Source organism: Acinetobacter sp. LCT-H3 (assembly GCF_001866125.1).
Lineage (GTDB): Bacteria > Pseudomonadota > Gammaproteobacteria > Pseudomonadales > Moraxellaceae > Acinetobacter > Acinetobacter schindleri.
On the sequence record NZ_MODX01000003.1, the window covers coordinates 115,344 to 173,014 of the forward strand.

59 protein-coding genes (2 of these 59 cut by a window edge) are annotated in these 57,671 nt (G+C 42.6%); 16 read left to right on the plus strand and 43 right to left on the minus strand.

Annotation, left to right across the window (positions count from 1 at the left end):
- A protein-coding gene (locus BK820_RS03060) for an acetyl-CoA C-acetyltransferase (protein ID WP_071320066.1) crosses the window boundary here: on the plus strand, positions 1-1,430 show its 3' portion. It extends 85 nt beyond the left edge of the window; only the last 1,430 of its 1,515 coding nucleotides appear in the window; the start codon falls outside the window, past its left edge; the stop codon is at positions 1,428-1,430.
- Between the two features lie 73 nt (positions 1,431-1,503).
- Here BK820_RS03060 and aceI read toward each other — a convergent pair whose 3' ends face one another.
- On the minus strand, positions 1,504-1,935 hold the full coding sequence (gene aceI, locus BK820_RS03065) for a chlorhexidine efflux PACE transporter AceI (RefSeq protein WP_071320067.1): 432 nt from the start codon (positions 1,933-1,935) through the stop codon (positions 1,504-1,506).
- A gap of 99 nt (positions 1,936-2,034) precedes the next feature.
- On the opposite strand from aceI, the gene aceR reads away from it, so the two are divergent.
- The 4 genes from aceR (at position 2,035) to BK820_RS03085 (ending at position 6,013) form a co-directional block, all read left to right on the plus strand.
- Positions 2,035-2,925 carry an HTH-type transcriptional regulator AceR gene (gene aceR, locus BK820_RS03070; protein WP_071320068.1) on the plus strand — a complete coding sequence of 297 codons (891 nt, stop codon included), beginning with the start codon at positions 2,035-2,037 and terminating at the stop codon, positions 2,923-2,925.
- Positions 2,926-3,013: 88 nt separating this feature from the next.
- Entirely contained in the window at positions 3,014-3,997 is a 984-nt protein-coding gene (gene tal / locus BK820_RS03075) for a transaldolase (protein WP_071320069.1), read from the plus strand.
- Between the two features lie 67 nt (positions 3,998-4,064).
- Entirely contained in the window at positions 4,065-4,715 is a 651-nt protein-coding gene (gene leuE / locus BK820_RS03080; protein ID WP_071320070.1) for a leucine efflux protein LeuE, read from the plus strand.
- Between the two features lie 125 nt (positions 4,716-4,840).
- A complete protein-coding gene (locus tag BK820_RS03085; RefSeq protein WP_071320071.1) occupies positions 4,841-6,013 on the plus strand; it encodes a benzoate/H(+) symporter BenE family transporter in 1,173 nt (390 codons plus the stop codon).
- 10 nt (positions 6,014-6,023) lie between these two features.
- On the opposite strand, the gene BK820_RS03090 is transcribed toward BK820_RS03085, so the two are convergent.
- Positions 6,024-7,049 (minus strand): alpha/beta hydrolase, encoded by a 1,026-nt coding sequence (locus tag BK820_RS03090; protein WP_071320072.1) that lies wholly within the window; start codon positions 7,047-7,049, stop codon positions 6,024-6,026.
- A gap of 267 nt (positions 7,050-7,316) precedes the next feature.
- Between BK820_RS03090 and BK820_RS03095 the strand changes: the two genes are divergently transcribed.
- Together BK820_RS03095 and BK820_RS03100 are read left to right on the plus strand one after the other, a co-directional pair.
- Positions 7,317-7,760, plus strand: coding sequence for a universal stress protein (locus BK820_RS03095; RefSeq protein WP_004892860.1), 444 nt, complete (start codon positions 7,317-7,319; stop codon positions 7,758-7,760).
- 123 nt (positions 7,761-7,883) lie between these two features.
- Entirely contained in the window at positions 7,884-8,330 is a 447-nt protein-coding gene (locus BK820_RS03100) for a universal stress protein (protein ID WP_004815649.1), read from the plus strand.
- Positions 8,331-8,391: 61 nt separating this feature from the next.
- Here the strand turns inward: BK820_RS03100 and BK820_RS03105 are convergent, their stop codons facing one another.
- Positions 8,392-8,601, minus strand: coding sequence for a hypothetical protein (locus BK820_RS03105; protein ID WP_026056698.1), 210 nt, complete (start codon positions 8,599-8,601; stop codon positions 8,392-8,394).
- A gap of 200 nt (positions 8,602-8,801) precedes the next feature.
- On the minus strand, positions 8,802-11,408 hold the full coding sequence (gene pepN, locus BK820_RS03110) for an aminopeptidase N (RefSeq protein ID WP_071320073.1): 2,607 nt from the start codon (positions 11,406-11,408) through the stop codon (positions 8,802-8,804).
- 223 nt (positions 11,409-11,631) lie between these two features.
- Here pepN and BK820_RS03115 point away from each other — a divergent pair, with 223 nt between their 5' ends.
- The 4 genes from BK820_RS03115 to thiM all read left to right on the plus strand — a co-directional run bounded on the left by BK820_RS03115 (position 11,632) and on the right by thiM (position 14,767).
- The gene (locus tag BK820_RS03115) at positions 11,632-12,078 is read left to right on the plus strand and encodes a hypothetical protein (protein WP_071320074.1); all 447 of its coding nucleotides are present in this window, start codon (positions 11,632-11,634) and stop codon (positions 12,076-12,078) included.
- Positions 12,079-12,333: 255 nt separating this feature from the next.
- On the plus strand, positions 12,334-12,591 hold the full coding sequence (locus BK820_RS03120; protein ID WP_004815641.1) for a hypothetical protein: 258 nt from the start codon (positions 12,334-12,336) through the stop codon (positions 12,589-12,591).
- A gap of 155 nt (positions 12,592-12,746) precedes the next feature.
- Entirely contained in the window at positions 12,747-13,907 is a 1,161-nt protein-coding gene (locus tag BK820_RS03125; protein ID WP_008304040.1) for a hypothetical protein, read from the plus strand.
- 32 nt (positions 13,908-13,939) lie between these two features.
- The gene (thiM, locus tag BK820_RS03130; RefSeq protein WP_071320107.1) at positions 13,940-14,767 is read left to right on the plus strand and encodes a hydroxyethylthiazole kinase; all 828 of its coding nucleotides are present in this window, start codon (positions 13,940-13,942) and stop codon (positions 14,765-14,767) included.
- A gap of 26 nt (positions 14,768-14,793) precedes the next feature.
- On the opposite strand, the gene BK820_RS03135 is transcribed toward thiM, so the two are convergent.
- Together BK820_RS03135 and BK820_RS03140 are read right to left on the minus strand one after the other, a co-directional pair.
- Positions 14,794-15,525 carry a hypothetical protein gene (locus BK820_RS03135; RefSeq protein ID WP_071320075.1) on the minus strand — a complete coding sequence of 244 codons (732 nt, stop codon included), beginning with the start codon at positions 15,523-15,525 and terminating at the stop codon, positions 14,794-14,796.
- Between the two features lie 426 nt (positions 15,526-15,951).
- On the minus strand, positions 15,952-17,478 hold the full coding sequence (locus BK820_RS03140) for a TerC family protein (RefSeq protein ID WP_071320076.1): 1,527 nt from the start codon (positions 17,476-17,478) through the stop codon (positions 15,952-15,954).
- An 825-nt stretch (positions 17,479-18,303) separates the two neighbouring features.
- Between BK820_RS03140 and BK820_RS03145 the strand changes: the two genes are divergently transcribed.
- On the plus strand, positions 18,304-18,768 hold the full coding sequence (locus BK820_RS03145) for a MarR family winged helix-turn-helix transcriptional regulator (protein WP_004815629.1): 465 nt from the start codon (positions 18,304-18,306) through the stop codon (positions 18,766-18,768).
- A 93-nt stretch (positions 18,769-18,861) separates the two neighbouring features.
- Here BK820_RS03145 and BK820_RS03150 read toward each other — a convergent pair whose 3' ends face one another.
- The 5 genes from BK820_RS03150 to BK820_RS03170 form a co-directional block, all read right to left on the minus strand.
- The gene (locus BK820_RS03150; RefSeq protein WP_071320077.1) at positions 18,862-19,521 is read right to left on the minus strand and encodes an SOS response-associated peptidase; all 660 of its coding nucleotides are present in this window, start codon (positions 19,519-19,521) and stop codon (positions 18,862-18,864) included.
- Between the two features lie 79 nt (positions 19,522-19,600).
- Entirely contained in the window at positions 19,601-21,046 is a 1,446-nt protein-coding gene (locus BK820_RS03155; protein WP_071320078.1) for an aldehyde dehydrogenase family protein, read from the minus strand.
- Positions 21,047-21,228: 182 nt separating this feature from the next.
- On the minus strand, positions 21,229-23,394 hold the full coding sequence (locus BK820_RS03160) for a malate synthase G (protein ID WP_071320079.1): 2,166 nt from the start codon (positions 23,392-23,394) through the stop codon (positions 21,229-21,231).
- A gap of 359 nt (positions 23,395-23,753) precedes the next feature.
- The gene (gene zapE / locus BK820_RS03165) at positions 23,754-24,905 is read right to left on the minus strand and encodes a cell division protein ZapE (protein ID WP_004815619.1); all 1,152 of its coding nucleotides are present in this window, start codon (positions 24,903-24,905) and stop codon (positions 23,754-23,756) included.
- Positions 24,906-24,990: 85 nt separating this feature from the next.
- The gene (locus BK820_RS03170) at positions 24,991-25,998 is read right to left on the minus strand and encodes a helix-turn-helix domain-containing protein (RefSeq protein ID WP_071320080.1); all 1,008 of its coding nucleotides are present in this window, start codon (positions 25,996-25,998) and stop codon (positions 24,991-24,993) included.
- A 154-nt stretch (positions 25,999-26,152) separates the two neighbouring features.
- Between BK820_RS03170 and BK820_RS03175 the strand changes: the two genes are divergently transcribed.
- Entirely contained in the window at positions 26,153-27,637 is a 1,485-nt protein-coding gene (locus BK820_RS03175; RefSeq protein WP_228715869.1) for a flavin-containing monooxygenase, read from the plus strand.
- A 60-nt stretch (positions 27,638-27,697) separates the two neighbouring features.
- A complete protein-coding gene (locus BK820_RS03180) occupies positions 27,698-28,606 on the plus strand; it encodes a LysO family transporter (RefSeq protein WP_071320082.1) in 909 nt (302 codons plus the stop codon).
- A gap of 154 nt (positions 28,607-28,760) precedes the next feature.
- Here the strand turns inward: BK820_RS03180 and BK820_RS03185 are convergent, their stop codons facing one another.
- The 29 genes from BK820_RS03185 to BK820_RS03325 all read right to left on the minus strand — a co-directional run bounded on the left by BK820_RS03185 (position 28,761) and on the right by BK820_RS03325 (position 51,362).
- The gene (locus tag BK820_RS03185; protein ID WP_004815611.1) at positions 28,761-28,958 is read right to left on the minus strand and encodes a hypothetical protein; all 198 of its coding nucleotides are present in this window, start codon (positions 28,956-28,958) and stop codon (positions 28,761-28,763) included.
- An 87-nt stretch (positions 28,959-29,045) separates the two neighbouring features.
- Positions 29,046-29,726 carry an orotidine-5'-phosphate decarboxylase gene (gene pyrF, locus BK820_RS03190; RefSeq protein ID WP_008304021.1) on the minus strand — a complete coding sequence of 227 codons (681 nt, stop codon included), beginning with the start codon at positions 29,724-29,726 and terminating at the stop codon, positions 29,046-29,048.
- 250 nt (positions 29,727-29,976) lie between these two features.
- A complete protein-coding gene (locus BK820_RS03195) occupies positions 29,977-30,342 on the minus strand; it encodes a lipopolysaccharide assembly protein LapA domain-containing protein (protein ID WP_004815608.1) in 366 nt (121 codons plus the stop codon).
- 15 nt (positions 30,343-30,357) lie between these two features.
- Positions 30,358-30,663: an integration host factor subunit beta gene (locus BK820_RS03200; RefSeq protein WP_004815605.1), complete on the minus strand. Its 306-nt coding sequence runs from the start codon at positions 30,661-30,663 to the stop codon at positions 30,358-30,360.
- A gap of 163 nt (positions 30,664-30,826) precedes the next feature.
- On the minus strand, positions 30,827-32,503 hold the full coding sequence (gene rpsA / locus BK820_RS03205; RefSeq protein ID WP_004815604.1) for a 30S ribosomal protein S1: 1,677 nt from the start codon (positions 32,501-32,503) through the stop codon (positions 30,827-30,829).
- 115 nt (positions 32,504-32,618) lie between these two features.
- On the minus strand, positions 32,619-33,302 hold the full coding sequence (gene cmk, locus BK820_RS03210) for a (d)CMP kinase (protein ID WP_004815601.1): 684 nt from the start codon (positions 33,300-33,302) through the stop codon (positions 32,619-32,621).
- A 17-nt stretch (positions 33,303-33,319) separates the two neighbouring features.
- Positions 33,320-33,751, minus strand: a complete 432-nt coding sequence (locus BK820_RS03215; RefSeq protein ID WP_071320083.1) for an SRPBCC family protein — start codon at positions 33,749-33,751, stop codon at positions 33,320-33,322.
- Positions 33,752-33,802: 51 nt separating this feature from the next.
- Positions 33,803-34,324: a tRNA adenosine(34) deaminase TadA gene (tadA, locus tag BK820_RS03220; protein WP_071320084.1), complete on the minus strand. Its 522-nt coding sequence runs from the start codon at positions 34,322-34,324 to the stop codon at positions 33,803-33,805.
- 3 nt (positions 34,325-34,327) lie between these two features.
- The gene (locus tag BK820_RS03225; RefSeq protein ID WP_071320085.1) at positions 34,328-35,452 is read right to left on the minus strand and encodes an enoyl-CoA hydratase/isomerase family protein; all 1,125 of its coding nucleotides are present in this window, start codon (positions 35,450-35,452) and stop codon (positions 34,328-34,330) included.
- Complete coding sequence (gene ung, locus BK820_RS03230; protein WP_071320086.1) at positions 35,449-36,165, minus strand: uracil-DNA glycosylase; 717 nt, start codon at positions 36,163-36,165, stop codon at positions 35,449-35,451. The genes BK820_RS03225 and ung overlap by 4 nt, the downstream gene beginning before the upstream one ends.
- Positions 36,166-36,210: 45 nt before the next feature.
- Positions 36,211-36,807, minus strand: coding sequence for a 6-pyruvoyl trahydropterin synthase family protein (locus BK820_RS03235; protein WP_048881306.1), 597 nt, complete (start codon positions 36,805-36,807; stop codon positions 36,211-36,213).
- Positions 36,808-36,954: 147 nt separating this feature from the next.
- Positions 36,955-37,902 (minus strand): type II secretion system minor pseudopilin GspK, encoded by a 948-nt coding sequence (gspK, locus tag BK820_RS03240; RefSeq protein ID WP_071320087.1) that lies wholly within the window; start codon positions 37,900-37,902, stop codon positions 36,955-36,957.
- 9 nt (positions 37,903-37,911) lie between these two features.
- Entirely contained in the window at positions 37,912-38,547 is a 636-nt protein-coding gene (locus BK820_RS03245; protein WP_004815587.1) for a type II secretion system protein GspJ, read from the minus strand.
- Positions 38,544-39,092, minus strand: coding sequence for a type II secretion system minor pseudopilin GspI (gene gspI / locus BK820_RS03250; protein WP_171260585.1), 549 nt, complete (start codon positions 39,090-39,092; stop codon positions 38,544-38,546). Before gspI ends, BK820_RS03245 begins: the two co-directional genes overlap by 4 nt.
- A gap of 169 nt (positions 39,093-39,261) precedes the next feature.
- Complete coding sequence (locus tag BK820_RS03255; RefSeq protein ID WP_071320089.1) at positions 39,262-39,819, minus strand: type II secretion system protein; 558 nt, start codon at positions 39,817-39,819, stop codon at positions 39,262-39,264.
- A 9-nt stretch (positions 39,820-39,828) separates the two neighbouring features.
- The gene (locus BK820_RS03260) at positions 39,829-40,443 is read right to left on the minus strand and encodes a TetR/AcrR family transcriptional regulator (RefSeq protein WP_071320090.1); all 615 of its coding nucleotides are present in this window, start codon (positions 40,441-40,443) and stop codon (positions 39,829-39,831) included.
- A gap of 40 nt (positions 40,444-40,483) precedes the next feature.
- Positions 40,484-41,257 carry a TatD family hydrolase gene (locus BK820_RS03265; RefSeq protein WP_004815579.1) on the minus strand — a complete coding sequence of 258 codons (774 nt, stop codon included), beginning with the start codon at positions 41,255-41,257 and terminating at the stop codon, positions 40,484-40,486.
- Positions 41,258-41,284: 27 nt separating this feature from the next.
- Positions 41,285-41,626 (minus strand): PilZ domain-containing protein, encoded by a 342-nt coding sequence (locus tag BK820_RS03270; protein ID WP_004815576.1) that lies wholly within the window; start codon positions 41,624-41,626, stop codon positions 41,285-41,287.
- Positions 41,627-41,643: 17 nt separating this feature from the next.
- A complete protein-coding gene (locus tag BK820_RS03275; RefSeq protein WP_071320091.1) occupies positions 41,644-42,627 on the minus strand; it encodes a DNA polymerase III delta subunit-related protein in 984 nt (327 codons plus the stop codon).
- A gap of 14 nt (positions 42,628-42,641) precedes the next feature.
- Positions 42,642-43,403 (minus strand): 3-deoxy-manno-octulosonate cytidylyltransferase, encoded by a 762-nt coding sequence (gene kdsB / locus BK820_RS03280; protein WP_071320092.1) that lies wholly within the window; start codon positions 43,401-43,403, stop codon positions 42,642-42,644.
- 12 nt (positions 43,404-43,415) lie between these two features.
- On the minus strand, positions 43,416-44,420 hold the full coding sequence (gene lpxK / locus BK820_RS03285; protein ID WP_071320093.1) for a tetraacyldisaccharide 4'-kinase: 1,005 nt from the start codon (positions 44,418-44,420) through the stop codon (positions 43,416-43,418).
- A gap of 2 nt (positions 44,421-44,422) precedes the next feature.
- Entirely contained in the window at positions 44,423-46,150 is a 1,728-nt protein-coding gene (gene msbA / locus BK820_RS03290; RefSeq protein ID WP_004815568.1) for a lipid A export permease/ATP-binding protein MsbA, read from the minus strand.
- Positions 46,150-46,572, minus strand: a complete 423-nt coding sequence (locus BK820_RS03295) for an ExbD/TolR family protein (protein WP_004815566.1) — start codon at positions 46,570-46,572, stop codon at positions 46,150-46,152. The genes msbA and BK820_RS03295 overlap by 1 nt, the downstream gene beginning before the upstream one ends.
- Positions 46,573-46,580: 8 nt before the next feature.
- Positions 46,581-47,219: a MotA/TolQ/ExbB proton channel family protein gene (locus tag BK820_RS03300; protein ID WP_004815564.1), complete on the minus strand. Its 639-nt coding sequence runs from the start codon at positions 47,217-47,219 to the stop codon at positions 46,581-46,583.
- Positions 47,220-47,248: 29 nt separating this feature from the next.
- Entirely contained in the window at positions 47,249-48,136 is an 888-nt protein-coding gene (locus BK820_RS03305; RefSeq protein ID WP_004815563.1) for a ParB/RepB/Spo0J family partition protein, read from the minus strand.
- A complete protein-coding gene (locus tag BK820_RS03310; protein ID WP_004815561.1) occupies positions 48,133-48,915 on the minus strand; it encodes a ParA family protein in 783 nt (260 codons plus the stop codon). Before BK820_RS03310 ends, BK820_RS03305 begins: the two co-directional genes overlap by 4 nt.
- A 25-nt stretch (positions 48,916-48,940) precedes the next feature.
- Positions 48,941-49,573 carry a 16S rRNA (guanine(527)-N(7))-methyltransferase RsmG gene (rsmG, locus tag BK820_RS03315; RefSeq protein ID WP_004815559.1) on the minus strand — a complete coding sequence of 211 codons (633 nt, stop codon included), beginning with the start codon at positions 49,571-49,573 and terminating at the stop codon, positions 48,941-48,943.
- 85 nt (positions 49,574-49,658) lie between these two features.
- Positions 49,659-50,348 carry an N-acetylmuramate alpha-1-phosphate uridylyltransferase MurU gene (gene murU, locus BK820_RS03320; RefSeq protein ID WP_004815557.1) on the minus strand — a complete coding sequence of 230 codons (690 nt, stop codon included), beginning with the start codon at positions 50,346-50,348 and terminating at the stop codon, positions 49,659-49,661.
- Positions 50,349-51,362, minus strand: coding sequence for an aminoglycoside phosphotransferase family protein (locus tag BK820_RS03325; protein ID WP_004815555.1), 1,014 nt, complete (start codon positions 51,360-51,362; stop codon positions 50,349-50,351).
- 121 nt (positions 51,363-51,483) lie between these two features.
- Here BK820_RS03325 and BK820_RS03330 point away from each other — a divergent pair, with 121 nt between their 5' ends.
- Positions 51,484-53,943 (plus strand): LPS-assembly protein LptD, encoded by a 2,460-nt coding sequence (locus BK820_RS03330; RefSeq protein WP_071320094.1) that lies wholly within the window; start codon positions 51,484-51,486, stop codon positions 53,941-53,943.
- Positions 53,943-55,247, plus strand: coding sequence for a peptidylprolyl isomerase (locus BK820_RS03335; protein WP_071320095.1), 1,305 nt, complete (start codon positions 53,943-53,945; stop codon positions 55,245-55,247). The genes BK820_RS03330 and BK820_RS03335 overlap by 1 nt, the downstream gene beginning before the upstream one ends.
- A 117-nt stretch (positions 55,248-55,364) precedes the next feature.
- On the opposite strand, the gene hfq is transcribed toward BK820_RS03335, so the two are convergent.
- The 3 genes from hfq to mutL all read right to left on the minus strand — a co-directional run.
- Positions 55,365-55,886, minus strand: coding sequence for an RNA chaperone Hfq (gene hfq, locus BK820_RS03340; protein ID WP_004815549.1), 522 nt, complete (start codon positions 55,884-55,886; stop codon positions 55,365-55,367).
- A gap of 92 nt (positions 55,887-55,978) precedes the next feature.
- Entirely contained in the window at positions 55,979-56,923 is a 945-nt protein-coding gene (gene miaA / locus BK820_RS03345) for a tRNA (adenosine(37)-N6)-dimethylallyltransferase MiaA (protein WP_004815547.1), read from the minus strand.
- A 6-nt stretch (positions 56,924-56,929) separates the two neighbouring features.
- Positions 56,930-57,671, minus strand: partial view of a DNA mismatch repair endonuclease MutL gene (gene mutL, locus BK820_RS03350; protein ID WP_071320096.1) — the 3' end only. Its footprint extends 1,250 nt past the window's final position; 742 of the gene's 1,992 nt are visible here — the last part of the coding sequence; its start codon lies beyond the right edge, outside the window; the stop codon is at positions 56,930-56,932.

Sequence of the window (57,671 nt, forward strand, 5' to 3'; positions counted from 1 at the left end):
CAAGCAAAACGACGAGCGCAACGTCTGCAGAAAAAAGTCCGACGAAAACCACGCGCCCCCGTGCTACGTCTAATCGTGCGGAAAATACGACTTCAAGCAATAAAACCTTAACACCAAAAACACAGATTTCTGTTCAACAGGACCAAAACATGAGCCAAAATACAGTTCGCCGCGTTGCTATTATCGGTGGTAACCGCATTCCATTTGCACGTTCTAACGGTGCTTACTTTACGGCATCCAATACTGATATGTTCACCGCAGCCCTGAATGGCCTGATTGAACGTTTTAATTTACAAGGTCAACGCCTGGGTGAAGTCGTAGCTGGTGCAGTATTGAAACACAGCCGTGACTTTAACATGACGCGTGAGTGCGTACTGAACACTGCCCTTGCACCTGAAACTCCGGCTTATGACATTCAGCAGGCATGTGGTACTGGTCTGCAAGCTGCATTCCTGGTTGCCAATAAAATTGCATTAGGTCAAATCGAAGTCGGTGTGGCTGGTGGTGTAGATACTACCTCTGACGCGCCAATCGCATTTGGTGATGGTTTACGTAAAGCTTTACTTGAACTGAACATTGCTAGAACAGCAAAAGATCGTTTGAAAGCTTTAACCAAAATTAATGTGAAAGACCTGATGGATGCACCGAAAAATGGTGAGCCACGTACCGGCCTGTCTATGGGCGACCATCAGGCAATCACAACACTGGAATGGGGCATTTCTCGTGAAGCACAGGATGAACTGGCTGCATCTTCACACCAGAAAATGGCAGCAGCATACGAAGAAGGTTTCTTTGATGACCTGATCACACCATTCCTAGGTCTTGAGCGTGACAATAACCTGCGTCCAGATTCTTCAGTTGAAAAACTGGCAAAATTGAAACCTGCTTTTGGTAAGGGCGATGCACGTACCATGACTGCAGGTAACTCTACTCCGCTGACGGATGGCGCATCTTGTGTACTGCTAGCGTCTGAAGAATGGGCGAAAGCCAATGGTCATGAAGTACTGGCTTACTTAACTTTCCAGGAAACTGCGGCAGTTGATTTTGTAGAGAAGAAAGAAGGCCTGTTGATGGCACCTGCTTATGCCGTTCCACGTATGCTGGAGCGTGCTGGTCTGAAACTTCAAGACTTCGACTACTATGAAATCCACGAAGCATTTGCATCGCAAGTACTTTCAACCTTAAAAGCGTGGGAAGATCCGAAATTCTGTAAAGAGCGTTTAGGTCTAGATGCACCATTGGGCTCAATCGACCGTGCCAAATTGAATGTAAAAGGCTCTTCACTGGCAGCGGGTCACCCATTTGCTGCGACAGGTGGCCGTATCATCGCGACTGCTGCGAAACTATTAAACCAGAAAGGTTCAGGTCGTGTACTGGTGTCGATCTGTGCGGCTGGCGGTCAAGGTGTGACTGCGATTATTGAAAAATAATCTTTACACCTGATTTAAAAAAGCACCTCAAGTGAGGTGCTTTTTTATTAGTCACGCAATGCTTTAAGACAAATCAACTTTTAGCATATTCAGTGCGAATTCCCATTTTGATCTCAATCTGGTCATAGCACCACTGGAAAATAAAGGTATAGACCAGAATACATAGCGTTAAACTCAGATCTGTCAAAATTGCCTGCCACAAGCTCATCTCTAAGGCATATGCCACCATCGGAATAGTCGCCAGCATCAAGCCACCTTCAAAACCGAGAGCATGCGCAATACGTACCTTAATGGTTCTTTTCAGCTGATGTTTCGCCTCGATCTTTTCAAAATAATGGTTAAACAGCATATTCCAGACTACGGATGTGACTGCCATGGCAACACCTAAAGTTCCGGTCACTTCCATCGGCAACTGAAAGATATAACTCAGGGCAATGGCAATGATGACCAACAGAATGATCTCATAGCTCAGCGCATGCACTATCCTTCTGCTTGAAATTAACATCTCTGCTTACTCAAATAGCTTAAATAATAGTGCCTAGTTTATTTCCTATTATTTGATTATTCGAGTTAGAATCTTTCAAAAATATTGACAGATTAAAATATGAATATTAATCAGGAACAATTACTGCTGTTTAAAGCAGTGATAGAGACTGGCTCCTTCTCGGCAGCCGCACGCAAGCTTGGCAAAGTGCCCTCTGCTGTAAGTATGGCCATTGCCAACATGGAAATTGATCTGGATTTACAGCTTTTTAAACGGATTGGCCGTGAGCCACAGCCTACAACAGCAGCTCAAGTGCTGTATGAAAAGACTGAACAACTATTGGTAGAAATGAATCAGTGGAAGCAACATGCTCAAGCATTAAGCTCAGGGCTAGAATCTGAACTGAATATTGTCATCGTATCTGAGCTCCTACACACGCGCTGGACCGATTATGTAGTCTTACTGGAACAGCAGTTTCCGGATTTACAAATCAATGTATTTTCTGCCCCGCAAGAAGATGCTCACCGACTGCTATTTGAAGGTGCTGCCCAACTTGCATTGATGTTTGAACGAGAGCAACTGGAGACCCGGGAGCAGTTTGTAGAACTGAAAAAAGAAACGCTGGTTGCCGTTGCCGCGAAATCCCATGCTTTAAGTCAGCTTGATCAGGTTAGCTATGAGCAGATTCTGAATAGTCGCCAGATTGTAGTTGCCAGCCGTGATCATCAGATCAAGCCAGAACTGTTATTTTCCAGAAACTATTGGCGTACCGATAACCATCACTCTGCCTATCGACTGATTAAACAGGGTCTGGGCTGGGGGATTTTACCGATGGAAATGCTGCATGAACATCCACATATTCAGGAACAACTGCATATTCTGGATCTGTATGATTTCACCCCAAAGTTTGATTATTTTGTCGATCTGGTCTGGAGTCGTGAAACAAAACTCGGTCAGGCTGCACATTTTTTGATTAATCACATCAGAAATCAACGCAAAAACACAGATTAGTTACTGAAAATAGTCGGTGAACACTTGGGAAATAAGCACTTTGTGATATAACAGAATGCATAAGCAATAACCTAAGAACTAGATCCAAATGACACAAAGTGCGTTAAACCAACTAAAACAATTCACCACCATTGTTGCGGACAGCAGCGATTTAGCTGCGATTGAAAAATTCCGTCCACTCGATGCAACCACCAATCCTTCACTGATTACTGCTGCCGCCAATCAGGCTGAAAACAAAGCTCTGATTGAAGACGCTTATGCGCAGGCTAAAACCGAAGGTTATATGGGTAATGAACTGATTGAACGTACTATTGACATTCTTACGGTTAAATTTGGTGTGGAAATTCTTAAACTGATTGAAGGCCGTGTTTCTACTGAAGTGGACGCCTCCCTATCTTATGATACTGAAGCGACGATTGCCAAAGCCAAAGAATTACTGGCACTGTACGCACAGTACGGCGTTGCTTCAGATCGTATCCTGATCAAAATCGCATCGACCTGGGAAGGTATTCAGGCCGCACGTGCGCTGGAAGCCGAAGGCATTCATACCAACCTGACCCTGCTCTTTGGTCAGCATCAGGCACATGCCTGTGCAGATGCCAAAGTTACCCTGATTTCGCCATTTGTTGGCCGTATTCTGGACTGGTACAAAAAGGCTGAAGGTGTAGATCAGTATCCGATTGAAAAAGATCCAGGTGTGTTATCGGTAAAAAGTATTTATAACTTCTACAAATCACACGGTATACAGACTGAAGTGATGGGTGCCAGCTTCCGTAGTATTGATCAGGTGCTGGGTCTGACTGGATGCGACCTGTTAACTGTTGCACCCAACCTGCTCGATCAGCTTGAACAGGATAACCGTGTTGTTGAGCCGCAGTTGTCTTCGGATCATGTTCCAAAGCAAGGGACTTTAACTCCAATTAGCCAGGAAGACTTTAAACAGCAATTAGAGCAAGATCCAATGGCTTCCCAGTTACTGGAAGCGGGTATTCAGGGCTTTATTAAAGCACGTGAACAGCTCTCTACCCTGTTAAGCCAAAGTTTTACAACAGATTCAGAAATTAAGGCTTAAATCTTAATTCAGCTCTAAGCCGATACAGGTATAATGCCGCATCGGCTTTTTTGTATGTGGATTTTGCGTGTTTGGTATCACTGATTTAACGACCTTTATCATTGGAACAGCGTTAATTGTGATGTTACCCGGACCAAATTCCCTCTACGTCATGTCGGTAGCTTCTCGCTACGGGATTAAAACCGGATATCAGGCCGCATTCGGTGTCTATGCTGGAGATATGGTTTTAATTTTCCTGACCGCACTCGGTGCAGCATCTTTACTGCATGCTTTTCCGGTCCTGTTTACTATTCTGAAAATTATTGGTGCGGTGTATCTGAGCTATCTGGGTATTAAATTGTTGATTGCGGCTTACCACACCTGGAATACCGTACATAGCAATGCACAGATCCAGCAAGCCGAGCAGAATCTGGAGCAATTACATCCCTTCCGTACCGCGATGACCATCAGCATTCTGAATCCCAAAGCGATTCTGTTTTATCTGTCTTTCTTTGTGCAGTTTGTTGATCCATCCTGTTCATACCCTGCCCTGACTTTTACGATTCTGGCAATTATTTTGCAGATCATCAGCATGTCTTATCTCAGTATTCTGATTTTTTCAGGTGCTACGCTGGCTCAATTTTTTGGGCATCGTTACCGTCTGACTTCACTTTGTGTAGCCAGTGTGGCAATCCTGTTTTGTGGCTTTGGGCTAAAACTTGCGACTTCAACTTTATAAACTGTATGACGTCCCCCATGAGTTACAACCCTACGTGATTTAGGTTGTTTTTGCCTTTAACAGCATTACTGAAGCGCGTATGATAAGTGCACTTTTCAATCATACTGATTATCTCTGCAACGGATATGCAAAAACTCCTTCAAGACTTCTCCCTACCCGCAGCATTTGCCGGTTTTATTACTTTTTTAGTTGGGATCAGTGTTTCCTCTGTGCTGGTAATTCAGGCTGCACAGCTCTTAGGCGCTAACACAGCTGAAATTACTTCATGGTTCTGGGCCTTGGGGATCGGGATTGGTCTTTGCGGACTTATTCTTTCCTGGAGGTTTAAATATCCAGTAGCAACCTCTTGGTCAACCGCAGGTCTGGCCTTAATCCTGGCAACCGGCACAGGCTATAGCCTGCCTGAAGCTTTGGGCGCTTTTCTGGTCTGCGGCCTTGTCACTGCCGTATTGGGGTTTTTAGGTATTTTTGAGAAAGTTCTGCATGCAATTCCGCAAAGTCTAACCAGCGCAATGCTGGCAGGAGTCTTACTTAAATTCGGGATTGGTCTGTTTGCCAGCTTGCAACATGAGTTGGGCTTTATCCTGTGTCTACTCGCTGCCTATATCATTGCCAAGCGGCTATCGCCCCGTTATAGCATTGTGGTTACCGTGATTGCTGGTGTCGCCCTATGTCCCATATTTCTGGACTTTAATCCACCGAGCCTGCATTGGTCACTGGCTCATCCAGTCTGGGTGAGCCCTGAATTTTCCTGGACTGCGATTCTTGGTCTGGCCTTGCCACTCTTTGTTATTAATATGGCATCGCAATATTTACCAGGCTTGGCAATGATTAAAAGTTATGGTTATACGCCACATGTTAATCAGCTGATTGGCTGGACCGGCACTGCTCAGACCTTACTGGCTCCTTTTGGCTGTTTTGCCGTCAATATTGCAGCGATTAGCGCCGCGATCAGCCTGGATGATCAGGCCCATCCAGATAGCAAGAAACGTTATATTGCTGGCATGAGCTGTGGTTTCTTCTATATCCTCATGGGCTTATTTGCAGCCACACTGACCAGTATTCTTTTAGCTTTCCCCGCCGTGTTTATTACTGCACTGGCAGGTATTGCCCTGTTGGGCACCATTGGACATAACATTACACTTGCTTTCAGCCACATGGATGAACGCGAGGCGGCATTATTAACTTTCCTGTTTAGTGCTTCAGGAGTGCAATTCCTTGGCATCGGTTCAGCATTCTGGGGACTATTGTTTGGCCTGATGGTACATCTGTTCTTTAAATGGCGTAAAACTTATTAAGAGTCTTATTTTAATTAAGGTTGGATAACACACCAATAGGTGATTGCAGAAATTGAAGTGTCTGTTCAAAGGTCTGCTGGCTTTCTTTTTTACCCATATAAAACTGATATTCATGAATCAGCCAGGCTTTTGATTCTGGATAAAAGATTTCCTTTACCGGCACCTGATTCGCTTTCAAAACCTGCACAAATGGATAGGACTGCGTTTCTGTGAGAAAATCCTTGTTTCCGCCACTGATCAGCACTGGTGGATAATTTGGAGTGATGTGCTGAATAGGTGAGATCTTTTTCAAGAACTCCGCATCATGCCGGCGATCACCTGTATAGGCCTGCACCATATTATGAACTCCCCATTCAATCAGTTTGATTTTTTCTGGTGTCGTATCCACAAACGCGTTCAGGTCATAAATACCACAGTGTAGAATCAGTCCTTTAAGCTGTGCAGGCTGGATTGATGACACAAAGTCAGAGTTGCGGGCAAAAACCGGATTGGTTAACAAGGCCGCATAATGACTGGCGAGATTGGCACCGGCAGAATCTCCAGCCAGATAAAGCTGATCTGGATCAATCTTGTATTGGGAAGCATACGTCTGGAGATAGGCCAATGCCATATTAATTTGCTGTAGCTGGCTTGGATAAGTTGACCGAGGAGCAAGCTGATATTGCACAGACACCACGTTATAACCTTTTGATGCCAGCAGTTTAAAATAACCCCGTGCATGTTCGCGAGATCCGGAAATCCAGCCACCGCCATGAATCCAGATCACTGTTGGGCGCTGTTCCAGTTGAGTCATATTTTGTGGCTGGTATAAGTCCAAACCCAGCCGCCGATCAGAATCATAGAGAATATTTTGCTGCACAATGACATCATCCGGTGCATAACGATCCATGATTTTCTGCTGTACAGCTGTCGTCATATTAAAAGCAGTGGCAATAATTTTACTGTTCTGTGCCGTACTCTGACAGCCATATAACCCACATAAAAAGATTAAGCCTAATAACCCTTTTCCAGCTTTGACTATATGTGTATTCACCATATCTTGAATATTTCCACTAATAATTTTCCAAGTTTCAACGTTCTATATATTTTAACCCAACCAGCTTAATAGAGATTGAGCAAACCTGCTTAAAATCCGGGTATTCCAGTCTGTTTTATCTGCCAATCAGTCTACAGTTTTTTGTAAATATATCACTGTAATTTAATGAATTTTCAGATTTTTTTATATTTTGCAATTGAACCCCCTCCATCACTATGCTATCAATAGTTTAAAGCAAGACAAAAACGAAACCGGAGTATAAATAAGATGGCCTATCAACATATTTTAGTCCCTGTGGACGGTTCAGAAATTTCCTTTTCAGCAGTACGTCATGCTGCAAAAATTGCGAAAGCTTTTGGTAGCAGACTGACACTCGTCAGTCTGATTGCAGAAAATCCTTTTACTGAGGCAGATTTCTACTATAGCTCTGCCATTATGAAAGAATATTTTGTTGAAGCCCATGCCAATGCAAAAAAAGCATTGAAACAAGCAAGCATCATTGCCCAAGAAGAAGGTGTGGAAGCCGAAACACATATTGTGACTGGTTTGGTGAATGCCGAGCATGTCGCAAATACTGCAGAAGAAACTGGCGCAGATTTGATTGTGATGGGTTCACATGGTCGTAAAGGCTTCCAGAAGATCATTCTGGGCAGCTTTGCACAAGATGTTCTTGGTGTGTCGGAAACTCCAGTGCTGATCATTAAAAAATAATCTGGTTCTGCGCATCCCTTGATGCGCATGACAATAAATCATGCTTTAAAGCACTGCTATTATTCATCACGCCAGCTACAGCTGTAGCCTGTTTCCAAGCGTGCATCATTATCAGGAATTTTTATGAAGCATTATCAACATATCCTGGTCGCAATTGATGAATCGCCTATCTCTTATGCGGCTGCAGAACATGCGCTCGATATTGCAAAAGTTTTTGGCAGCAAAGTGACCTTAATCAGCGTCATTGCGGTTGATCCTTTTTCTGGAGTAGATTTTTACAAGGTTGCCCCAGCTGTTACCGATTATTTTATGCAGGCCGAGCAAAATGCACTGGATAGGCTTAATGATCTAAAACATACCTTTACACGTGAAGGTATAGATCTGGATATTCGGATTCTACACGGCATGTCACCCTCGGAGGGCATTCTGCAAACCAGTCATGAATTACCTGTAGATTTGATTGTGATGGGTTCACATGGGCGTAAAGGATTACAAAAACTGATTTTAGGCAGCGTGGCACAAAATGTACTCGGCTTGGCTGAAACTCCAATACTAATTGTCAAAGAATAAATACCCTTCCTTGCTCATCAAAAAGCCTGTCATTAAGACAGGCTTTTTGATTTTCTAGAAACTAGCGAATTTTCTGGTTCAATTGGTTGAGGAACATTTCCGCTTCCAACTGGGAGCTGAACACTTTGATATATTCACCAGATTTCTGTACCGAATTTGGCGTGTATTCCAGATGAAGTTCGAATACTCCACGCGTACTGTCCTTGATGACTCGCACAGCAATAATGTGTTGAGTATTTAAATAAAATCCATCCTCAATTTTAAATAACATTTCAATTTGCCCAATTATCAGATCATCTTGATCTTTACATTGTGAGCGCCTGAAATTGGCGTCACACATACTTCGATATGTGTTGCTATAGTAAAGCAAAATTTAATACATACTTTCTTTAACAACATATTGAATAAATATTACTGATGTTCTAAATAAAAAAGCCGGATATTAAACTCGGCTTTTTCAACAAGGTTTAATTAAACACTGAGCATACTGTTCAAGGTTTCACAAACATTTTTAGATTTTACCAGGGGCTTCAGAGCTTCAAGCTGAGCTTTCACTTCACTACGTTGCGGTTCAGCCAGAGTATACCAACGAGAGAGAACTTGAAGCAGACGTGAACCGACAATCGGGTTTTTCTCATCCAGATATTTCGCCAAAGTAATATAGTGCTGTACACCAAAACCCCAGGTATTGACCGGATTTGCATTCACCCCCCCACTTACAGCACGAATACGGTTCGGCACAGCCAGATCATAATCAGGATGCTGTGTCAGATAAGCAATCGTTTCAGCAGTTGCTTGAGGATGCGCCGCCTGAACCATAAACCATTGATCTAAAGATAAAGCTTCATCTTCAAAACGGCTATAGAAGTCTGCTAGAACTTCTTGGGCTTGTGGTGCATCATTCCAGACCAGGACTTTAAGCGCTCCCAGACGTTCAGACATGTTCCCAGTATGATACTGCTCATAAGCCAAATCAAAAGCAGAGTCATCCCCTTGACGTGCGATCATGGTAAGCATGATATTTCTTAATGCACGGGTACCCATTGCCTGAGAGAAATCAGATTGCAGATCTGGATCAAGTGACAGGTAAATTTCTTTGGCAGTGTCAGCAAAAGCACGTGCCAATTTATTCAGTAAGGCGTTACGTTTTTCCTGAATTTTGCTTGGACGATAGTCCACATCAATACGGCTGCCAAGATAACCCTCAGTTGGCACATCAAACAGACGAGATGCCAATAACGGATCCTGTTCAATCACCCCCGGCAAGGTATTCAACATCGCCTGCACATAAATGTCCGCAGGCTGATCATTCAGGAGAATACGCTCAAGTAAAGTCTGGGTCGCCTGCCAGCGATTAAAACCATTGGTTTCATACTGTAGCAAGAAGGCCAGCTCTTTATCCGAATAGTTAAATTCCAGATTGACTGGTGCCGAGAAGTTACGCAGTAATGACACCATTGGTTTTGCTTTTACCCCAGTAAATTCGATACGTGCCTGCTCCTGATCAAACAGGTACACTCCATCTTTGACACCATTTTCAAACAGCGCTGCTGAATTCAAGGTCAGCTGTTCACCACTCTCTGCATCAAACAGGGCCAATGCCACCGGAATCGGGACTGCTTGCAGATTTGGATATTTCGGGTGTGCTTTCAGGCTTTGTTTAAAGTTCAGGCAATAGGTCTGTGCTTCTGCATCATATTCACCATGCACTTCCAGCTTTGGGGTACCTGGCTGGTTATACCAGATCAGGAAGCTGGACAGATCGACACCAGAACCTGCGCTCAATGCTGCAACCCAGTCTTCCACCGTCACTGCCTCACCATCATGTCGGCGGAAATATTCATCTGTACCCATACGGAATTTAGCTTTACCGAGCAAGGTCGCCATCATGCGGTTAATTTCCGCACCTTTTTCATACACCGTCGCAGTATAGAAGTTATTAATTTCGACAAAATGGTCTGGACGTGGTGGATGCGACAATGGACCTGAATCTTCAGGGAACTGATGCGCCTTAAGCACTGCAACATCATCAATACGCTGCACTGCTGCAGACTGCAGATCTTCAGAGAAAGACTGGTCACGGAAGACAGTCAAACCTTCTTTTAAACATAACTGGAACCAGTCACGGCAGGTAATACGGTTACCGGTCCAGTTATGGAAATATTCATGTGCGATCACTGACTGTACCCGCATGATTGCAGCATCAGTGGTAAATTCTTCATCTGCCAGTACACATGAAGTATTAAAGATATTCAGACCTTTGTTTTCCATTGCGCCCATATTAAACGCGCTGGTGGCAACAATCATGTAATTATCAAGATCATAAGGACGACCATAGTGTTCTTCATCCCAACGCATAGAGTGCTTTAAGGCTTCCATCGCAATTTTACATTTTGGAATGTCTTTCTCTTCAGCATAAATTTCAAGTGCTACATCACGGCCTTCAGAAGTGGTATAGCGATCTTTCATCACAGCCAGATCACCGATCACACAAGCAAACAGGTAACTTGGTTTCTTGGTTGGATCTTGCCAGATTGCATAGTGACGGCCTTCCCCCGCTTCACCCGTTTCAATCAGGTTACCATTGGCAAGAAGTACCGGGAATTTCTTGTCTGCTTCAACACGTGTAGTAAAAACAGACAGGACATCCGGACGGTCCGGATAGAAGGTAATTTTACGGAAGCCTTCTGGTTCATTCTGAGTCACAAACAGATCCGAACTGGCTTGATACAGGCCTTCTAATTGGGTATTGGATTCAGGATGAATACGAACAACGGTTTTAATCGTAGCCTGATCCGGTGCATTGCCAATCACTAACTGTTCAGTATCAAGCTTGTACTCACTTTCAGAAAGTGGCTTACCATTAACATGAATTGATTGCAGTTCCAGATCACGACCGAGTAAAACCAGCTCACCTTCAGTCTGACGCTGCATTACCAGTGTAGCGCTGACCAGCGTATGATCTGCATAAACCTGAATATTGAGCTCAACCGAGTCAACGATATAAGAAGGTTTTTGATAGTCTTTTAAATAAATGGTTTGATCTGCTTCGATCGCTGGATTAGCCGCAATATTCATATTAATGTCCTGATCTTTTTACACAGCTTATGTAAAGCAAAAAATGTTAATCATATTGATCATACGACAACTTATTCTGCCTGTCTGTGCATTTCATTGTGTTTTTATATATGGGACTAAACTGGAGTTATTTCAATTCAGGTATTTAAATTACTGAAAGTAATTGACTTATATTTAAACAATAAACAAAAATATGCCGTCTTAAGATATTACTAAAATAAATATGAAAAAAATTCTAATGCTTGCCGGCTTTTCTGTTTTCCATATCGCTTCTGTTCAGGCTGCAAACTATTCAGGGAAAATGCCCTATCAATGTCTGGCTTCCACACAAACCAATACAATTCTCATGATCAGTGTCGCCAATCCTGAACCTGACCAGATGCAGGATGTGATGTATTTTCCACATTTAAAGCAGATTGATTTATCGTACGATTCTGCTATGGGTGTGGGGAACCCACCCTCTCTCATACATTATAATTACTTTGAAATGCTCAGAGAAAAACAAACAGGTGAATATACGTTTGCTGTAAATAAAGACAATAAAATTCTTTTTGCCGTGTATACCAGCCCACAACTGAATATGCCAATCTCGTTTGGAATACAGCTAAATCTGGCAAGAAAGGAAGCACTGAATCGCAAGTTAGCCAATCAGTTGCGTACATGTATTTAAGCTTATGTACATTTTCATGCACAAGGCTGTATTGAAAAGCACACTAATATGGAATTAAGTATCTCTAAGCCAGAAACCATTCATTTCAATAATGGTTTTAAATATTTCTAATATTAAATAAATCAATATCATAAATTCAATTTATTCTGTATTTCAAAAGTTCAGCACATAAAAAACTGTTTTGTGCATACTTCTTGCTTTTATTTAACAGTGCAGATTACACAACTATATCTACAATAAAAAATGAGGTAAACTATGTATCTTAAAGAACATATCGTACGTGTTGAAAACATCAAGACCCTGCAAGCACTCGATCAAGCCAATATTGACCATAAAGTAATTGCACTGTTTATGAGCTGTGAAGGCATCAAGATGCAAGCCTATGAAGTGGGTGCTATTCTGAACAGCTATAATGCACTTGGTTCCAAAAAGGTTCAGCCTAAAAAAGTCCAGGCTTTAATTAATGCCAAACATCTGGGTGAAGAGGACGAAACCCTGCCTTGCCCAGTCTAAAGGCCATTTTCAACAATACATAGAAGGCCACTTAAGTGGTCTTCTTGCATGTCTGATTATCAGCTCATGATGAAAACTTTAGCCTGAACCACACCTGCCCCAAGCTGCACTGTGTATAATGATTTTCCTTCTTCATTTTACGACTGCTAGTTGATATGACGCTTAATGTTTTGCAAAAACAGCTTGATGAAAGTACCGCATGTCCCTTGTGTCAGGCAGCAATGTACTGGGTCGAGGCAGAACAATTTGATCAGGAACTGAATTATCACGAATGCAGTCACTGTCATCATCAGCTTTATCCTGACCAAAAACATAATTGCTTCTGTGAAAAATGTCTGGCCAATCGTAGACGTCAAATGAAGGAAACACGTCTCCAGGAAAATCGCCAGCATCAAAGTAAGAAAGATGTACATCAATATGAATTAGGTCAGCTCAGCTTTTTAAACAAATTATTTCTGCTGGCGATTCTGGATGATCATGTACATGAGCACAGCCAGCACGCTGAATATATAGACTGGGATCAGATCAAATATCACAACATCAGTCCAAATTATCTGATGCAAAATGCTTTGGTTAAACGCCTCAGCAAGGAAAATATTCTGAGTCTGAAAGACTTTAATGCCGATCAGCAGCACTATTATATTAATGTGCGTCTGGATGGTTATTCAGAGCCGAGCCTGTTCAGCATTACCCAGCAATTACGCCATTGGTTCTTTGAGAACTTAAGCAAAGGTGTGCCTTTTAAAAGTGCAGATGAAGTTAAAGAAACCCTATATTTTCTGCTGTATCAGGAAGTGATTCAATTTGCCCAGTTTTATTGTCGTAGCTGGGGCATTCAGATTGCAGGTAATAAAAGTTTTCAGACTTTCTGCTACCGCATGCTGGATGTATTGGCAGTCGGCCAGATTTATTATCTAGTACAAACGGCGCTGGAATACTTATACAAACAAAAAGCCTTGCAAGCCCGCAATGAAAATTTCATCAATACGAATTTACTGAAAAAAACCCTGCAGCAGTACCGTGAACGTGCCATCAACGAAAAATGGGAAACCTCTACCCTGCCGCGCCCACCACAATTGCCTTTAAGCAAAATGAGTGCAATTCTGTTCTTTCATTTTCTTGGCTATAATGAAAATATTTTCTTCCAGCCAATCTGGCGTTCATGGCAGCAGATTGAGCCTCGTTTAAAATTCTATTCCAATAAACGCTGTATGCATTGTGGTTCCGAGGAACTGACCGTGGATTATGATGCCACGGACTATGTCAGTCTCTGCTGCCGCAACTGCAAACATCAAGACCATTATTTTACCCGCTGATGGATTCAGCCAGACGCACTGTGAATATCAATATGAATACCAATCTTTCTCAACTGCACCATGACATTCTAAAAGGTGTTTGTGATACCTGGACAGCATTACAACAACAGCAACCCTTAGTGCATATCATGACCAATGCTGTTGCCAGTAATTATGTAGCGAATGTTCTACTGGCTGCGAATGCTGCACCTGCCATGATTGACAATCCTTTTGAAGCTGAAAATTTTGCCCGAATTGCAGCAGCCGTCAGTTTGAATCTAGGAACACCAACATCTGAACAAGTTCAGGCCATGCTGATTGCTGCACAGACTGCGAATGCGATTAAAAAACCCTGGGTGCTGGATCCCGTTGGTTATGGTTCAATTCTGCACTGGCGCTCAGAAGTGACTGACCAATTAATGGCATTTCAGCCAACTATTGTACGTGGCAATGCCTCCGAGATCGGTACTCTGGCAGGCAAACAGGTTACAGGCAAAGGTGTAGGTACGACATTAGACAGCTCAGAAGTCTATCAACAAGCTAAATCATTGCTGGCACAATGCCAGTGCATCGCCATTTCCGGAGAATCAGATTACATCATCTCCCAGGATTATCCTGTGATTAAGGTGATGGGCGGATCAGAATTACAGCCACGTGTGACTGCAACAGGTTGTGCCTTGGGTGGATTGATTGCAGCTTATAGTGCTGTGGCTAACCCAGTAATTGCGGCAACTGCTGCACATCTGCATTTCGCGATTGCCGGTAAAAGGGCTGCTGAAATTACCTCTACACTGGGCAGCTTTAATGTTGCCTTTATCGATCAGATTCATCTGTTGAATCCTGAAATTATTCAACAATATGCTGATTTTGAGCTGCTTTGATTTATTATCATTAAGGAAAGCTGTGTCTAGTGCACAGATTTCCCGAAAGCCAGATTCATAATTGTTTCAGAAATTGTTTTGAAATCTAAGCGGCAAACACACATCAATCCTTTCCCATCAAAATAGTCTGGCACGTGCTGCATAAAGAACTGGTAATGAACATCACTGCGTTTGCGCAGTCGAATCAACTGATCTGGCGTGACTTTAGGCATCAGTGCCGGTGCAACATAAATACCCTGTCCACGTTTATCTACCTGAGACTTGTATCTGTGCATCAGCTCAAGTACGGATTGATAAGCAGTCGGCATGGTGTAACCTTTTCTTGGATAGAAATAACGACTACGTGAGGCAAACAAGGTATAGACCTTCGGTTGCATCAAGGTGGTGACAAACCAAAGTGGAATGGCCGGATAACGTAAACGATAGCGCAAAGCCACACGAATGGCAGTCTTTAAAGTTAGATTACTACGACGATACTGTTCCAGTACTCCGGCACGTGAAGTCACCACAAAAATAGGTTTGTCCTGCAGCTGCAATTTGAGAATTGGCATAATATTCTGGCCAATCAGCTGCTCTCCGACGAAATACTGTATGACTGGTACAGAGACTGCTTCTGGATCATGTACATATTGATATAGCTGTTCAACAGACGCAAAGGGAAAAATGAGTTGATCAAATTCCAGCATCTGCTGAAAAAAATCATGTTTCTGCTGGGCTGGCAAAGTTGCAAAATCAATGATGGTTTCTCTGATTTTCATGTATGTCATCCATTGAAGCGGCAGGCAGATCAGTTAATTCATGATACTTTTCTACTGATTCCGAGCTAAAAGCGTGTGATTAGTAAATCTTCTGATTTGGCAGATTAGCATAGGATTTTTAAGTTCTTATACACAATATCAGACTTATCATTTACCAAATAGTTCACTATAAATTTAAGTTATTGAATTTAATAGTTATTATATATAAATTATGAGACCTGTATCAAGCTTTTATTTAACTATGTATTTTTAACCTCGATTTTTTTGAAGAAAATAAGCAATTTTTATAGTTTTTAGCTGACTGACTAATTTCCAAGCTTAAAATTATTCTACTGTCTGTATCACAGTATTTAGGCATAAAAAAGCCAGCAAGTAACTACTTGCTGGCTTTTCCTAGATAAACCAGTTTAAGTCAGAACATCAAACTTAACCTTGGTAATGGATATTCACCGACTTAATACGATTGTTTTCCATTTCAGTCACTTGGAAAGTAACCTGTTGATGCTCCAGTGTTGTACCAACTTCTACATGACCATTGGTTTTATCCAGAATCAGACCTGCAACACTGATATAACCAGCATCTTCTTCAATTAGATCCAGCATACCTAGCTCTAGTTCCAGCTGATACAGATCCAGCATGCCTGAAGCAATCCAATGCGTATCATCCACACGAACTAAATCCAGCTGTTCGTCTGCATCCGGGAATTCCCCTGCAATCGCTTCAAATACATCTAGTGGTGAAATCAGACCCTGTACATGACCAAACTCATCACTCACCAGAACCAAAGAACCTTTAGAAGTCCGCAAGGTATTAATTGCATCAATAACCTTCATATTTTCAAAGATAAAGATAGGACGATGACGCTTAATCAATGCTTTTAACGCTTCTGGTTCTTCCAGTACATCCAGCAATTCTTTGGCACGAACAACGCTGATCACCTTATCCAGACTGCCACGACAGACTGGAAACAGACTATGCGGTACCGACAAGATTTTTTCACGAATCTGCTCTGGGCTATCATCAAGATTTACCCAAGAAATATGGCCCCGCGGTGTCATAATAGATGCTACAGAACGTTCCGCTAAGGTGAGCACGCCACCAATCATATAGCGCTCTTCATCTGCAAAGGTTTCTTGTGCTTCAGCATTCATATCTGGACTGCTGGTTTCTACTCGGCCGCCCATCAATTTTAAAATCGAGTCGGCAGTACGATGACGTAATGGAATTTTTGCTTCATGTTTTGCAACATTGCGCTGACCAAACTGGTTAAACGCCTCAATAGCAATAGCAACACCAATACCTGAATAGATATAGCCTTTTGGAATATGGAAGCCAAAACCTTCTGCAATCAAGCTGATACCAATTAAGAGTAAGAAACTTAAACACAAAATCACGACGGTTGGATGACGATTGACAAAGGCAGTCAATGGCTTAGATGCAAGTAACATCACCAACATTGCAACCACCATGGCAATCATCATCACATAGATGTTGTCGACCATACCAATTGCGGTAATGACTGAGTCTAAAGAAAAAACTGCATCTAAAATAATAATTTGCACTACAACTGCGGTAAAGCTTGCATAAACTACATTTGTCGTGACTTTGACTTCGGGTTTACCTTCCATCTTCTCATGTAGTTCTCCTACTGCCTTATAGACAAGGAATAAACCGCCTCCCAAAAGGATGAGGTCACGTCCTGAGAAGGTTTTTTCAAATATGGTAATTAACGGTTCGGTTAAGGTAACCAACCAAGAGATTGCAAATAACAATCCTAAACGCATAAACAACGCCAGAGATAAACCAATGACACGGGCTTTATCACGCTGTTCTGGGGGTAATTTTTCTGCAAGAATTGCAATAAAGACTAGGTTATCAATACCTAATACGATTTCTAGAATAATAAGCGTAATCAAACCAACCCATATCCCCGGATCTAATAAAAACTCCATTAGTTCATATCTCCGAGATAGTTAGCTGAAATCGAAATATAAAGTAGACCTGCGCACGGCGACGGATCCATAAAAGTAACCTTTTTGACTTAAGACTCTCTTATTATGCACAAAGCTTTTAATTTGTAATGGTCTTTTTATATTAATTCCGTAAATACTTGTTTATATAGAAGTCTATACAAACTGGTTAATGATTAATAGCCAGGATTGTTCTTCAGTGCTTCACTTAACCCCTGTCGTCGTATTAGTTTAGCTGATATGCGAAAAAAGCGTTGCTTTCCAAGTCACTCATCAGTTTTCGTAAACAATCACCCTCTCATCATCAATATCAGTACCAGCTTTTCTCAGATATATCCCTAAATAGAGATAACGCTTAGAGATATTTTCATAAATAGTTTTAGTAACGAATTTCTTCATATCGGAATGAAGAATGACTTAATAAAGACGCCACTATCCTCCAATCACTGATCTTCCCCACGCTTTCCTTATTTTATTTTAAAAATTAAAGTGACATTCATCGGGTTAAATACACCTTCAAGTTTAAATCTTACTACTAAATCTTTCTTTCATATAATTTTATTTATAATTGGATCAAAATTCATAACAAATTTCCCGATGTATGGCAGAAGTAAATAGGTAACAGATGAGTTAAAAATAGGTAAACTTAGGTCTTTCTCGACCAGCCGGTAATTTGTGTCAATTATTAGCATTATTAAAAACATTGATTCACATTTTGTCGCATTTTTTAAAAATAATGGTTGAAACTTATATAAACATTTTCATAGAATGTAACTGCCTTACAAAAATAAATACAAGGAATCTACCATGACTAAAAAGTATGCGAAGTTTTTACCTTCAACAGAAGAATTTACTTTAGAAAATTTTCCCTACTATTGGGTTACTCAAGTCCACGCACAATATGTTTTAAATGTTGACCACGCGCTCAAGAAATATGGCGTTGACAATTCACGTCGCCGTATTCTGCTTGCCTTAAAAGCGAAACCACATGCGAGCGTGTCTGATCTTTCCGAGATGGTGGTTTCTAAAATGTCGACCACCACGAAAATCGTCTATCGTCTTAAAGACGAAGGCCTGGTTAATACTTATTCTTGTGAAGACGATGCACGTATTACGCGTGTGGTTCTTACAGAAAAAGGACATGAGATGTTCCATAAGATTAATGACCTGACTAACATTGTTCTGGAACAGTCATTTGAAGGCCTAACACCACTTCAAATCGAAAAAACCATGGAAAGTTTACGTCACATCTTCAAAAACCTTGCGCGCTGATCTAAAAACTATAAAAAACTGATCAGGCACTAGCGTGACTTAAGCAGAAAGATGAATTCATAGGCTAGCTTTATCTTTCTGCTTCTTCAGGAATCATTCAAAAAAATTCATTTGGGGACTGATTTTTTTGATCACCTCCTTGGGTACATGTGAACACTCAAACTCTTCTACGGGAAATCCCTCAACAAAAGACTGTATATTCGATGATTTCAGATTTAGCCATTCATCCATACGCTGATGTGGAATCACAATAACAGAACGCTTGATATTTCCCGGTTCATGGAAATCCTTCATCATAGGATGATCAATTGCGTCCATGGTAATCATGGTGCTTGAACGTACGATCTCATCCTGCACGCGCGCAATTTCATATAGGGCAGCAATATAAAATGCTTTCCCATCCTTACGTCTTACACCCCAGCGCTGTGGCTTATTATCAAAATATTTAGACTCATAAAACTCTGTTACCGGAATTACGCCAAATTTACATTTCGCTGTTGCCTCGGCAAAACTAGGCTTTTGCAGCAAGGTTTCATTACGGGCATTATAGGTGCGAGTTCCGATGGTTTGATCCTCAGCCCATTTTGGAATTAAACCAAAATTCACCGAGCGCCATTCCAAACCAAATTCTGACTTGAATAACAAAGGCAGCTGGTAATTTGGATAGACTTCTTCTGGATATTCAAACGGAATTTCAGGAAGATTAAGGTCATGCAGTTGCTGCAAGGTGAGCGGTTTAAAATTAGCGCACATAAAGTCTTTAAAAACAAAAAATCACCGAAATATTATAATACTTCGGTGATCACAGACCTGTGTGTTTTTGCTAACAGGACTATTGTTTTGGCAAGGTCATCCAATGTGTACGGGTAAATTCCTCAAAGATCCAACGTCCATTAAAACGCCCCAGACCTGAGTTTTTCTCCCCACCAAATGGTGCATTCGGTTGGTCTGCAACCGTAATTCCATTAATGTGCGTCATACCCGCATCTATTTGAGCAGCAAAACGTTCACCGCGTTCAATATTTGAGGTACAGACTGCGCTGGAAAGCCCAAAGCGAGAGTTATTTGCCAAATTCAGTGCATGTTCTTCATCATCTGCTTTTAGGATCGGTAGAATCGGACCAAAACTTTCTTCCTGAGCGATTTCAAAGTAAGGATCGACATGAGTAAAGATATGCGGTGCCAACACATTTCCTTCTATACCGCCTTCATAGACCAACTGTGCATCTAGTTGTTTGGCATGTTCGATAATCTTGCGATGCTTTTCAACTTGGCTCTGATTAATAATTGGTCCAATGATGGTTTCTGGCAAGTCTGGATTACCCACAGGGATGGTTTTCACGCGCTCTATCAGTTTATCTACATAAGCATCATGCAAGCTCTGATCAACAATGACCCGATTGGTGCTCATACAGATCTGTCCTTGATGCATAAAGCGTCCCATAACAGTAAGTTCTACTGCCAGATCCAGATCCGCATCATCCAGAATTACTAGTGGTGCATTACCACCCAATTCCAGTGCAAGACGTTTCATACGCGAACTTGACAGTGCTTTACTTCCCACACCCTGCCCAACTTCAGTTGAACCGGTAAATGAAATCATTTTTGGAATAGGATGTTCGACAAAATAATCACCGATTTCTTTGCCAGCACCGACTACCACATTAAAGACGCCATGTGGCGTACCCGCTTCTTCTAATAATTTTCCAAGCAGTGTTCCACCTGTGACTGGCGTATCGCTGGCCGGCTTGAGCACAACCGTATTTCCGCAAGCGATTGCGGTAATAACTGAACGCATGGATAAATGAAAAGGGAAATTCCAAGGGCTGATTACTGCAATCACACCGAGCGGTTTACGTATCACAATACTTTTACGTGCAGGATCTCGACTTTCCAGCTCTTCTGGCTGGATAAGATCCGGGAATTTAGCACTTTCCTGAATGATTCCCAGCGATGCATCTACTTCAAGATTTGCCTTAAAGCGCGTACTGCCAGATTCCTGAATCAACCAGTCTACAATCTCTTCACGGCGTCGCTGAATGATATTGGCCAGATTTTGGATCAGCCCTTTACGCACCTGAACCGAAGTTAAGGCACCTTGCTCAAACGCTGCAAGCGCTGCCTGATAAGCACTATCTACATCTTCAGTACTTGCTGCCTGCAAGGTAAAAATTTCCTGTTGAGTATAGGGATTAAAATTTTGAATCGTGTGGATCGAGCCGCCTTGCTGCCATTGCCCGCCAATAAATTGTTGATCTAGATTTTGATAGGCTGTCATTTCCATCCCTACAACTTGTGAATTTTTCTCTACTTTATCAGAACAATTTTATAGATCAGAGCTGAGCGACGAATTGTTACGCTTTTATCGACAAATTTATATGTTTTCTATTTTTAATAACTGATTCATTTTAGATAGCCAACAAAAAAGCCTCCGAAGAGGCTTTTTTAGATCAGACAGGATTAGTCACCTGTATAACCTTTCAATTTTAAACGCGCTGCATGAAGTAAAGGCTCTGTATAACCTGCAGGTTGCTCACCACCCTTGAAAATCAGGTCAGAAGCAGCCTGGAATGCAATATTGTTATCAAAGTCAGCTGCCATTGGCGTGTAGAATGGATCATTGGCATTTTGCTCATCCACAATTTTTGCCATACGCTGCATCACTTCTTCAACCTGTTCACGACTTACGATACCGTGACGTAACCAGTTTGCAACGTGTTGAGAAGAGATACGTAAAGTTGCGCGGTCTTCCATCAAACCTACATCGTTGATATCAGGCACTTTTGAACAACCCACACCCAGATCAACCCAACGAACCACATAACCCAAGATACCCTGACAGTTATTTTCCAGTTCTTTCAGTTTCTCTTCTTCTGTCCAGTTGGTGTTGGCCGCCAATGGTGGTGTTAACAAGTCATCAAGAGGCAATGCTTCAGTTGCAAGTAATTCTTGCTGACGGTTTGCCACATTAATTTGATGGTAGTGAATCGCGTGAATCACTGCGCCTGTTGGAGACGGTACCCATGCACAGCTTGCGCCTGCTTCTGGATGCTCAGTCTTGGTTTTGTACATGTCTAATAGCATATCCGGTTTCGGCCACATACCTTTACCAATCTGTGCTTTACCACGCAAACCTGTTTGCAAACCGATCATTACGTTACGGTTTTCATAAGCCGGGAACCATTTTTGACCTTTAATTTCACCCTTACGAACGAATGGACCTGCTTCCATGAAGGTATGGATTTCGTCACCAGTACGGTCCATGAAACCGGTATTAATGAAGATCGTGCGGTCTTTGGCCTGAGCAATACAGTTTTTCAGGTTAACAGAAGTACGGCGTTCTTCATCCATAATCCCGATTTTCAGGGTTTTTGCAGGTAAGCCAAGCGCTTGTTCAGCACGCTCGAACAGTTCTACTGCAAATGCCACTTCTTCAGGACCATGCATTTTTGGCTTCACGATGTACATCGAACCTTTACGTGAGTTCTTGATCGTGTTTTCACCACGAATGTCAGCAATCGTAAGAAGCGGAGTAACCAATGCATCCATGATGCCTTCATAGATTTCTTCGCCATCTACCAAGATCGCCGGGTTAGTCATCAAGTGACCTACGTTACGAAGTAACATCAATGAACGGCCGTGAACTTTAGTTTCACCACCTTCAAGATTTTTGAAGGTACGGTCAGCATTCAGTTTACGGGTAACTGTCTTACCGTTCTTTTCAATTGACTCTTCAAGCGTACCGCGCATCAAGCCTAACCAGTTACGGTAGCCTTCTACTTTTTCTTCTGCATCAACGGCTGCAACTGAGTCTTCCAAGTCTTGGATTGTCGTTACAGCAGCTTCAAGAACTACGTCTTTTACGCCAGCTGCATCAGTTTGACCAATTGCGCTTGCTGCATCAATTTGGATGATTGCATGTAGACCATTGTTTTTAAGTACAACTTCTGTCGGTGCAGCAGCTTCGCCGTTATAACCGACGAATTTAGATGCATCTGCAACAGTTGTTGTAGAGCCATCTTTTAGCGTTACAACAAGCGCATTTCCTTCAACCGCATATTTGGTTGCATCAGCATGTGAACCATTTGCCAATGGGAAAGTTTGGTCGAGATAGTTTTTCGCAAATGCGATAACTTTTTCGCCACGTTTTGGATTATAGCCTTTTCCTTTTTCTGCGCCATCTTCTTCAGAGATAACGTCAAAACCGTAAAGTGCATCGTATAAAGAACCCCAACGTGCGTTTGCCGCATTTAAGCAGTAACGTGCATTACGTACAGGTACCACTAACTGTGGGCCTGCCAATAGTGCAATTTCTTCATCTACGTTTTCAGTCGTAATTTGAAAATCTTCTACTTCTGGTAGCAAGTAGCCAATTTCAGACAAGAAAGCTTTGTAAGCTTGTAATTCAAATGTGTTATTGCGGTGCCATTCATCGATTTTCGCCTGAATGTCATCACGCTTAGCCAAAAGTGCTTTGTTTTTAGGGCTAAGATCAACAACGACTTGTTCAAAGTTCTTCCAGTATGTTTCGCTATCCAAACCAGAACCTGGTAGTGCTTCATTTTCGATAAAATCGTAAAGTTCTTTAGCAATCGCTAACTTGCCTTTTTGAATACGTGCAGTCATTGTCTTTCCTGATATTGCTACTTTTTATACAAGAGATTCTAGTATAACGATTAAAATTTAGCTGAATAGTACTATCACATTCCTAAATAATGATCATTTTATTTAGCGTCACCCTCATGTCCGCTAATATTGATCGGAATGTTTCGTTATCAATTCACTAAATACCCTAATGACAGTGTATAAAGTTTTCGAAATGTAGAAATTAGACTTAAGTTCAGATTTTCGCGCAAAAATCACGCATTTCCATATACATTGTCATTCTTGAAGCTCGATTAAGCCATGAAATGTGCTTATTGTCGATAAACTGCCCAGTAATTTTGCATAAAAAAAGCGCCGGATAACCGACGCTTTTTGAAGCTTTATTCAGCATTGCTGGAGGCAATTTTCTCAATCTGGCGATGCTCCGAATGCAAGTATTCATCTGATTGCATTTCCAGCAGACGTGAACGGGTCCGTTCAATCTCGAAAGCCAGTTTTTCACCTTGGTAGATGTCAACGATATTGTCTTCAGAAGTGAGTAGCAATTTCACACCACGGTCATAGAATTCATCTACCAGGTAAATGAAACGGCGTGTACCATCATTCAAGAAGTCGGTCAGGTGCGGCACATTGCTGACCAGCACAGTATTATAGATATTGGCGATTTCAATAAAGTCAGCCGGACTACGCGGTTTCAGGCACAGTTCTGCAAATTCACACCATAATACATCTTCGGTATGTGCCACAGTTTCGACAATACGATTATTGATGATGATCGGTTCATCAGAATGCTGCTGGGTCTGGGTTAGTGCGCTAAAACGCTGTGCCATCCAGTTTTTATTATCATGCGTTAACGGGAACTTGAATAACTGTGCCTGTTTGAGTACACGCAAACGATAATCCACACCTGCATCGACATTTAGAATTACACAATTCTTTTTTACCAGCTCAATGGTCGGAATAAAACGGTCACGGTGGATGCCATTTTTATATAGGCCATCTGGGGCAATATTCGAGGTCGCGACCAAGGTAATGCCGCGCTCAAACAGTTTCTGAAACAGATCACTAAGGATCATGGCATCGGTTACATTCGATACGAAAAATTCATCAAAACAGATGACCACGGCATCTTTATAAATCTGGTCTGCCACCAAATCTAGCGGATTACGTTGACCAGATAATTTGTTCAGCTCACGATGCACATGCTGCATAAAGTGGTGAAAATGCATGCGGATTTTACGGCGAAATGGAATGGAATCGTAGAACTGATCCATCAGCCAGGTTTTACCACGACCTACACCACCCCACATATACACACCTTTCGGTGAGGTTTGACGGCGGAAACGGCGGAATGCTTTCTTGGAAGCCTTAAAGCGTTGAATTAACTCCACCCAGACACGGTCTAGCTCATGTACTGCAATCGCTTGTGCATCATCCGGCATGAACTGCCCCGAAGACAGTGCCTGTGCATAACGTTCTGCAGGAGATAAGGGGCTAAAGGCGTTGTGCTGATGTGAATTTAAGTCGGACATAAGGTTCATTACTATTGAGATTCATAAAAAATTATAGCGAAGATTTAACTTCAAGCCATAACACTTTGGCATTAGCAAACTTAGGCTATTTTACATATTGGCGTGGACTCTGACCAAACCAGCGTTTAAATGCGTGATTAAACGCCGCCGGTTCAGAATATCCTAGCAATTCTGCAATCATTTCAATTGAATATTGTTTATATTCAATCATTCTTAAGGCTTTATCCTTAATGATATCTTCACGGATCTGCTTATAACTGGTATTCAGCCGCTGTAGCTGATGCCGTAAGGTCCGTTCCGGAATATTCAAGGCTTGCGCAGTTTCTGCCATGGTCGGCATTCCTCCACTTTGCAGCTCCAAATAGTCCTGCACTCGTTGGATTAATGAAGGTGTCTTTTCATCTTCACGCAATCGTTCCAGTTCAGCAATACACTTCTTTTCATACAGCTTGAAGGTCATCTCATCTGCTGAAGGAATCTTGACATTTAACACCGCTTCATCAAACCAGAAAGCGGCCTGATCGGCATTGAACTGTACCTGATGCCCATAATAATCATGGTAGAGCTGTAACTGTTTTAACTCTTCCGGCTTTGGAAATGGCAATTCAATCCTTACTTCAGGCACCGAAAGTCCCATCATCTTGTATAGGTCCTGAATAAACTTGTAAGTCCCAGAGATTTCAGCCTGCGCGACCAGCTGACCTAATTGATCCTGCAAATTACTCGGACGATAGCAAAGTGCAATGCGATGCCCAGCCTGCTTGAAACTCATTTCCCCAGTCAGATGGGTTAACTGCTGAAAACGGATACCATGAACTAGTGCATCTCTCACGGTAGGGCTAGTCACCAGTAACATGAGCAGCGGGCCATATCCCGCCAGTGCATAATGCTGTCCGATCAAGATCCCTTTTTCTGGTGCAACCCCCTCACCTACAACTTTGAGTACATCATATTCCAGACTGGGATGAATGATAGACGTAGGATCAAGGTCATCTATACGCAGCCCGATATTGTCCAGCTTATGCTCCAATGCAATGCCTGCCTTGCGCATCCCCTGAATCAAGTACATCAAACTGAGTATCGATCTCTTCATTGCGATTTGAATTTAATAGGATTGTTCCTGTTTTACTATAAATTTTACAAATTCTCTATTGCCGTTTTGATCAATTTTGTCGTCTTATTAATCATGTTTGATCTTAGAACTTTACAATATTCTAATAAATCTGGATATGCACGGATTGCACAGCATCAATACTACAAAGAAAAATAACACAACCAAAATTGCTATTATTGGTGCGGGTTTTGGCGGAATTGCAATGGCCATTCGTTTGCAACAACAAGGCATTACAGACTTTATAATTCTTGAAAAGTCCAATAATTTTGGCGGTACTTGGCGTGAAAATCAGTATCCAGGTGCAGCCTGTGATGTGCAATCTCACATGTATTCTCTATCTTATGTACCGAAAGCTGACTGGTCAAAAAGATATGCAGAAGCGCCGGAAATCTTTGCCTATATTCAACAACTGGTCAAAGAATTCAATGTCCCTGCATTTACCCGTCTAAATACCGAAGTTAAAGCTGCACATTATGATGGAAAGCGTTGTCGCTGGGCATTAACTTTAAATGAAGATGAACAGCTGGAAGCACAATATGTCATTTTTGCATCCGGTCCTTTGCATGTCCCGCAAATTCCGAAGATTAGCGGAATCGAAAAATTTAAAGGTAAAGTCTTCCACTCCTCTCAATGGGATCACAGCTATGACCTCACTGGTAAAAATGTCACTTCGATTGGAACAGGTGGCAGTGCCATTCAGTACATTCCAGAAATCGCTCCACAATGCAAACAGCTCTATGTGATGCAGCGCACTGCAGCCTGGGTGATTCCACGTGATAAGCGGCTGTATCATGATTTGGAAAAGAAGCTTTTTGCACGCTTTGACTGGTTTCGAAAATTACATCGTATTCGTCTGTACTGGTCGAATGAATCCCGTGTCGTCCCTATCGTAAAACCGACCGTGATGAAATATACACAGAAACTGGCTGAAGCTTATATCCGCTATCAGGTCAAAGATAATAAAGTTGCCCAAAAGTTAATCCCAGATTACATCATGGGTTGTAAACGGATTCTGGTTTCCAATAAATATTTCCCCACCTTTAATCGGCTTAATGTCGAACTGGTCACTGACACGATTCGGGAACTGACAGAAAACAGCATTATTACAGCAGATGGTAAAAAACGGCCGATTGACTGCCTGATTTATGGCACAGGTTTTATTACTGATCCGTGTATTTATCTGAAAAACTTTGAATGCACTGGTCTAAATGGCATTAAACTTAATGAGGTTTGGAAAGATGGTGCGGAAAGCTATTATGGTATCTGTATCAAGAGTTTCCCGAATTTGTTCCAGCTGCTTGGTCCAAATACTGTGCTGGCGCATAACTCGGTATTGTTTATGATCGAGTCACAAGTAGAATATATCCTGCAGTTAATCCAGATAGTTGAACAATCGCATACTGAGGCGATCTTGGTCAAAGATGAAGTACATGAGCAGTTTAACGCACAGGTACAACACATGATGGAGAATACTGTCTGGCAATCAGGCTGCGTGAGCTGGTATCAACAGGATGGTGGCAAAAATTTTGCCTTATGGCCCACCTACACCTGGAAATACTGGCTGAAAACCAAGTGGGCTAATCCATCAGATTACCATTTACTGAGTAAAGCCAGTTAAAGCAACAACATATTCGTTAAAGGGATGGCATAATATGGAAAATTTTTATTTTTCCTGATTATGCAATCCTTTTGGCTTATCTTCCAATTACTGTTTTGTCTGGCGATCGGCTTTCTGTGTGCCAGAAAGTTGCCTCAAACTGTTGTTAAAGTATCTTTTGCCGTTCTACCCTATTTTAGTTATGTGCTACTGATCGCGATTGCTTTTGAGTTTTCACAACTTCTCGATGAACTAGAGCACCCTTATCAAATTCTGAGTACTTCTCTCAGTATTGCAGCGATCACTTCACTGGGTGCCTTTACCTGTTGTTATCTACTGTTTAAGTGGGCAGGCTATCAACCTTCCTCAGGACGGGTTTCTACACAACTGGTAATTAAATCACTCATCAATATCAGTTATGCCTTTATTGCGCTCGGCATGGGTTATTTGCTGCATGCCGGTTTAGGTAGCTTAAATATTCAGGCACAAATCAGTACCTGGCATTTACTACTTGTGTTTATGTTCCTGATCGGACTCGATCTTGCCTATTCCCCACTCGACCGCTCATGGCTAAACTGGAAAATTCTGCTGGTACCACTCGGTTGTATTCTCGGTTCACTACTGAGTGTACTGCTCTATGCGACATGGCAATCTGATATCAGACTTCAAGACCTGATTATGCTATCGCAAGGTTATGGCTTCTACTCGATGAGCGGTATTGTGGTAACTGAACTCAGGAATGCTGAATTGGGCAGTATTGCACTGATGAATGATCTGTTTCGGGAAATCTTTGCAATTCTACTGATGTATTGTCTTGGCTGGCGCTATCCACGTGCCGCAATTGCAGCTGCAGGTGCAACATCCATGGATGTCACCTTACCGATGGTAAAACAGGCCTGTGGTAATGATTTTATTCCGCATGCCATGTTAAGCGGTTTTATTTTGTCGGTATTGGCACCGATGATGGTCAGTGTTTTAGCAGCCATCTAATTCATTAACTTTCTTTAAATCTCTCCCAAAGGGAGAGAAGCGAAGCTTAAAATAATAGAATAAAGCCCCCCTTGGGAAATGAAGAGCCTCAAAATATATTTTGAGTATACAAGGGTGAGGGAAAATATTGAAGAATCATGTTCAAATACTTAAGTTAATCTCCTGATAGCTCTCCTACTGTATCAACCATCTCTGAAGCCAGCTCTACAATATCAACACCATCAAGACGCGACATCCAGTTCCATGAACTCGCAGAGTTATACTGTTTCTGGAGTCGTTGCTGTTCAAGCTGATCTGCTATTTTTTCCAATTCATGATTTTGTTCCAGTAATTTTTGTTCTCGCGTTTTCATTGTAAATTCCTTTTTTATTTTTATACTGTTTTTTCAATGTATAAAAAAAGCCTTTCGTTTGAAAGGCTTTTTATCGGATTGATAGAATTACAAGGTTGCCAGAATATCTTTTAAAGTCTGACGCATATTTTCAGATTTGGTAATTGGACGACCAATCACCAAATGCGTCGAACCATCTAGCATTGCCTGCTTTGGCGTTACGATACGTTTTTGGTCGTCTGCATTTGAGCCTTCCGGACGGATCCCCGGCGTTACCAATGCAAAGTCTGCACCAAGCGTTTCGCGCAGCATTTTTGCTTCTTGCGCAGAACACACCACACCATCTAGACCACTGTCTTTGGTCAAAGCAGCAAGACGTTTCACATGCTCAAAGGGTTCAATATCCAGACCGATATCTTTTAAATCTTCACGGCCCATTGAAGTTAATACCGTTACCGCGATCAGTTGAGTATTATAATTCCCAGCTTTAAGACGCTCAACACAGGTTTCCATCATTTTACGACCGCCAGAAGCATGTACATTCACCATCCATACACCCAAGTCTGCGGCTGCACATACTGCCTGCGCAGTAGTATTTGGAATATCGTGAAATTTTAAATCAAGGAAAACTTCAAAACCTTTATCTTGCAGTGCTTTGACGACTGATGGGCCTTCATGGGTAAATAACTCTTTACCAACTTTTACACGGCAAAGCTCAGGGTCTAATTGCTCAGCAATCGTCAATGCGTCATATTGGCTTTTTGCATCCAAGGCAACGATAATACTCATAACAAGACCCTTTAAATTGACAAAATTAAGGCATTATACGGATTTCAGCTGTATGAACAAATATATAAATTATGAAAACTGTTTCTTAAATCAATTTAAATCTCTTATTTCTAAAACAATTTTTTTAATTAATTTTATTTTTGATAGGTTTATAAAACTTAAATCATAAAAAAGCACCCTGAGCAAGAATCAGAGTGCTTTAAATATAATCAGGAGAAGTTTAAATAGTCAAAGTTATGACATCACATCCTTATAAAGGTGTCGAAGGTCGATCCTGAGGATGGATATCAACAACTGTCTTTTCATGGCGTGAATGAGCAGCCGCTTCTGCTGCCATCAACTTCGCTGTATTCAGCTGCTCTTTACGCAGGTGGTCTATGTCTTTACGCAATCGCTTAATTTCCCAGCTGTTTTGGAAAACTTTAAATACCTGTACACCTAGCAGTAGGCCAAGAATGACACCCAATGACAGTGTCAACAACAATAATAGGCCTAAACGCATTGCAGGAACCTGAGTAAATAACAGGTCTACAGATAGTTCAGTTCCATTTTGCAATACCAGTGCCAGTGAATACCCAAATACAACGAGTAATAAAACGACGAGTACGTAACGCATAACACGCCCCTTGAATTATTTGTTTGCTGATTCGTTTACAGCATCACGTAGTGCCTTACCTGGTTTGAAGTGTGGAACTGCTTTTGCTGCGACTTCAACAGACTTACCGGTTTTCGGGTTTCGGCCAATACGTGGCTCGCGATGATGCAATGCGAAGCTGCCAAACCCACGAATCTCAATACGGTTGTCTGTCGATAATGCTTCGATCATTTGATCGATCATGATCTTCACAGCTTCTTCAACTAAAGGCTCAGCTAAATGCGGGTTCTTTAGGGAAATACGCTCTATTAAATCAGACTTATTAAGTGCTTCAGTAGTCATCTGCGACCTCTTTAATTATCAAGCTACTTGGACTCTCTATGGCGATAATAACCTGTTTAAATACAAAACGGTAGCGCAATAATTAAATACTACGCTACCGTTTACAGTAATCGTTCAGAAAATATTAGTTAACTTACATTAACAATACATTTCCTGTGCTTACTTAGTTGCTCATTTGCGCCTTGATCAGGTCACCAATAGTCTTAGGACCATTTTCTTGACCAGCAGCAGCTGTTTTCAAGTTAGCAACAGCTTCTTTCTCTTCAGCTTCGTCTTTCGCTTTGATAGACAAGTTGATAGAGCGAGATTTACGATCTACATTGATGATCTTAGCTTCAACTTCTTGACCAACTTCAAGGAACTTAGTTGCATCTTCAACGCGGTCGCGGTTGATTTCAGATGCTTTAAGAGTCGCTTCAACTTCGTCAGCTAACTTAACTGTAGCGCCTTTAGCGTCAACAGCAGTTACAGTACCTTTAACAAGCGCACCGCGTTCGTTAGCAGCTAAGAAATCGTTGAATGGATCGCTGTTCAATTGTTTGATGCCAAGGCTGATACGGTTGCCTTCAGCGTCTACAGACAAGATAACCGCTTCAACTGTGTCACCTTTCTTGTAACGACGAATCGCTTCTTCGCCTTGTTCATTCCAAGAAATGTCAGACAAGTGAACTAGACCATCGATACCGCCTGGTAAACCAATGAAGATACCAAAGTCAGTGATAGACTTGATCGTACCAGATACTTTCTCGCCTTTGTCGTGGTTCTTAGCAAACTCTTCCCATGGGTTAGCACGAGTTTGTTTGATACCAAGAGAAATACGACGACGCTCTTCGTCTACTTCAAGAACCATAACGTCAACTTCGTCACCAATCTGAACAACTTTAGATGGGTGGATGTTTTTGTTAGTGTGATCCATTTCAGACACGTGTACTAGACCTTCAACGCCTTCAGCGATTTCTGCGAAACAACCGTAGTCGGTTAGGTTAGTTACGCGAGCTTTAACGATAGAACCTTTAGGGTAACGGCTCATGATCGCTAACCATGGATCTTCGCCTAATTGTTTAAGGCCTAAAGATACGCGGTTACGTTCGCGGTCGAATTTAAGTACTTTAACAGTAACTTCTTGACCAACTTCAACAACTTCTGATGGGTGCTTGATACGTTTCCAAGCCATGTCAGTGATGTGAAGAAGACCGTCGATACCGCCAAGGTCAACGAACGCGCCGTAGTCAGTAAGGTTCTTAATCGTACCAGTAACTGTTTGACCTTCTTCAAGCTGAGCAAGAAGCGCTTCACGATCAGCTGAAGATTCAGCTTCCATAACAGCACGACGTGAAACAACAACGTTGTTACGTTTAGCGTCAAGCTTGATTACTTTGAATTCTAACTCTTTGCCTTCTAAGTGAGTCGTATCACGAATAGGACGAGTATCAACTAAAGAACCAGGAAGGAACGCACGTACTGGACCGATGTCAACAGTGAAACCGCCTTTAACTTTACCAGAGATAACACCAGTAACGATTTCGCCGTCTTCAAAGATTTTTTCAAGTTTAGTCCAAGTCTCAGCGCGTTTAGCTTTTTCGCGAGAAAGAACAGTTTGACCCATACCGTTGTCAAGTGCTTCAACAACTACGTCTACAGTGTCGCCAACTTGAACTTCAAGTTCGCGTTGTTCATTTAAGAACTCAGCACGGTCAACAACACCTTCAGATTTAAGGCCAGTGTCAACAGTTACCCAGTCAGAGTCGATGCTTACTACAACGCCTTGGATGACTGCACCCTTTTCAACGTTGAGGTTTAATTCGCTTTCTTCAAAGAGGGCTGCAAAAGATTCGGTCATGATATTTCCGATAAAGTCAGCGGTCTTGGATCAGACAAGGCCGGTTTAGTTAAGCATCTACATAGTCCCATATAAAACTGATCGAGCTATGCGTCTGCTGAATTTGATAATTCGGTTAATGAGCTAACTGGCTGTCGATATAAGCGGTCATCAGATTAAATACTTCATCGATACCCAGTTCTGAGCTGTCGATAATATAAGCATCTGCTGCCGGCTTGAGCGGAGCGACCGTGCGTTCCATATCTCTTTTATCTCGAGCCTGTATATTTGCTAAAATGTCGCTTATTTTAGCATCCAGCCCCATGCCCTGCAACTGCTTTACTCGTCTGTTCGCACGTGATTCAGCCGATGCGGTCAAATATATCTTGGCTTGGGCATTCGGAAAGATGCTGGTTGCCATGTCACGACCATCTGCCACCAGACCTGGTGCTTGTGCAAAAGCATGCTGGCGGCCCACTAATGCAGCTCTAAGTTCAGGAATTGCGGCAACTTTTGAAGCAAACTCACCAACACGTTCAGTACGGATGGTGTGGGTCACATCCTCACCTTCTAACCATACCTGTATTCCGGTTGCAGTACTTGTAAACTGGATGTCTAAATTTGTAGCAATGTGTACGCATTTTTCCAGTTCACTATCTAATGATTCTAGCAAATCCTGCTGCTGCAATGACAATCCAAGCAGGCGATATAACGCACCTGAATCTAACAGATGGAAACCATAATGAGCTGCAATTTTCGCAGCGAGTGTCCCCTTGCCCGAACCACTTGGTCCATCAATGGTAATAATTTGAACTGTCATTGCTTTTCCATTGTTGTTTAAACAGATTTTGCGAGTTTCGCGAAGCCTAGTTTAATCCCTGCTTTTAGCTGTGCAAGGATTAATTTGCTGACAAAGGGTGCACGAGCCTGCAATTCAATGGTATAAGTCACCAGCGTTTTATCATCTGAAACTGCTTCAAACTCGATAATACCCAAGTGATGTTTCACCAGCGGATTTTTAATAATTTTATATTCAATCCGCGAATACGGCTCAAGCAGTGTGATCTGTTCCTTTAACGGCTTGATCGGCCCAATACCCAGGCTACGAATTGACCCCAGACCATCAGGACGTTCAGGATCCGCAGAATCCTTGATACGTTCCACCTGAATAGGTGCAAAGGCTACATTATAAGTTGCATGCTTAGACAACAGGTCAAACACCTGCGCTAAAGGTGCAGGAAATTCTTTTTTTACTTGTATGGCGTTCATCATAAGTCCTGGTTAGGGTTGTTATTTTTAAGGGCTAATATTAAACAGAATTCAGGCCTGATTCTGATCATTCATTTGCTTTTCTTGTAACTTTAATTGTCTTTTCTGTTCCCGGCGCATTCTAAAGAAATCGCTGAGCTGCCCGGCACACTGCGCTTGCAGGCATCCCGACTCAAACTCAAAAACATGATTGTAGTAGCCAGTTTCAAAGAGCTTACGTGCACTGATCAGTGAGCCTGCTTTCGGCTCTGTGGTACCAAAAACCACGCGAGAAATCCGTGAATGTACCAGTGCCCCTACACACATGGTGCAAGGCTCCAAAGTCACGTAGAGAACTGCATCATCAGGCAGGCGGTAGTTTTGAATGGCCTGACAGGCTTCACGAATGGCTACAATCTCTGCATGTGCGGTAGGGTCATTCAATGAAATTGGAGAATTGAAGCCTTGACCAATAATCTGGTTATCACTAACAATAATTGCACCCACAGGAATTTCTCCCTGCGCTGCCGCTAATGCAGCCTGCTCATAGGCAAACTGCATCCACTCTGCATCGGTTTTAATATGTTCAGTCATGAATCAGCTGATGACACCATACTGTCTTAATAACGCATTCCAGCTGTCAATTTGAGTGACGGGTGGATTATTGCCAAAGATACCTTTCAGACTCAGGTCAGTACCTTTCTCCCATTCCGGAGATAGATCCTTATCGACCAGACGTGCCCGCACACCTTCGACAAAGTCCGGATGACGGATTTTCCAATCGGAAATCTGGATTTCCAGCTCAAAAACTTCATTCCAGGAATGTACCTGTTTACCCCATTGCCATAATAACCAAGTTAAGGCAGCAGTCGCTGGAGAACCTTTTTGAAGATTTTCACTGGCTTGACGCAACCAGTCGCTACGCGCATCTCTTAAACCAACAATCGCTTCATAATCATGTTCAAAGTTAACGCCACGGCAGACACTATGAATGACATCAAGTGAATTTTGCAATGGTCCAGGCCCTACAGGACGATGCATACTGTTTAACGTATCATCAATAGCGCGGAAATCTCCCGCCGGATAATGCTCCCAGTCAACATTGACCATTTTGTGCAGAACAGCATCACGCTGCATATCGCAGATATGGGTAGCCCAGCCAATACCATACGCGCCAGCCGCGGTCATGATTGAACCTGTTAAACCGGTAAATAAACCAATCGCACCACGGTCTGCCAGGAAACGCGTTGCACCAACATCTGGATACAGACCGATATTGATTTCAGGCATTGCCAGACGGGAATATGGCGTTACCAGACGGAACGGTGCTGCCATAAATAAACCTAGACCACCACCCATCACATAACCTTCGCCCCATACCAGCACTGGTTTGGCATAGTTATGTAACAACAGATCTAAAGCATATTCCTGCTCAAAGAATTTGTTCGCAGTTGCAACTTCATCATTGATGACTAACTGACGCAATTTACGTACATCTCCACCTGCACAGAATGCTTTAGGGGTGGTCGAATCGAACCAAATTGCTTTTACATTGTTATCGTGATGAAAATCTTCAAAAACCTCAAGCAAGGCCGATGCAATGGTTTCATCCAGTGCATGTAGTGATTTCGGACGATTTAATCGAACGATGCGCCATCCATTTTGGGCTTCTTCGACAATCAGATCTGAGTGATATTGTTTTGATACAGGAGAATATGTCATGCGTCCAGCTGCCAATCTATAGGCTCAATGCCATGTTGTTTAAGATAATTGTTTGCTTTGGAAAATACTTTACAACCAAAGAATCCGCCACGGTTTGCCGACAACGGCGACGGGTGTGCGGCTTTAAGTACAAGGTTTTTATTCTGGTCAATGCGTTGTCCTTTACGCTGCGCGTAAGCACCCCAAAGAATAAAGACTACATTTTCACGTTGTTCATTAATGACATCAATCACGTGATCAGTAAATTCTTCCCAGCCACGTTTTTGATGTGAAGTCGGCTGGCCCGCTTCTACGGTTAATACTGCATTCAGGAGCAATACACCTTGCTCTGCCCAATGGGTCAAGTTGCCATGTTTAGGAATAGGCACGCCCAGATCCGAGTGCAACTCATGAAAAATATTACGCAAAGATGGAGGCAATGCAACCCCTTTTTGCACCGAGAAACTCAAGCCATGTGCTTGATTCGGACCATGATAAGGATCTTGTCCTAAAATCACCACTTTCACCTGATCCAGCGGTGTCGTATTTAGCGCATTAAAAATCAGATGATTCGGTGGATAAATAACTTTGTCTGCTTTTTTTTCTTCAATCAGAAAATTTTTAAGTGCATCCATTTTTGCACCGAGTAAAAAATCACTCAGGCTATATTTCCAGCTTTCATCCAGCTGGACTTTATTCAGTTTTGCAATTTGCTGTTCAGTTAATAAAGACATTTTTTCATCCTAAATTGATGTCATGCAGTTTAAAACTGAAACAGCTTAAACTTTTACCTGTAAGTCTACGGTTGGGTTGTGGAATGGAATTCCCTGTTTCAACTTGTTGAACATATCAGGATCGGTCCATTCAGCTTGTACCTGTTCAGAAAATTCAATCTGATCCAGGTTAAGTAGCCCCATTTGCTCATTTTCGATATCTTCCAAAAAGCTTTGCGCGTAACCGGTATCGGTTTCATGCACAATCACGGAATACACCTCAACATCTCCTTCACCATTCTGGGTAATGGTTGAAGCCAGCACTTGCTGCGCTAAAAAGAAGAAAATACGCGAGAACTGTTCAGCAGACGGCGATACTGGCAATGACACCCAACGTGCACTAAAATTCTTACACGCCTGAATATATTCAGGATTATCGTCCTGCCAAAAGCAGATAGCATGATCGAATGAATCAAAAAAGTCCTTGATGACACCTTTTAGCAAGCCAAAGTCATATACCATCTGACCATGATCGAGCTTAGAGGCTTTCAGTAATAATTCTACTTTATAACTATGACCATGGATCGAACGCTTACAGCGATCCGATGTGCAATTTCGCACGATATGAGCATTTTCAAACTTAAATAGCTTACGAATTAACATGTGCCGTAATGTCGTCAAAAAATAGGTGAATTCACTACAATTATAAAGCAAAACTAGAAGAAGGAGGATTAATTTTGCAGTTCACGTTAATAGACAAAACGGATCATATACAGCCTCTACGCACTCTGGCTGAAGTATAAAGATAATTTAAAATGGCGCCATACTGCGATACGAGACATAGACTTGCTTATCTTGCCGTATCAGATCACTGCTAAACTGACGCTTACGTTCACTCAGCATCACTTCAATCCGTGCTTTAAAGAACTGGGACTTTACGCCCAATAGCTTGGCAAACTGGTTACGATTTTCAGCAGCTACCTGATCAAAAGGAGCGACTTGCCAAAGTTCAGATATATTAGCAAAGTGCTCTTGTTTACCAAATTTAAGATCCAAAGCTTGTTGCACAGCATTCACATCCAGCTTGTCATCCAGACTTGCCAGCAAAGCCGCTGGTGCCGTATTGATATTCACTTGCGTATCCTTTAGCGGGGCTGCCGTTACGTATGGTAGCAGCAGTTTATAGCGGTTCTCTTCAAAACCTCGTACCAGCTTGAGTTGTTCTACACTATGAAAATTGGCATTGGGTGGCAATGCAGCATTTGGCAAACCTTGATAATGAATGGATTCTGCTCCCATAGCACCAATTGGCAGTTCATCTTGATCCTGCCAGTCAATCACTGCTTCACTTAATTGTTCCGGTAAACCAACCCGTTTCAAAATCAGTTCAAACCATTTTTTCGCCGGCTCATTTACAGTTCCATCTTCAGCCACCAGACTGTTCAGATTAAACTTGCCCGACTCATCCTCTAGCCTGCCAACAATATAGCCATCATCCACAGGAAAAGGTGGCATCTGTTGTGCCCAGGTTTCGTTCAGATGATCAATATCAGCAGCATTTTCAGCATCATCTACAAGCAATTCGGAAAAGAAGGCTTCAGCACTTTTGGCATACATTAAGGACTGATTCTGGCGCATCAGATAAGCTGTACTTTCCGCAGTCGCTGCCTGACGTTTGGCAATCGTTGCCGCCAGAATAGTTGCCAGTGCAACCATGACCAGAATGGTTATTAATGCGATGCCCTGTTGCTGCTTCATACTTTGATCCTATGAGCTGCCTATATTATTGGTATTATTTGACAGATAATCTGTGTTCAGCAGACTGAACAACCATTCATATTGTACACCCTGTACAATCAGATTGATCTTGATGCCTTTCGGTAAAAGCTGCTTGTTTTCAGTACGATTTAAATCCAGTCCACTTTCCGGCCATTGTGTGATTTCATTTGGATTCAGTGCAGTAATTTGAAACTGCTCTACATCACTCAGCAATATGCTCGATTCAGGTTGATCGCGTCCGGTCTGGTTCAGGTTCCTGAATTTAAGCCGATAGACTTTTTGCTCATCCGCCCGATATTGATATTCCACCCGCTCATCCGGCGCGATGCCTTGTTCCAGCGGATCCGTAACACCAGTCTTACTAAAATTAAAACGACCATCTTGCAATACTAAAGCTGGCTGAATATCACCATTTACATTTGCGGTTAAGGGTACTGTTTGCACCATATCACGCAGAATCTGCTGATAGCCCTGCTGTAATTGATTTAGCTTTTGTTCATGAAGGGTATTTTGATCGCGCGTGACCCGGATATGATCAAAGACCTGCCATCCCAATGCAGACAATACAGCAAAGATTGCAATCGCAACCAGCAGCTCAACCAGGGTAAATCCATTTTTTTTCATTGTGTCTGATTCACCCGATGATTAAAAAACACCAGACTGCTGACACCAGATTCCAATTGTCCGGTATCAGCATTGACAATACCGACCTGAATATCAATACGCTGTACATTTGGGCTAATGGTTGGTTCAGATTTCTTATCAATCTGCCAGGACTCACCCTGCTGGGTAATTTGCCGGGATGAAGTTCCTGTTAGCCATTCCTGATTGATTTCCATTTGTGCTGCTTCATTTAAAGCAACAAACTGAGCTTTGGTGCGTAAGATGGCATGGGAAGTCGACTGGGTATATTGCATTGCCACTTTAGTCAATGCCATGGCTGCGGTAGCAAAGATTGCCAGTGCGACCATGACTTCCAGCAAGGTAAAACCTGAGGCACGATTAAGTCGAGTAACACTCGACCTGAGCGGCATTGTCGCGCAAGAAAGTCCGAAAGCTATGCTTGAGGAGCAAGGATAAACGAAACAACGTTTCGTCCGAGCGCAAGATGACGAACTCTGTTCGGAGTGCCTACGATTAAATCGAGTAATACTCGACCTGAGCGGCATTGTCGCGCAAGAAAGTTCGAAAGCTGTGCTTGAGGAGCTGCGATGAGTGTAATGCTGCTTCACCGCTGTGTAAGATAAAGAGCTATCCTCGAGGTACACATAATGAAATCGATCAGCACTCGCCTTAAATGACTTGATTGCATCAGCCCCAGCACTCTGCTTGAAATATTTAAATTTCATTGATTTTACCCAAGTGGTCGATTTCAATCGCAGAACCGACTTCATTATTATCAAGATAAAACTGAATCCGTACCGGCTTCACTTCCCCATTGCCGAGCCAAATCAATTTTGGCGCATCCTGCATGGTCAAATCCCGGTTTTGTGCATTTTCATAACGCTGATCCAAGGGCTGAATCTGCAAAGATACTTTATCTGGCAAAGCTTGGGTCTTAAATTCAGTATAGTGAATCCATTTCTGTGATGTGCTACTTAAGCTAAAATCGGTATTGGTGGGCTTTTTTTGATATTCCACCACAGTGTACTGAAATGGGCTGACATCCGTTGCCGGCTGGGTCTGCAAGGCGAGCACCCGAGCCTGATCATTCGCTTCACGTAAAATGCGTTGTAAATCCAGCATAAACACTTCACGTGCCTGCATCGCTTTACGCTGATCTACCCCACCTATATTCAGCATCACCAGAGATGCCAGAATTCCCATAATGACAATCACCACCATCAACTCAATGAGTGTAAAACCACGATTTGATGATAGAGACTGGATTTTCATGGAATGCCTTTAAGCAAACTGCTCAACCGAATTAATTTTCTTGGGTAAAGCCAGAGCCTGGTCGATATAGGCCACACGTAAAGTATCACGAGAACCAAGGTAACGCTGATAGAAACTGGAGTTCAGGATTGCAGCTGCACCATGAGTCAGTGACCAGATCGAAGCCAGATAATCACGTACTGGCATACTGCTTTTAATTGATTCCAGATAGCTTTCTGTCATGCGAATAATCAGACGTAAACGCTGTTTCCGGATCTGGTAAAGCTCAGTAAATAATTGCTGAATGCCCACCCCAGTCGTCGATAAGCGTTCCTCAATCTGATGAAACAGTACCGTACGCTCCGGATGATGCAAATGATGCAACATGAAGAAAGCCAAATGTTCTGGAAAAGCCTTTTCAGCATCCTGGATCATTTCCAGCAGCATACGTTCATTACGGATAATGAGCAGCATGTACAGCTCATCTTTGCTTTGGAAATGTTTATAGAGTGTGCCTTTAGCCAAATCCAGTTCTGCAGCCAACGCATCTAGCGTCATACCGGCTTCACCATTTTCAAGTAGCAGCTGTTCTGCCACTTGAAAAATCAAGGTTTCTCTTGCTCGAAACTGAGCCTGACGATCCATCTTCACCCTATAACTCTCTTCTGCTCTTATTTAATTCGTATTACTTAAAACTTAGAAGATTTTCAAAATTCTGCATTGTGATTGCAGCCATTTCTTCCAAGCTCTTATCATATACATCACATAAGGCTTTGGCTACAAATGGAACGTATTTCGGTTCATTTGATTTACCCCGATAAGGCACGGGTGCCAGATAAGGACTATCTGTCTCTATCAACACACGATCCAGTGGAACCTGCTTCGCCACATCACGTAAATCCTGCGCATTTTTGAAAGAAACAATGCCTGAGAAAGAGACATAATAACCACAGTCAAGAACTGCTTTGGCTGTTTCCCAGTCCTCAGTAAAACAGTGCAAAATGCCATGTGTAGATTTTTCAGCGCGAATGATATCTACTGTGTCATGTTTGGCTGAACGGGTGTGGACCACCACCGGTTTTTTCACGACTTGAGAAGCATGAATATGACGCGCAAAACATTCTTTCTGTTCTTGGATAAAATCAGTGCTATGGAAATAATCCAGACCTGTTTCACCTAAAGCCCAAACTTTTTCTGGCTGTGCCAGCTCAACCAAATAATCCGTAGTTGCGCGCGCCATGGTTGCAGCATCTTCACAAGGATGCACACCCACGGTGTAGCCTACATCAGCATGTCGTGCCGCAATCTTGGCCAGTTCGATATGATCATCAAGATCTACCGAAATACTCATAAACCTGGAAACACCTGCTTCACGTGCCTGTGCCAATGCCAGATCCAGATCACCGCTGTAAGGCGTTAGGTCGAGTAAAGTTAAATGACAATGCGTATCTACAAACACGGTGCAGTCCTTTTCAGCAGGGAGAATCTACATAGTGTAGCTTCTACGCCCTGCAGATTTAAGCCCCGTAGTCAGTCGTTCGGCCTCATTTTTAAAGAAAATGCCTTTATCACCGCTTAATTGGATGCCAAAACCTTGTGGTTTAATGCCATTTTGTTTTTGTGATACCCAGATGACTTTACCGGTTAAAGGAATTTTTTGTGATTGTTCAGGTAAAGTAGTCAGGACGAAAACTTCATCCCCGAGCTTTACTGTCTGATTGGAAGGAATAAAAAGACCACCGCCTGCAACAAATGGCATATAACTGGCAAATAGAGTTTCAATATCAGGAATATTGGCCTGAATAATCCCCCCCATACGTGATTGCATATTCTTCTCCTTGTTCGTTAAAGATTCATCAGTCGAATACAGAGCTGATCCAGAACCAGATTGCTTTGTACATTCTGTTCCAGATACTGTTTAGACTGCTGAAATTCCCCATAAATATCAAAAAGCTGTTCTAATGAATATTGTTGAGCCAATACATCAAATTCCAAATCGATGTTTTTAACGGCTTGATTTAGCTTGACACAAATCAAATCCGACAACAAGTATTCAAACATCTGCCCAAAATCACTAAAGTTCAGGCTTTTGTTCCATCGCGTCGCAATTGCGATCGGCATATTTTTTTCTATAACCAGTTTTTTCCAGTCTTGCAAAAAATCCTGACGCATCGGCATCCAGGCACTCTGAGCCACTTCAATCGCCTGTAACGGCATCTGATTGGCCAGATTCATTAATAATTGCTGTTGGGAAGATCCTGCATCTGGTAAATATTCGTTTAAATAATTTGTGGCCTGATCTGATGTAATGCGATCCAAAGCAAAATGCTGTAAACGGCTACGAATTGTCGCGGGTAATTTTAAGTAATGATCAGCCAGCAGAATAATGACAATATTTTCACCCGGCTCTTCCAGGGTTTTCAGCAAAGCATTGGAAGAGGCAATATTCAGTGCTTCAGCAGGCTCTATGACAATAACACGCCAACCATCAACAGTTTGCTGCACAAATGGCAATAAATCCCGGATCTTTTCAATCTTGATTTTGGCATTCTGTTTTTTGTTTTCTTCATCGGTACTGATATAAACATAATTGGGATGAGTATCTGCTTTAAGCCACTGACAACTGCCACATTCACCACATGGCAAATTGCGCATATGACGATTTTGACATAATACCCATGCTAGAAATTGCTGGGTAAAAGCTTCCTTACCACAACCCTTTTTGCCATAAAACAGTAGTCCATGCCCAAGCTGGGGAAAACGCCCAGTAAGCGTATCCCAGACTTGTTGTTGCCAAGGATAAATTTGTGCGGTGGCATCAAGCGGCATGCTAAATTCTCAAATTAGGCGAATACAGATGGATCAAGCTGGTTCAGACGATCCAGATCCTGCTGGGTATCTACACCAGGGGGCAAACTCACTTCAGCAACAGAGATGGCAATACGGTGACCATTTTCCAGCACACGCAACTGTTCTAAAGATTCCAGCTTTTCCAGAACGCCCATTTCCCAGGTTACATATTCCTGAAGCAACTTCACCCGATAAGCATACAGACCCAAATGACGATAGGCCTGATCATGCAGTTTCTGCTCAGCTTGTTTTGCTCCATCACGGTCATAAGGAATCGTTGCACGGCTAAAATACAGCGCCTGATTGTGCTTTGACATCACCACTTTCACGATACTGTCACGCTGAAATTCTTCAAGCTGATGAATCGACTCACAAAGTGTCGACATAGACGATTCTGGCTGATCGACCAGTAGCTGAGCCACCTGCTGAACCAGTTGCGCAGGTAATAACGGCTCATCGCCTTGGACATTAACGATAATATCATCACTTGCCCAACCTTTAATTTTTGCTACTTCACTTAGGCGGTCGGTTCCCGATGGATGATCAGGTGAAGTAATGACAACATCCACACCCTCAGCACGACATACGGCTGCAATACGTTCATCATCCGTCGCTACACATAGATCATCAAAACCTTCTACTTTACGCGCCTGATCAACCACACGCAGAATCATTGGGCGACCATGAATCTCCAATAAAGGTTTACCCGGCAGACGTGAGCTGGCAAAGCGTGCAGGAATAACAATGTGTTTCATAATGAATAAACCTTAAGAAATAGAAATACCGTATTCACCAAGTTGTTGCTGCAAGGTCGCATAACAGGCCGGCGATAATATTGCCTCAACAGGCACCACCCAGATATCACGATTAAATTCCGGATTCTGTTTGAGTAAAGCCATAATCTTTACTGCATCTTTTTCAGTGGTAATGATCGGATAATTATCTTCAAACTGCAGATCTTTAATTTTATAGTCATGATGATCCGGAAATTCATGGCACTGGAATTGCTGAATACCCAGGCTTTCCAAGGTCTGATAGAAACGCTGTGGAAAACCAATCCCGACGACGGCATAAAAAGGTAAGTTCGGATCAAAAGCCTGCGACCCTGCCCGATTGAGTAAATACGGCTGTGAGGGAGCCAAATGCATATGCAAGTCAGATTGCGGATAAGCCGTATGCTCAATTACAGTACCAGTTTCTAGACGTTCAACCGGCTCACGTAAATAACCTTCAGGCAGAAGTTTCTGATTGCCCAGACCACGATTATTATCCAGCACAATCCACTCAATCTGACGATTCAAAGCCCAGTGCTGTAAACCATCATCACAAATAATCAAATCCAGATTATGTTTGGACAATAGCAGCTCTATACTCTGCTGACGATTAGGACCAACAGCCATCGGTACACCCGTCGACTGGACAATCAGTGCGGGTTCATCCCCCACACTTTCTGCGGTCGCCTGCGTATCGACATAGCAAGGAAATGGACCTTTACCTCCATAACCCCGGCTGATCACGCCAACCCGGACATTTTGTTTTTCTAGATATTCAACCAAATGGATCAGTAATGGAGTTTTCCCACTCCCACCCACAGTAATATTACCAATCACCATCACAGGTACAGGTGCGGTATAACTTGCTTTAAAACCTTTATCATATAAGGCTTTATTTAAGCTAAATCCGATCTGGTACAGCCAGGACAATGGTCGAAATACAATCAGCCATTTAGCCTGTGTATTCCAGGCATCCTGAATGACCTGTGCCAGTGACATACTTATTGTTCCTCGAAGTTGCGTTGATGCAACTGGTAATAAGCACCCTTGCGGTTGATCAATTCCTGGTGGGTCCCCTGCTCCAGAATGCGACCTTGATCCATGACGACAATACTGTCGGCATTTTCAATCGTAGATAAGCGGTGAGCAATAACGATAGTGGTACGATCCTGCATTGCCGCATCAAAAGCACGCTGAATGAAGTATTCAGATTCATTATCCAGCGCACTGGTTGCTTCATCCAGAATTAAAATTGGTGCATTTTTCAGAATAGCACGCGCAATCGCAATACGCTGGCGCTGACCGCCAGACAGATTCAGACCTTGTGCGCCCAGCTCAGTATCATAACCATTTGGCAAAGCCATAATAAAGTCATGGGCATAAGCAGCTTTAGCCGCGGCAATAATATCTTCTTCTGCAGCATCTTCCAACTGACCATACGCAATGTTTTCACGCACGGTACGGTTAAATAGCACCACCTGCTGGTTTACCATCGAGATCTGGGTACGCAGAGCATTCAGCTCAAAATCTTTAATGTCTTTGCCATCAAACAGGATTTGACCGGAGCTTGCTTCTTGATAACGCATTAAAAGGTTTACCAGTGAAGTTTTACCTGCACCTGAGCGACCTACTAATGCCACTGTTTGTCCGGCTTTTACATCAAGATTCAGATCGGTTAATGCCTGATACCCATCAGAATAAGTCAAATTCACATTTTTCAGCTGGATATTGCCTTTTAAAGTATCTTTAAAAGTACCTGCATTTTTTTCTTCCGGCATATCCAGTAATTCAAACACTGAATAAGCTGCCGCCATACCACGCTGAATTTTTTCATTGACTTCAGTGAGTGCCTTGATCGGTTTGGACAACATGCCTGCCACGGTAATATAAGCAACAAATTCACCAGCAGTCGTATCACGCAAGATTTCCGGGCGCAAAGCCAGAAACATGACAATACTCAACGCAATAGACATAATAAGCTGTACGATCGGGCTATTGAGCTCTTTCACTACAACCATTTTCAAGCCACGACGCAAGTTTTCTAGAGAGTGCTTTCTAAATCGTTCCTGCTCGTACGTTTGACCGCCAAAAGCTTTTACCACCATATTGGCATTTACAGACTCCTGTACCACATGGTTCACATCACCCATGGTGTTCTGCACTTGCTTGGACAGCTTACGCATACGCTGTGCAGCTTTGCGAATAAGCAGACCAATGATCGGTGCAAAAATCAGAATAATTAACGTTAAACGCCAGTTTGTATAAAGCAGATAACCAATCAGCGCGATTGTGATCAGACCTTGCTGCACAATCACCTTAAGTGAATCACTTGAGGCAGCAGTCAACTGCTCAACGTTATACATGATTTTAGCAGTAATGTGACCACTGGTATTATCCAGAAAATATTGCGAAGGCAGACGCATCAGCTTGGCAAAGACTTCCTGACGAATATTAAAGACCAGATTTCGGGAAATGACTGCAGTAAAATAGCCACCCAAAAACAAACCTACACCGCGGAAAAAGATCAGCAAGACCACCAGAAACGGGAAGATCGTCGTAAAACCCTGATCACGAGTCTGAATCGCTTCAATAATATATTCCAGCAACTTGGCAACAGAGACTTCTGTTGCAGCATTGATGGCGAAACCCAGGATAACCAGTAAGGCCAATCCCCAAAATTGTTTTAAATAACTGAGAAGACGTAAATAGACTTTTAAATCTTGCTTCACTAATAACCTCGGGTAGGTACTTTCGTACTAATGTTGATGTTCACAAAGCCAAGTTGCCCTGCAACATCCATAACGCGAATCACATCCTGATGTGCTGCTTTTGCATCAGCAGCAATCACGAACATTAAATCACGTCGTTCGTTAGAAATCTGTTTAATTGCGGTATTTAAATCAGCCACTTCTTTGCTCGCCAATGACTGCCCATTCACTGCATAGTGCCCATTTGCATCCACAGTGACTTCAACCTTTTGATCAAAGTTTTTCGGTGGAACTCCTTGCGCGTCTGGCAAGGTCAAATTCATACGGCTGAGTTGACTGAAAGTCGTAGAAAGCAATAGAAATACCAAGATAAATAACAGACAGTCAATCATCGGAGTGAGGTTGATATGAACATCTTCAACCTGATTGCGTTTGAATTTCATGACTCACCTCAGCTCGCCTTCTGAAGAATTTCATCCGCTTCTGAAGCATGCGAATAAAACAGGTCAGCATGAAATAAAGTCGCCTGCTGCTCCAGCTCAGCTACATATTCCTGTACCAGACGCTGGAAATAACGATGTGCAAATAAGGCAGGGATCGCGATCAGCATCCCGGCAGCTGTCGTAATTAACGCCTTGGAAATCCCCGGCATCATCAGCACTGGATCGCTGGTAGTACCCACGTCAATCATAAGAAAAGATTCAATAATTCCGATCACTGTACCGAGCAAACCCAGCAAAGGTGCAACTGCACTTAAAGTTCCTAAAAAATTAATATTTCTTTCCAGATAACCAATTTCCTGCGAAGCAACGACTTCCATCTGGGCACGTGCATATTGCTCGGTCTGTTGCTGGCTGGCAGCACCTGCTGCAAAAACACGGCCTAATGTACTCCCTTGCAGGGATTTATCCATATTTAGTTTTTGCATCACATGATTGGCATTTTGCCCGGGACCCATCAAAAGCGCTTTAGGTAATATCAGGCTCTTTTTCAGGCGAATAAATCGCTCTAATGAGATGGCCACCATGAAAATCGAACATAATACGAGGGGTAGCATCAGCCACCCACCTGCTTTTACCAATTCCCACATCTGATTTGTCCCCAATCAAGAATCAAGTTTTATTCGTCATCCAGGATCGAAAGAATACCATCTAGCTCTTCCAGTGAATGATAGCTAATGACCAGTTTGCCTTTGCCCTGCTTGTTATAATCAATTTTTACTTCTGCACTAAAACGTTCTGACAGACGTTGTGTCAGTTGTTGAATATCCGGCGCTACGACTGGCTTTGGTTTATCCTGTTTTGGGGTATTGAAATCACGCACTAATTGCTCAGTCTGGCGTACGGACAGGCTCTTCTCAATTACCATTTCAGCCACTTTCAGCTGGTCTTTGGCTTTCAAAGTCAGGATCGCACGCGCATGCCCCATATCAAGCAGCCCTTGCTGCATAAAGTCTTTGACCTCTTCAGCCAAGGTCAGCAAACGCAGTAAATTACTGACTGTCGTACGCGCCTTGCCTACAGTATCGGCAATTTCCTGATGGCTCAGACCAAATTCTTCATGGAAACGTTGCAGCGCCATTGCCTGATCAATTGGATTCAGATCCTGACGCTGGATATTTTCAATCAAAGCCAGCGCAATTGCCACCTGATCATTCAGATCACGTACAATCGCAGGAACTTCTGTAAGGCCTGCCAATTGTGCTGCACGCCAGCGACGCTCACCCGCAATAATTTCATAAGGATGGCGTTCATCATCTACCGGACGGATGACAATCGGCTGCATGATGCCATGCTTCTCAATTGAAGCAGCCAGTTCCTGCAAATCCTGTTCATTGATATAGCGACGTGGCTGGTATTCACCACGTTTCAACAGATTCACATCAATCTGCTTCAGCTGACCATGATCCAGACCTTGTGCTTCAAGCTGTAATTTTTCTTTTTGAATTGACCCCAGTAATGCATCCAAACCACGACCTTTGGCGAGTCCACGTTTCTTCACGGTCATGCTTTACTTCCTTTTTTCACTTTGCTTTTCTTTAACATTTCAGCCGCCAGATTGAGGTAAGCAACTGCACCCTTAGAACTTTTTTCAAAATAAATCACTGGCAAACCATGTGCTGGTGCTTCAGCCAGACGGATATTACGTGGAATCACGGTATCGTAAAGTTTCTTGCCAAAATATTGTTGTAATTCTTCAGAGACATCACGTGTCAGTGCATTACGCGCATCATACATGGTACGTAATACACCCACGATTTGTAGATCAGGATTTAAAGCCTGCTGAATCCGGTCAATGGTCTGAGTCAAATCAGCCAATCCTTCTAATGCATAATACTCACATTGCATTGGAATAATTACGCCATCCACGGCAGCTAAGGCATTCACGGTAATCAGGCTTAAACTTGGTGCACAATCTACAATAATATAATCAAATGATTTTTCAATTTCCTGCAGGGCATCACGCAGAATAAATTCACGGCCTTCCTGTTCGGCAATTGCCAGCTCTACACCAGCCAGATCACGGTTGGCGCCTAATACTTTATATCCAACTTCCGCCTTGGTAATTGCCGTTTCAATCGGCACTTCACCAAGCAACACATCCGTTACTGAATAAAGTAAATCATTTTTCTGAATGCCCGAGCCCATCGTAGCATTACCTTGTGAATCCATATCCACAAGCAGCACACGTTTTTTTAATACTGCGAGAGATGCCGCCAAATTTACTGCGGTTGTGGTTTTGCCAACGCCACCCTTCTGGTTTGCAATCGCAATAATTTGTGCCATGTTGACCCCAATTCCTTTGAAAATCTTAAATACGTTTTAATAAAAGTAAATGACGTTGTTCGTCTAATCGCGGAACTTTTAGTTCAATAATCTCACAACTGAATTCATCTTTTAAAGCACTAACTTCATCTTGTGGAATCAGACCTTTCATGGAAGCAATAATACTTTGCTCATGCATATAAGGTTTTGATGCGTTTACAAAATCGGTCAATGATGCAAAGGCACGACTGGTAATCACATCAAACTGACCGAGTTCATTAATACTGTCTTCATTTTCAACACGTGTTTGCACCGCAATCACATTTTTTAGCTTCAAGTCAGCAATAAACTGCTTCAGGAAACGGATTTTCTTGCCATTTGAATCTAATAGTACGCAGTTACGTTCCGGCTGACATAATGCAATGATCATGCCTGGCATCCCGCCGCCGGTACCAATATCGAGCAGACGGCCTGATGGCAGATCCTTTAAAATGCTTAAGCTATCTAGTAGATGCTTGACCAGCATTTCTTTCGGATCACGAATGGCAGTCAGATTGTATGCCTTATTCCACAGCACCAAAGCGTCCTGGTACTTGAGTAATAAATTTAAAGTTTCATCACTCAATGCTAAACCTAAAGCCTGGCTACCCTGCTTTAATTCCTGAAAAAACGTATGCATAAACAATTAACGCTCGAAAAAATTAGAAGAAAGTATACCGCTTTCTCTATATTGGCACAGTAGGGAGTGCTTAGTGAATATTCACTTAAGCATATTTCCCTTCACGAATTTCAGCATCCAGTGCAGCCAAACGCTCTGGCGTCCCTACATCAACCCAGTCACCAATCAACTTTGAGGCAGCGACTTGATTTGCCAGCATCGCCTTTTTGAGTAATGGCGCCAGTGGACGCTTACCTGCTTCCAGACCTACAAACATTTTTGGATCAATCAAAGAGACACCACTAAAGGTCAGATTTTCACCCTGAACACTCTGATCAAAGGTATAAGCTTTACCTTCAACCAAGCTAAAATCACCTTGTGGGTGCTGAGGTGGGTTTTGCACCAACACCAGATGTGCCAGGTTTTCACCCAGCTCCACTGTCAATAATGGCGCAAAATCCATGGTGGTCCAGACATCACCATTCACCAGAATAAAAGGCTGACCCCCTAATAAAGGCAAAGCGTTGATAATACCACCAGCAGTTTCCAGCCCCTCACCTTCATGTGACCATAAAATCTTGACACCAAACTGCGAACCATCACCCAAAGCTTCCACAAGCTTTTCACCGAGCCATGCAGTATTAATGACAATTTCATTCACACCGATCGCCGCCAGCTTTTCGATATGCCAGACGATCAGAGGCTTGCCCCCAACTTCCAAGAGTGGCTTTGGTGTATGCAGCGTTAAAGGGCGCATGCGATTACCTAGGCCTGCAGCCAGAATCATCGCTTTCATTTATGCAGCCACCTCATATGAACCATATTTTTCTTCAAAAGCTGGCAATACGCGCTCATTGATAAATTGCATAAACGGCTGCAATTCTGCATAAGGTTTACTTTCTTCCAGCAGATACCACATCACACGCGGCAAATCTTTCAAATATCCCGATTTACCATCACGTTCAAACAGGCGCACAAAAATACCTAAAATCTTGATATGACGTTGAATGGCCATCATGTCGGCATCTTTCTTGAACTGACCAAAATCACGACCCTCTTTGGCAGAAGCCGGCAATAAGTTATAGAAAATTTCAAACCAGCGATAGACACGGTCAGCATTCCACTGCACATAGGCATCGCGGGTAATCGAGATTAGATCATAGGTATCCGCACCAATCACGGCATCCTGAAAATCGATCACGCCCAGATCTGTTTCACCTGCAATCTGCATCAGGTTACGGCTATGGAAATCACGGTGCACAATCACTTGAGGTTGAGCTAATGCTGCATTCGCCAGAATAGCAAAGGTACGCTTAATCAGCGCACTTTCCGCTGCGGTCGGAATGACTTTTAAAGCCGGTAACATCCAGTCAGTCAGCAATTCCATTTCCGAGATCAGTTTTTCATAAGAATACTCAGGGAAATGCCCTATACCTTGAATAGACTGCAACTGAACTAATTGTTTGAAACTCTGCTCATAATAAGCATCCACAGTGGCGTCATTAAGCAGATCAGACAGCATCACATTGCCGAAATCTTCGAGCAGTAATAGACCATTTTCCAGATCCTTCGCCACAATGTGCGGCACGCGAACACCATTCGCATCAAAAAATTCATCTATCGTCACAAAAGGCACACAATCTTCTTTTTCTGGTGGTGCATCCATTAGCATAAATGTTTTATTATTCAGTTTGATTCGTGCATAACGACGAAAACTGGCATCGCCTGCTAAAAAATGAGTTTCAAATTGATCTGAACCGAGTACAGAAGCAATCCAAGATTGTATCAATTGTTCGCGTTGAGTATTCATTTGCAATAAATTCTAGTACAGGCTGAGTTTTTAAAGTACTAAGTGTAGCTACTTATCAACTTTTTCTCTATGATGCGACAATAATTAATTGCGATAAAAGCATGATTGGTTAATGAGACAAATGAAGCATCAGTTTAAATATAATCCTTTAGCGACTGCGATCTTAACTTTGTTATGTGGTAGCTCAATTTCAAGCTATGCTGCAGAAAATGACTCATCCAACAGCCACAATCAGCAGCTTAAACAAAGCTTACAGGAAACCTATCCTGGTGAAGCATTTTTCTCTCAATATTATGTTGACAAATCCACGCCTGAAGCACAACAACGTCAGGGGCAGTATTTAAGTTCTGCTTATTGTCAAGGCACCTGGATTACTCCGGTTTCACCTGCAGTGGAAGCAGTTGCTCCAGATCAAGCGACTTCTACTGTTACTGCTGACTATGGCCACTATAATCCGAATGGCGATTCCTACTTAGAAGGCAATGTCATCATTGATCAGCAAGGTCGTCAGATTCGTGCAGATCAAGTGACTATTGACCAGACCCAGACCTACGCCAAAGCTCAAGGTCGAGTACAGCTGGCACAAGCAGGTCTGCTCTCACAAAGTGATGATATTAATTACAACCTAAAAACCCAACAAGGCGACTTAAATAACAGCTTTTATATTGCAGAAGAACAACATGCGCATGGGCGTGCAGAAAAAATCGCCAGAACTTCCACTGAAACAGTTGAGCTGGAAAATGCAACCTATACCACTTGCCCACCTGAACAGAAGCCAACCTGGAAAATTCAGGCGGATCGCATCAAGCTGAATCAGGAAACAGGTCGTGGTGAAACTCGTAATACCAAAATATACGTTAAAGATGTGCCTGTTCTTGCAGTACCTTATTTTAACTTCCCGATTGATGATCGTCGCACCACCGGAATTCTGACCCCTAGTTTTGGTTTTACCAATGATGGTGGCTTAGAACTAGGTGTTCCAGTATATCTAAATCTGGCACCAAATTACGATGCTACCATTACACCACGTTATATCGCTGACCGTGGTGCAATGCTGGATGGTCAGTTCCGTTACTTAACCGAGAACTTTGGCTATGGTCAAATCTGGGGGGGCATTTTACCTTCAGATCGTAGCTATGACGATCAAGACCGTAAAGACCTGCATTTCCGTCATGACTGGCAGATTAACGAGCAGTTCTCAACCAATCTTGAATATAACTATGCTTCAGATAAAGATTTCTTCTCAGATCTAAATAACAACCCAAATTCTAAAACTGATCTGAATTTACGTCGTGCTTGGGAAATTAACTATAAAAATGGTATTCCTGGCTTAAAAGCACAGTTAAAAGTAGAAGATTTCCAGACCCTAGACCCAGAAGTTGCAGATGAAGACCGTCCTTATGCGCGTTTGCCACAATTCCTGGTTAACTATAAAACGGGCAACCCACTCGGCTGGCAATTCGAAGCCAATCACGATACTGCCTATTTCAAAAAAGATGTTAATAATATAAATCCAGCTACAGGCAGTTACGAACCGAGTGGTACACGTATCTATAACGATCTGGCAGTTCGCTATAATCATCGAACGCCTGGCTTATTCCTGCTTCCTCAATTGTCCTTGCGCAACATTAATACCTTCTATGACAAGGACACGATTGATCTTTTAGACCAGAACCAAACTAATTCTTCAAGTGAAGATAAATCTATTGTAGTGCCAGAATTCACTCTCGATGCTGGTTTGATTTTTGAAAAAGAAGGACGCTATTTACAGACACTAACACCTCGTCTGTTTTATGCTTACGCACCTTACGAGAATCAAGAAGGTCAGCCAAATTTTGACTCAGTGAATGCTTCGATCAGCTATGATCAGCTATTCAGCCCACGTCGTTTCTATGGTCATGACCGTTTAGAAGACAATAACTTTGCATCCGTAGGCTTAAGCTACAGCCTGTTCAATGATGTTGGTTTAGAACGCCTGCGTGCCAGTATAGGCCAAAGTTTCTTCTTCGAAGACCGTCGCGTAACTTTAGAACGGGGTATTGATGAATATGACCGTGAAACGCATACTGGTCCTGTAATTCAACTATCCAGCCAGCTTTCCAATAATTTCCATGTCAACTTTAACTCAGCATGGATGTCGAATGGTCAGAATGCACAGCGCGATGTGCAAGCCTATTACACTGGTGAACAAGGTAATCTCTACAATGTAGGCTATTTCTATCGCAATGAAATTACTGACCGTCAAAAAAGCTATGATCAGGTGGTTGGTTCATTCATTCAGCCTGTTTTCAATAACTGGCGTCTGATTGGTCATGCTCAATACGATCTGGAAAACAACGTTGCACGTGAATATTTACTTGGCGTGAACTATGAGTCATGCTGTTGGGGTGTTTCCGTCTATGGCCGCTCATATTACAATGATCTGGATGACATCAATGAAGCTGGTGTTAAACCAAAACGCATGATCATGGCAGAACTCAGCCTGAGAGGCCTGGGTGGATTCAACAATAAATTGGCATCACTACTGGAAAACCGTATTCTGGGCTTTAATAATATCAATCAGACTTGGACAGAACGTTAATGAAGACAAAACAGTTAAAACATTTTTTTAAAGCAACCACACTTGCGCTATGCCTTTCTGCAGCAATACCTACTTTTGCTGTTGCACAGACCAAGGATGAAGTTGTAGCTGTTGTCGACAATAGCGTGATTCTTCGCAGTGACCTGGATCAAAGCATTGCAGAGATTTCTCATCAACTCGAAAAGCAAAAGAAGCCTGCACCGTCACAACAAATCCTGCAACAACAAGCTTTAGAACAACTGATTTTGCGTCAGGCTCAACTTGAACAGGTAAAGCGTTATAATGTTCGTCCTGATGAAAAAGCGCTTAATGATGCAGTATTAAAAGTTGCACGCGACTCTGGTTCTTCTAGCCTGGAAGCTTTCCAGCAAAAGCTGGATTCAATTGCACCAAATACTTATGCTGCTCTACGTAACCGTATTGCAGAAGACCTTGCGATTAACCGTTTACGTCAACAGATTGTGACTTCCCGTATCAAAATCAGCGATCAGGATGTGGAGAACTTCCTGAAAACCCCGCAAGGTCAGGCATTACTCGGCAATCAGGTTCATGTACAACATGTCCGTGTTTCTGGTGACAATACAGCTCAAGTTGCAGCAGAGGTAAAGAAAGAGTTAGAAAGCTCTACCGACCTGAAAGCAATTGAGAAGAAATACTCCAAAAATGGTGTCAAAGTTGAAGCTGCTGACATGGGCTTCCGTAATATTTCAGATATTCCAGATGAGCTCGCATCACGTGTAACCAGCCTTCAGCCTGGTCAAACCTCTGAACTGATTGAAGCCCGCGATGGTGCTCACATTCTTAAGCTGATTGATCGTAAAGCGGGTGAAAAGCGTGCACTCGTACAACAATATCAGACGCGTCATATTCTGATTCAGCCTTCCGAAGTAGTGAGTCCTGAAAATGCCAAACAGATGATTGACAGTCTGTATACCCGCCTAAAAAATGGTGAAGACTTTGCCGTACTGGCGGCTACCTTCTCCAATGATCCTGGTTCAGCACGTGACAGTGGTAGTCTAGGCTGGGTGAATCCAGGTGTGATGGTCCCAGAATTTGAAGAACGTATGAAAAAAACGCCTGTGGGCCAAATCAGCGAACCGTTTCAGTCTCAGTTTGGCTGGCATATTCTACAGGTGACAGATACGCGCCAACAGGATATGACTTCAGAATATCAGGAACGTATGGCACGCCAGCTTTTAGGCGAACGTCAGTTTGATACAGAACTGGATAGCTGGTTACGTGAGACACGCAGTAATGCCTTTGTTGAGATTAAAGATCCACAACTGGACCGTAAAAAGAATTAATATTCAGCATCTTTAAAAAAAACCGGCTTTTGGCCGGTTTTTTTATTATCTATATAAGACTATTACCATAAAAAAAACCTCTCATTTCTGAGAGGTTTTTTGAATTCTTAAATCAGATTAACGGTTGTTTTCGTCATCTTGAGAATCTTCGAATTTTGCATCATCAGTAAAGCCAGCACCTTGACCACCAAAGCCACCTTGACCACCGAAGCCGCCTTGACCACCAAAGCCGCCAGGTTGACCGCCACCGAAGCCACCTTGACCACCGAAGCCACCAGGTTGACCGCCACCGAAGCCACCTTGACCGCCGAAGCCGCCAGGTTGGCCGCCACCAAAGCCACCTTGACCACCGAAGCCACCAGGTTGGCCGCCACCGAAGCCACCTTGACCGCCAAAGCCAGCACCTTGAGGACCAGCAGGAGCACCAGCAGGACGTGGGTTACGTGCAGGAACTACGGTAGAAATCGCGTGTTTGTAAACCATTTGGCTTACAGTATTTTTTAATAATACAACGTATTGGTCAAATGATTCGATATGACCTTGTAGTTTGATACCGTTAACCAGGAAGATAGAAACAGGAATACGTTCTTTACGTAGGGAATTCAAGAACGGATCTTGTAAAGTTTGACCTTTAGACATGTTATAACTCCAAAAAATTTTAAAATCAGCGCAAAAAACTATCTTTATTTTTCAATTAAAAATTATAAAAAAGATAGTCTGTAAATTTTGCTTTATCCGTAACAGTTTCGCAAGTCTTCTTGAGCCTGCTGTGCGGTAAAATATGTAGTAAATTTATGCTTATCTTGCAAAGATCTTAACCATGTGTATTGACGTTTAGCAAGTTGTCGTGTTGCAAACAATGCTTTGTCTTCCATTTCTCGCTGTTTTTCAACACTTCGATCACTGTTTTTTATAAATTCGATCGCCTGACGGTAACCAACGGAACGCATGGATGGAAGATTTTCATCAAAATCGTATTTTTTCATCAAGCTTTTCACTTCATTTAAAAAACCGATTTCCCACATAATTTCTAATCGTTTTTCAATACGCTTGTGTAATTCTACTCGGTCTGGGATTAGCGCGTAATTATGAAAACTGTAACGATATGGTTGATTTTTTGGTTGTTCTGCTTGTAGTTTTGTTATAGCTTGGCCAGTTAGCTTATAAACTTCTAAGGCACGAATAATACGCTGTTTGTCACTTACTTTAAATTTTTGCCCTGCGACTGGGTCTACAGTACATAATTCCGCATATACTGCTTCCCACCCTTCCCGTTCGGCTTTTGCTTCAATTTCCGCACGTACCTTATAATCTGCACTGGGTAGATTATCAGATAATCCCTCTAACAATGCTTTGAAATAAAGCATTGTTCCACCAACCAAAATTGGGGTTTTGCCACGTGCATGCATATCATCAATCAGGCGACAGGCATCTTCGACAAAATTGGCTGCTGAATAGACTTCTAAAGGACTAATAATATCAATCAGATGATGCGGATATTGCTCTAATTCTGCTTTGGTTGGCTTGGCTGTACCAATGTCCATTTCCCGGTAAACCAGTGCAGAATCGACGGAAATCAGCTCAAAATTTCCTTGCTCATAGAGTTCACATGCCAAAGCGGTTTTACCACTTGCAGTTGGTCCCATTAAGTTGATGACCGGCAATTGATTTGACATGTACCACTACTCTCCTCGAGCAAAAAGTTTATCTAGTTGAGCCAGTGGGAAAGCACGCCATGTTGGACGTCCATGATTACACTGGCTGGCAAATTCAGTTTGTTCCATCTGACGCAATAAGGCATTCATTTCAGACAGACTTAAAATACGGTTTGCACGTACCGCACCATGACAGGCCATGCCTGCCAGGATCTGATCACGCTTTTGCAGCAGGCCTTGCGCCTGATCCGTTGGGTCCAGATCATCCAGCAATTCAGGAATCAAGGCATCAAAATCTGCCTTGTGCAGGATCGCAGGAACTCCGCGCACGATCACCTGTTCATCACCATACTGGTCAATCTCCAGACCAAATCGGGCCAGCTGTTCCTTCAACTCTTCTACACGCATGGCCTGCATACGACTGATAGACACCACTCTAGGAATTAAAAGCTGCTGCGACGTCCAGAACTCCGGTTTATCCCAGGCAGACTTCATTTGCTGCAAGACGATACGCTCATGTGCTGCATGCATATCTACAATAATCAGACCTTCTGTGTTTTGTGCAAGGATATAAATCCCATGCAGCTGTGCAATCGCAATGCCTAAAGGATGCTCATCTATTTTGGCCTGCACATGTGTCTGAAAAGACTGCTCAGGGCTCAGCTGCTCAGTTTCGGAGTTTACTCTAAGTGGTGCCAAATAGCTTTGTAAGGCATTGTTAAGCTGCTGTGAACCACTATAAGGCTTGGTATAATCCTGCACATAATGC

What these genes read in the sequence shown, in the direction of transcription:
- BK820_RS03335 (WP_071320095.1), top strand. Translation starts at nt 53,943, where the DNA reads ATGAAGACAAAACAGTTAAAACATTTTTTTAAAGCAACCACACTTGCG.
- BK820_RS03100 (WP_004815649.1), top strand. Translation starts at nt 7,884, where the DNA reads ATGAAGCATTATCAACATATCCTGGTCGCAATTGATGAATCGCCTATC.
- BK820_RS03135 (WP_071320075.1), bottom strand. Translation starts at nt 15,525, where the DNA reads ATGAAAATCAGAGAAACCATCATTGATTTTGCAACTTTGCCAGCCCAG.
- murU (WP_004815557.1), bottom strand. Translation starts at nt 50,348, where the DNA reads ATGAAAGCGATGATTCTGGCTGCAGGCCTAGGTAATCGCATGCGCCCT.
- miaA (WP_004815547.1), bottom strand. Translation starts at nt 56,923, where the DNA reads ATGTCAAATCAATTGCCGGTCATCAACTTAATGGGACCAACTGCAAGT.
- aceR (WP_071320068.1), top strand. Translation starts at nt 2,035, where the DNA reads ATGAATATTAATCAGGAACAATTACTGCTGTTTAAAGCAGTGATAGAG.
- BK820_RS03295 (WP_004815566.1), bottom strand. Translation starts at nt 46,572, where the DNA reads ATGAAATTCAAACGCAATCAGGTTGAAGATGTTCATATCAACCTCACT.
- rsmG (WP_004815559.1), bottom strand. Translation starts at nt 49,573, where the DNA reads ATGCATACGTTTTTTCAGGAATTAAAGCAGGGTAGCCAGGCTTTAGGT.
- tadA (WP_071320084.1), bottom strand. Translation starts at nt 34,324, where the DNA reads ATGACTGAACATATTAAAACCGATGCAGAGTGGATGCAGTTTGCCTAT.
- BK820_RS03090 (WP_071320072.1), bottom strand. Translation starts at nt 7,049, where the DNA reads ATGGTGAATACACATATAGTCAAAGCTGGAAAAGGGTTATTAGGCTTA.
- gspK (WP_071320087.1), bottom strand. Translation starts at nt 37,902, where the DNA reads ATGAAGCAGCAACAGGGCATCGCATTAATAACCATTCTGGTCATGGTT.
- lpxK (WP_071320093.1), bottom strand. Translation starts at nt 44,420, where the DNA reads ATGTCACTGGCACAGGTCATTCAGGATGCCTGGAATACACAGGCTAAA.
- BK820_RS03255 (WP_071320089.1), bottom strand. Translation starts at nt 39,819, where the DNA reads ATGAAAATCCAGTCTCTATCATCAAATCGTGGTTTTACACTCATTGAG.
- BK820_RS03195 (WP_004815608.1), bottom strand. Translation starts at nt 30,342, where the DNA reads ATGCGTTACGTACTCGTCGTTTTATTACTCGTTGTATTTGGGTATTCA.
- BK820_RS03125 (WP_008304040.1), top strand. Translation starts at nt 12,747, where the DNA reads ATGACGCTTAATGTTTTGCAAAAACAGCTTGATGAAAGTACCGCATGT.
- BK820_RS03085 (WP_071320071.1), top strand. Translation starts at nt 4,841, where the DNA reads ATGCAAAAACTCCTTCAAGACTTCTCCCTACCCGCAGCATTTGCCGGT.
- BK820_RS03310 (WP_004815561.1), bottom strand. Translation starts at nt 48,915, where the DNA reads ATGGCACAAATTATTGCGATTGCAAACCAGAAGGGTGGCGTTGGCAAA.
- tal (WP_071320069.1), top strand. Translation starts at nt 3,014, where the DNA reads ATGACACAAAGTGCGTTAAACCAACTAAAACAATTCACCACCATTGTT.
- BK820_RS03155 (WP_071320078.1), bottom strand. Translation starts at nt 21,046, where the DNA reads ATGACAGCCTATCAAAATCTAGATCAACAATTTATTGGCGGGCAATGG.
- thiM (WP_071320107.1), top strand. Translation starts at nt 13,940, where the DNA reads ATGAATACCAATCTTTCTCAACTGCACCATGACATTCTAAAAGGTGTT.
- BK820_RS03225 (WP_071320085.1), bottom strand. Translation starts at nt 35,452, where the DNA reads ATGACATATTCTCCTGTATCAAAACAATATCACTCAGATCTGATTGTC.
- BK820_RS03260 (WP_071320090.1), bottom strand. Translation starts at nt 40,443, where the DNA reads ATGGATCGTCAGGCTCAGTTTCGAGCAAGAGAAACCTTGATTTTTCAA.
- gspI (WP_171260585.1), bottom strand. Translation starts at nt 39,092, where the DNA reads ATGCCGCTCAGGTCGAGTATTACTCGATTTAATCGTAGGCACTCCGAA.
- BK820_RS03115 (WP_071320074.1), top strand. Translation starts at nt 11,632, where the DNA reads ATGAAAAAAATTCTAATGCTTGCCGGCTTTTCTGTTTTCCATATCGCT.
- hfq (WP_004815549.1), bottom strand. Translation starts at nt 55,886, where the DNA reads ATGTCTAAAGGTCAAACTTTACAAGATCCGTTCTTGAATTCCCTACGT.
- kdsB (WP_071320092.1), bottom strand. Translation starts at nt 43,403, where the DNA reads ATGAAACACATTGTTATTCCTGCACGCTTTGCCAGCTCACGTCTGCCG.
- BK820_RS03160 (WP_071320079.1), bottom strand. Translation starts at nt 23,394, where the DNA reads ATGACTGCACGTATTCAAAAAGGCAAGTTAGCGATTGCTAAAGAACTT.
- BK820_RS03300 (WP_004815564.1), bottom strand. Translation starts at nt 47,219, where the DNA reads ATGTGGGAATTGGTAAAAGCAGGTGGGTGGCTGATGCTACCCCTCGTA.
- aceI (WP_071320067.1), bottom strand. Translation starts at nt 1,935, where the DNA reads ATGTTAATTTCAAGCAGAAGGATAGTGCATGCGCTGAGCTATGAGATC.
- BK820_RS03145 (WP_004815629.1), top strand. Translation starts at nt 18,304, where the DNA reads ATGACTAAAAAGTATGCGAAGTTTTTACCTTCAACAGAAGAATTTACT.
- BK820_RS03120 (WP_004815641.1), top strand. Translation starts at nt 12,334, where the DNA reads ATGTATCTTAAAGAACATATCGTACGTGTTGAAAACATCAAGACCCTG.
- BK820_RS03270 (WP_004815576.1), bottom strand. Translation starts at nt 41,626, where the DNA reads ATGCAATCACGTATGGGGGGGATTATTCAGGCCAATATTCCTGATATT.
- cmk (WP_004815601.1), bottom strand. Translation starts at nt 33,302, where the DNA reads ATGACAGTTCAAATTATTACCATTGATGGACCAAGTGGTTCGGGCAAG.
- BK820_RS03185 (WP_004815611.1), bottom strand. Translation starts at nt 28,958, where the DNA reads ATGAAAACGCGAGAACAAAAATTACTGGAACAAAATCATGAATTGGAA.
- zapE (WP_004815619.1), bottom strand. Translation starts at nt 24,905, where the DNA reads ATGTCCGACTTAAATTCACATCAGCACAACGCCTTTAGCCCCTTATCT.
- BK820_RS03330 (WP_071320094.1), top strand. Translation starts at nt 51,484, where the DNA reads ATGAAGCATCAGTTTAAATATAATCCTTTAGCGACTGCGATCTTAACT.
- BK820_RS03180 (WP_071320082.1), top strand. Translation starts at nt 27,698, where the DNA reads ATGCAATCCTTTTGGCTTATCTTCCAATTACTGTTTTGTCTGGCGATC.
- BK820_RS03150 (WP_071320077.1), bottom strand. Translation starts at nt 19,521, where the DNA reads ATGTGCGCTAATTTTAAACCGCTCACCTTGCAGCAACTGCATGACCTT.
- BK820_RS03325 (WP_004815555.1), bottom strand. Translation starts at nt 51,362, where the DNA reads ATGAATACTCAACGCGAACAATTGATACAATCTTGGATTGCTTCTGTA.
- ung (WP_071320086.1), bottom strand. Translation starts at nt 36,165, where the DNA reads ATGTCTTTATTAACTGAACAGCAAATTGCAAAACTGAATAAAGTCCAG.
- BK820_RS03105 (WP_026056698.1), bottom strand. Translation starts at nt 8,601, where the DNA reads ATGTTATTTAAAATTGAGGATGGATTTTATTTAAATACTCAACACATT.
- pyrF (WP_008304021.1), bottom strand. Translation starts at nt 29,726, where the DNA reads ATGAGTATTATCGTTGCCTTGGATGCAAAAAGCCAATATGACGCATTG.
- BK820_RS03215 (WP_071320083.1), bottom strand. Translation starts at nt 33,751, where the DNA reads ATGAACGCCATACAAGTAAAAAAAGAATTTCCTGCACCTTTAGCGCAG.
- BK820_RS03235 (WP_048881306.1), bottom strand. Translation starts at nt 36,807, where the DNA reads ATGTTAATTCGTAAGCTATTTAAGTTTGAAAATGCTCATATCGTGCGA.
- rpsA (WP_004815604.1), bottom strand. Translation starts at nt 32,503, where the DNA reads ATGACCGAATCTTTTGCAGCCCTCTTTGAAGAAAGCGAATTAAACCTC.
- BK820_RS03305 (WP_004815563.1), bottom strand. Translation starts at nt 48,136, where the DNA reads ATGACCGTGAAGAAACGTGGACTCGCCAAAGGTCGTGGTTTGGATGCA.
- pepN (WP_071320073.1), bottom strand. Translation starts at nt 11,408, where the DNA reads ATGAATATTGCGGCTAATCCAGCGATCGAAGCAGATCAAACCATTTAT.
- BK820_RS03245 (WP_004815587.1), bottom strand. Translation starts at nt 38,547, where the DNA reads ATGAAAAAAAATGGATTTACCCTGGTTGAGCTGCTGGTTGCGATTGCA.
- BK820_RS03170 (WP_071320080.1), bottom strand. Translation starts at nt 25,998, where the DNA reads ATGAAGAGATCGATACTCAGTTTGATGTACTTGATTCAGGGGATGCGC.
- BK820_RS03095 (WP_004892860.1), top strand. Translation starts at nt 7,317, where the DNA reads ATGGCCTATCAACATATTTTAGTCCCTGTGGACGGTTCAGAAATTTCC.
- BK820_RS03200 (WP_004815605.1), bottom strand. Translation starts at nt 30,663, where the DNA reads ATGACTACTGAAGCACTTAATAAGTCTGATTTAATAGAGCGTATTTCC.
- BK820_RS03275 (WP_071320091.1), bottom strand. Translation starts at nt 42,627, where the DNA reads ATGCCGCTTGATGCCACCGCACAAATTTATCCTTGGCAACAACAAGTC.
- BK820_RS03140 (WP_071320076.1), bottom strand. Translation starts at nt 17,478, where the DNA reads ATGGAGTTTTTATTAGATCCGGGGATATGGGTTGGTTTGATTACGCTT.